Origin of the sequence: Rhizobium sp. Leaf453, assembly GCF_001425605.1 — a bacterium.
Classification (GTDB): domain Bacteria; phylum Pseudomonadota; class Alphaproteobacteria; order Rhizobiales; family Rhizobiaceae; genus Pararhizobium.
Map to the genome: position 1 here is coordinate 115,187 of NZ_LMRG01000031.1, position 57,671 is coordinate 172,857.

At 60.8% G+C, this 57,671-nt stretch carries 50 protein-coding genes (2 of these 50 running past the window's edge); 18 read left to right on the forward strand and 32 right to left on the reverse strand.

Annotated elements, in window-relative coordinates:
• On the reverse strand, positions 1 to 162 hold the start of the coding sequence (locus tag ASG68_RS29605) for a Gfo/Idh/MocA family protein (protein WP_062584759.1). Its footprint begins 840 nt before the window's first position; 162 of the gene's 1,002 nt are visible here — the first part of the coding sequence; it begins with the start codon at positions 160 to 162; its stop codon lies beyond the left edge, outside the window.
• A complete protein-coding gene (locus ASG68_RS29610) occupies positions 159 to 1,208 on the reverse strand; it encodes a LacI family DNA-binding transcriptional regulator (RefSeq protein WP_062584761.1) in 1,050 nt (349 codons plus the stop codon). Before ASG68_RS29610 ends, ASG68_RS29605 begins: the two co-directional genes overlap by 4 nt.
• Before the next feature lie 331 nt (positions 1,209 to 1,539).
• On the opposite strand from ASG68_RS29610, the gene ASG68_RS29615 reads away from it, so the two are divergent.
• Positions 1,540 to 2,703, forward strand: a complete 1,164-nt coding sequence (locus tag ASG68_RS29615; protein WP_062584763.1) for a dihydrodipicolinate synthase family protein — start codon at positions 1,540 to 1,542, stop codon at positions 2,701 to 2,703.
• A gap of 139 nt (positions 2,704 to 2,842) precedes the next feature.
• Here ASG68_RS29615 and ASG68_RS32840 read toward each other — a convergent pair whose 3' ends face one another.
• The 14 genes from ASG68_RS32840 to ASG68_RS29685 all read right to left on the reverse strand — a co-directional run bounded on the left by ASG68_RS32840 (position 2,843) and on the right by ASG68_RS29685 (position 19,576).
• Positions 2,843 to 4,381, reverse strand: coding sequence for a calcium-binding protein (locus tag ASG68_RS32840; RefSeq protein ID WP_062584764.1), 1,539 nt, complete (start codon positions 4,379 to 4,381; stop codon positions 2,843 to 2,845).
• Between the two features lie 229 nt (positions 4,382 to 4,610).
• Positions 4,611 to 5,459: a TIGR01459 family HAD-type hydrolase gene (locus ASG68_RS29625; protein WP_062584765.1), complete on the reverse strand. Its 849-nt coding sequence runs from the start codon at positions 5,457 to 5,459 to the stop codon at positions 4,611 to 4,613.
• Complete coding sequence (locus ASG68_RS29630; RefSeq protein WP_062584766.1) at positions 5,456 to 6,745, reverse strand: FGGY-family carbohydrate kinase; 1,290 nt, start codon at positions 6,743 to 6,745, stop codon at positions 5,456 to 5,458. Before ASG68_RS29630 ends, ASG68_RS29625 begins: the two co-directional genes overlap by 4 nt.
• A complete protein-coding gene (locus tag ASG68_RS29635; protein WP_062610334.1) occupies positions 6,742 to 7,797 on the reverse strand; it encodes a class II aldolase/adducin family protein in 1,056 nt (351 codons plus the stop codon). The genes ASG68_RS29630 and ASG68_RS29635 overlap by 4 nt, the downstream gene beginning before the upstream one ends.
• An 18-nt stretch (positions 7,798 to 7,815) precedes the next feature.
• Positions 7,816 to 9,330, reverse strand: a complete 1,515-nt coding sequence (locus ASG68_RS29640; RefSeq protein ID WP_062584768.1) for a glycerol-3-phosphate dehydrogenase — start codon at positions 9,328 to 9,330, stop codon at positions 7,816 to 7,818.
• A 208-nt stretch (positions 9,331 to 9,538) separates the two neighbouring features.
• The gene (locus ASG68_RS29645; RefSeq protein WP_062584769.1) at positions 9,539 to 10,210 is read right to left on the reverse strand and encodes a class II aldolase/adducin family protein; all 672 of its coding nucleotides are present in this window, start codon (positions 10,208 to 10,210) and stop codon (positions 9,539 to 9,541) included.
• 10 nt (positions 10,211 to 10,220) lie between these two features.
• A complete protein-coding gene (locus ASG68_RS29650; protein ID WP_062584770.1) occupies positions 10,221 to 11,258 on the reverse strand; it encodes a 2-hydroxyacid dehydrogenase in 1,038 nt (345 codons plus the stop codon).
• Positions 11,255 to 12,832: an FGGY-family carbohydrate kinase gene (locus ASG68_RS29655; RefSeq protein ID WP_062584771.1), complete on the reverse strand. Its 1,578-nt coding sequence runs from the start codon at positions 12,830 to 12,832 to the stop codon at positions 11,255 to 11,257. The genes ASG68_RS29650 and ASG68_RS29655 overlap by 4 nt, the downstream gene beginning before the upstream one ends.
• Positions 12,832 to 13,956: an ABC transporter ATP-binding protein gene (locus ASG68_RS29660; RefSeq protein ID WP_062584772.1), complete on the reverse strand. Its 1,125-nt coding sequence runs from the start codon at positions 13,954 to 13,956 to the stop codon at positions 12,832 to 12,834. Before ASG68_RS29660 ends, ASG68_RS29655 begins: the two co-directional genes overlap by 1 nt.
• Positions 13,953 to 15,071: an ABC transporter ATP-binding protein gene (locus ASG68_RS29665; RefSeq protein WP_062584774.1), complete on the reverse strand. Its 1,119-nt coding sequence runs from the start codon at positions 15,069 to 15,071 to the stop codon at positions 13,953 to 13,955. The genes ASG68_RS29660 and ASG68_RS29665 overlap by 4 nt, the downstream gene beginning before the upstream one ends.
• 3 nt (positions 15,072 to 15,074) lie before the next feature.
• Entirely contained in the window at positions 15,075 to 15,932 is an 858-nt protein-coding gene (locus ASG68_RS29670) for a carbohydrate ABC transporter permease (protein ID WP_062584775.1), read from the reverse strand.
• 10 nt (positions 15,933 to 15,942) lie between these two features.
• Positions 15,943 to 16,866, reverse strand: a complete 924-nt coding sequence (locus ASG68_RS29675) for a carbohydrate ABC transporter permease (protein WP_062584776.1) — start codon at positions 16,864 to 16,866, stop codon at positions 15,943 to 15,945.
• Positions 16,867 to 17,024: 158 nt separating this feature from the next.
• A complete protein-coding gene (locus ASG68_RS29680) occupies positions 17,025 to 18,467 on the reverse strand; it encodes an extracellular solute-binding protein (protein ID WP_062584777.1) in 1,443 nt (480 codons plus the stop codon).
• 143 nt (positions 18,468 to 18,610) lie between these two features.
• Positions 18,611 to 19,576, reverse strand: coding sequence for a sugar-binding transcriptional regulator (locus ASG68_RS29685; RefSeq protein WP_062584778.1), 966 nt, complete (start codon positions 19,574 to 19,576; stop codon positions 18,611 to 18,613).
• Positions 19,577 to 19,892: 316 nt separating this feature from the next.
• Here ASG68_RS29685 and ASG68_RS29690 point away from each other — a divergent pair, with 316 nt between their 5' ends.
• On the forward strand, positions 19,893 to 20,267 hold the full coding sequence (locus tag ASG68_RS29690; RefSeq protein WP_062584779.1) for a sel1 repeat family protein: 375 nt from the start codon (positions 19,893 to 19,895) through the stop codon (positions 20,265 to 20,267).
• 46 nt (positions 20,268 to 20,313) lie between these two features.
• Here ASG68_RS29690 and ASG68_RS29695 read toward each other — a convergent pair whose 3' ends face one another.
• The 4 genes from ASG68_RS29695 to ASG68_RS29710 form a co-directional block, all read right to left on the reverse strand.
• Entirely contained in the window at positions 20,314 to 21,306 is a 993-nt protein-coding gene (locus ASG68_RS29695; RefSeq protein ID WP_062610336.1) for an ABC transporter permease, read from the reverse strand.
• A gap of 5 nt (positions 21,307 to 21,311) precedes the next feature.
• Complete coding sequence (locus ASG68_RS29700; protein ID WP_062584781.1) at positions 21,312 to 22,316, reverse strand: ABC transporter permease; 1,005 nt, start codon at positions 22,314 to 22,316, stop codon at positions 21,312 to 21,314.
• A 1-nt stretch (position 22,317) separates the two neighbouring features.
• Complete coding sequence (locus ASG68_RS29705; protein ID WP_062584782.1) at positions 22,318 to 23,814, reverse strand: sugar ABC transporter ATP-binding protein; 1,497 nt, start codon at positions 23,812 to 23,814, stop codon at positions 22,318 to 22,320.
• An 80-nt stretch (positions 23,815 to 23,894) separates the two neighbouring features.
• Positions 23,895 to 24,878 carry an ABC transporter substrate-binding protein gene (locus ASG68_RS29710; protein WP_062584783.1) on the reverse strand — a complete coding sequence of 328 codons (984 nt, stop codon included), beginning with the start codon at positions 24,876 to 24,878 and terminating at the stop codon, positions 23,895 to 23,897.
• 178 nt (positions 24,879 to 25,056) lie between these two features.
• On the opposite strand from ASG68_RS29710, the gene ASG68_RS29715 reads away from it, so the two are divergent.
• Both ASG68_RS29715 and ASG68_RS29720 read left to right on the forward strand, forming a co-directional pair.
• A complete protein-coding gene (locus tag ASG68_RS29715; protein WP_062584785.1) occupies positions 25,057 to 26,133 on the forward strand; it encodes a LacI family DNA-binding transcriptional regulator in 1,077 nt (358 codons plus the stop codon).
• Between the two features lie 103 nt (positions 26,134 to 26,236).
• Positions 26,237 to 27,100, forward strand: a complete 864-nt coding sequence (locus tag ASG68_RS29720) for an FkbM family methyltransferase (RefSeq protein ID WP_062584786.1) — start codon at positions 26,237 to 26,239, stop codon at positions 27,098 to 27,100.
• 12 nt (positions 27,101 to 27,112) lie between these two features.
• On the opposite strand, the gene ASG68_RS29725 is transcribed toward ASG68_RS29720, so the two are convergent.
• Positions 27,113 to 27,595, reverse strand: a complete 483-nt coding sequence (locus ASG68_RS29725) for a class I SAM-dependent methyltransferase (RefSeq protein ID WP_062584947.1) — start codon at positions 27,593 to 27,595, stop codon at positions 27,113 to 27,115.
• Between the two features lie 195 nt (positions 27,596 to 27,790).
• Here ASG68_RS29725 and ASG68_RS29730 point away from each other — a divergent pair, with 195 nt between their 5' ends.
• Positions 27,791 to 28,960, forward strand: coding sequence for a DUF3095 domain-containing protein (locus ASG68_RS29730; RefSeq protein WP_062584787.1), 1,170 nt, complete (start codon positions 27,791 to 27,793; stop codon positions 28,958 to 28,960).
• On the opposite strand, the gene ASG68_RS29735 is transcribed toward ASG68_RS29730, so the two are convergent.
• Positions 28,950 to 30,293, reverse strand: a complete 1,344-nt coding sequence (locus ASG68_RS29735; protein ID WP_062584788.1) for a nucleotide sugar dehydrogenase — start codon at positions 30,291 to 30,293, stop codon at positions 28,950 to 28,952. The genes ASG68_RS29730 and ASG68_RS29735 overlap by 11 nt on opposite strands.
• Before the next feature lie 215 nt (positions 30,294 to 30,508).
• Here ASG68_RS29735 and ASG68_RS29740 point away from each other — a divergent pair, with 215 nt between their 5' ends.
• The 8 genes from ASG68_RS29740 to ASG68_RS29775 all read left to right on the forward strand — a co-directional run bounded on the left by ASG68_RS29740 (position 30,509) and on the right by ASG68_RS29775 (position 41,758).
• On the forward strand, positions 30,509 to 31,858 hold the full coding sequence (locus ASG68_RS29740) for an adenylate/guanylate cyclase domain-containing protein (protein WP_062584789.1): 1,350 nt from the start codon (positions 30,509 to 30,511) through the stop codon (positions 31,856 to 31,858).
• Between the two features lie 258 nt (positions 31,859 to 32,116).
• Positions 32,117 to 34,018 carry an ABC transporter ATP-binding protein gene (locus tag ASG68_RS29745; protein ID WP_062584790.1) on the forward strand — a complete coding sequence of 634 codons (1,902 nt, stop codon included), beginning with the start codon at positions 32,117 to 32,119 and terminating at the stop codon, positions 34,016 to 34,018.
• Positions 34,015 to 35,910 carry an ABC transporter substrate-binding protein gene (locus tag ASG68_RS29750; protein ID WP_062584791.1) on the forward strand — a complete coding sequence of 632 codons (1,896 nt, stop codon included), beginning with the start codon at positions 34,015 to 34,017 and terminating at the stop codon, positions 35,908 to 35,910. The genes ASG68_RS29745 and ASG68_RS29750 overlap by 4 nt, the downstream gene beginning before the upstream one ends.
• Positions 35,911 to 35,912: 2 nt before the next feature.
• On the forward strand, positions 35,913 to 36,911 hold the full coding sequence (locus ASG68_RS29755) for an ABC transporter permease (RefSeq protein WP_062584792.1): 999 nt from the start codon (positions 35,913 to 35,915) through the stop codon (positions 36,909 to 36,911).
• The gene (locus ASG68_RS29760) at positions 36,908 to 38,083 is read left to right on the forward strand and encodes an ABC transporter permease (RefSeq protein WP_062584793.1); all 1,176 of its coding nucleotides are present in this window, start codon (positions 36,908 to 36,910) and stop codon (positions 38,081 to 38,083) included. Before ASG68_RS29755 ends, ASG68_RS29760 begins: the two co-directional genes overlap by 4 nt.
• A 72-nt stretch (positions 38,084 to 38,155) precedes the next feature.
• Positions 38,156 to 39,367, forward strand: coding sequence for a glycosyltransferase family protein (locus ASG68_RS29765; protein ID WP_062584795.1), 1,212 nt, complete (start codon positions 38,156 to 38,158; stop codon positions 39,365 to 39,367).
• A gap of 7 nt (positions 39,368 to 39,374) precedes the next feature.
• Positions 39,375 to 40,622 (forward strand): glycosyltransferase family 4 protein, encoded by a 1,248-nt coding sequence (locus ASG68_RS29770; RefSeq protein WP_062584796.1) that lies wholly within the window; start codon positions 39,375 to 39,377, stop codon positions 40,620 to 40,622.
• A complete protein-coding gene (locus tag ASG68_RS29775; RefSeq protein WP_156373624.1) occupies positions 40,619 to 41,758 on the forward strand; it encodes a glycosyltransferase family protein in 1,140 nt (379 codons plus the stop codon). The genes ASG68_RS29770 and ASG68_RS29775 overlap by 4 nt, the downstream gene beginning before the upstream one ends.
• 9 nt (positions 41,759 to 41,767) lie before the next feature.
• Here ASG68_RS29775 and ASG68_RS29780 read toward each other — a convergent pair whose 3' ends face one another.
• Entirely contained in the window at positions 41,768 to 42,322 is a 555-nt protein-coding gene (locus ASG68_RS29780; protein ID WP_320416531.1) for a class I SAM-dependent methyltransferase, read from the reverse strand.
• A 161-nt stretch (positions 42,323 to 42,483) separates the two neighbouring features.
• Here ASG68_RS29780 and ASG68_RS29785 point away from each other — a divergent pair, with 161 nt between their 5' ends.
• The 3 genes from ASG68_RS29785 to ASG68_RS29795 all read left to right on the forward strand — a co-directional run bounded on the left by ASG68_RS29785 (position 42,484) and on the right by ASG68_RS29795 (position 46,390).
• Complete coding sequence (locus tag ASG68_RS29785; protein ID WP_062584801.1) at positions 42,484 to 43,083, forward strand: hypothetical protein; 600 nt, start codon at positions 42,484 to 42,486, stop codon at positions 43,081 to 43,083.
• An 8-nt stretch (positions 43,084 to 43,091) separates the two neighbouring features.
• Positions 43,092 to 45,809, forward strand: coding sequence for an ABC transporter ATP-binding protein (locus ASG68_RS29790; RefSeq protein WP_062601854.1), 2,718 nt, complete (start codon positions 43,092 to 43,094; stop codon positions 45,807 to 45,809).
• A 119-nt stretch (positions 45,810 to 45,928) separates the two neighbouring features.
• Entirely contained in the window at positions 45,929 to 46,390 is a 462-nt protein-coding gene (locus tag ASG68_RS29795) for a cyclic nucleotide-binding domain-containing protein (protein ID WP_062584949.1), read from the forward strand.
• A 28-nt stretch (positions 46,391 to 46,418) separates the two neighbouring features.
• On the opposite strand, the gene ASG68_RS29800 is transcribed toward ASG68_RS29795, so the two are convergent.
• The gene (locus tag ASG68_RS29800) at positions 46,419 to 48,194 is read right to left on the reverse strand and encodes a metallophosphoesterase family protein (RefSeq protein WP_062601856.1); all 1,776 of its coding nucleotides are present in this window, start codon (positions 48,192 to 48,194) and stop codon (positions 46,419 to 46,421) included.
• Positions 48,195 to 48,423: 229 nt separating this feature from the next.
• Here ASG68_RS29800 and ASG68_RS29805 point away from each other — a divergent pair, with 229 nt between their 5' ends.
• The gene (locus ASG68_RS29805; RefSeq protein ID WP_062584806.1) at positions 48,424 to 49,254 is read left to right on the forward strand and encodes an MBL fold metallo-hydrolase; all 831 of its coding nucleotides are present in this window, start codon (positions 48,424 to 48,426) and stop codon (positions 49,252 to 49,254) included.
• Here the strand turns inward: ASG68_RS29805 and ASG68_RS29810 are convergent.
• From ASG68_RS29810 to ASG68_RS29845, 8 genes are all read right to left on the reverse strand, one after another.
• Complete coding sequence (locus ASG68_RS29810; RefSeq protein WP_062584808.1) at positions 49,236 to 49,985, reverse strand: polysaccharide deacetylase family protein; 750 nt, start codon at positions 49,983 to 49,985, stop codon at positions 49,236 to 49,238. The two genes, ASG68_RS29805 and ASG68_RS29810, sit on opposite strands and share 19 nt — an antisense overlap.
• The gene (locus tag ASG68_RS29815) at positions 49,982 to 51,079 is read right to left on the reverse strand and encodes a glycosyltransferase family 4 protein (protein ID WP_062610339.1); all 1,098 of its coding nucleotides are present in this window, start codon (positions 51,077 to 51,079) and stop codon (positions 49,982 to 49,984) included. Before ASG68_RS29815 ends, ASG68_RS29810 begins: the two co-directional genes overlap by 4 nt.
• Before the next feature lie 62 nt (positions 51,080 to 51,141).
• The gene (locus ASG68_RS29820) at positions 51,142 to 52,221 is read right to left on the reverse strand and encodes an ABC transporter ATP-binding protein (protein WP_062584813.1); all 1,080 of its coding nucleotides are present in this window, start codon (positions 52,219 to 52,221) and stop codon (positions 51,142 to 51,144) included.
• The gene (locus ASG68_RS29825; RefSeq protein ID WP_062584814.1) at positions 52,218 to 53,153 is read right to left on the reverse strand and encodes a PfkB family carbohydrate kinase; all 936 of its coding nucleotides are present in this window, start codon (positions 53,151 to 53,153) and stop codon (positions 52,218 to 52,220) included. Before ASG68_RS29825 ends, ASG68_RS29820 begins: the two co-directional genes overlap by 4 nt.
• Before the next feature lie 2 nt (positions 53,154 to 53,155).
• Positions 53,156 to 54,172 (reverse strand): SIS domain-containing protein, encoded by a 1,017-nt coding sequence (locus ASG68_RS29830; RefSeq protein WP_062584816.1) that lies wholly within the window; start codon positions 54,170 to 54,172, stop codon positions 53,156 to 53,158.
• A gap of 2 nt (positions 54,173 to 54,174) precedes the next feature.
• The gene (locus ASG68_RS29835; RefSeq protein ID WP_062584818.1) at positions 54,175 to 55,020 is read right to left on the reverse strand and encodes a carbohydrate ABC transporter permease; all 846 of its coding nucleotides are present in this window, start codon (positions 55,018 to 55,020) and stop codon (positions 54,175 to 54,177) included.
• Positions 55,020 to 55,904, reverse strand: a complete 885-nt coding sequence (locus ASG68_RS29840) for a carbohydrate ABC transporter permease (RefSeq protein ID WP_062610341.1) — start codon at positions 55,902 to 55,904, stop codon at positions 55,020 to 55,022. Before ASG68_RS29840 ends, ASG68_RS29835 begins: the two co-directional genes overlap by 1 nt.
• A gap of 107 nt (positions 55,905 to 56,011) precedes the next feature.
• Complete coding sequence (locus ASG68_RS29845) at positions 56,012 to 57,250, reverse strand: extracellular solute-binding protein (protein ID WP_062601858.1); 1,239 nt, start codon at positions 57,248 to 57,250, stop codon at positions 56,012 to 56,014.
• A 234-nt stretch (positions 57,251 to 57,484) separates the two neighbouring features.
• Here ASG68_RS29845 and ASG68_RS29850 point away from each other — a divergent pair, with 234 nt between their 5' ends.
• A protein-coding gene (locus ASG68_RS29850; RefSeq protein ID WP_062584824.1) for an ROK family transcriptional regulator crosses the window boundary here: on the forward strand, positions 57,485 to 57,671 show its start. 1,037 nt of this gene lie beyond the right edge of the window; only the first 187 of its 1,224 coding nucleotides appear in the window; it begins with the start codon at positions 57,485 to 57,487; its stop codon lies beyond the right edge, outside the window.

A 57,671-nucleotide genomic window follows, 5' to 3' on the forward strand; every position in this document is an offset into this window, starting at 1 on the left:
GGTGGTTACCGATTTCGGAATGCCGTGGTCCGCCGCATATTTCGCACCGCGCTCGGCGCTCGTGCTCATCACCGAAACGATTTCGCCGCCGACGGCACGGATCGCATCGATCACCCATTCATGGGCAATCGTGCTCGCCCCGATCAAACCCCAACGCGTCATAGCAAAGACAACCTTTCTCTCTTGTCCGTCGCGGAACCACAGCTCTGGCGCACGACGAGCCGCACCGAACCGACGATCGCTTCCGCATCGGCCTTTCCGGCATTGATCTGTTTCAGAAGAAGTTGCGCCGCCCGGCGCCCCATGCCCTGCGGATCGACGGAAACCGTCGTCAGCGCCGGCACCGCCGTCTGCGCTTCAATCACATCGTCGAAGCCGATGACGGCAAAATCTTCGCCCGGATCGAGACGATGGGCACGCAGCCCGTCGCAGACGCCGAAGGCAACCGCATCGTTGAAGCAGACCGCCGCCGTCGGCCGCTCGCGCAGCATGAGCGCCCGTTCGATCGCCGCGACACCCCCGGCACGTGAGGGCGCGGAACTGACAACCAGCTCGTCATGAACGGCAAGGTCCATGTCCGCCAGCGCATCGCGATAGCCCTGCATGCGCTCGTTGAAGACGGCTGTATCGGGAAAGCCACCGAGGAAGGCGATGCGATGATGTCCGAGCCCGGCAAGATGACGCACCGCATCGCGCATGCCAGCGAAATTATCCGAGACCAGCGACGACACCTTGGCGCCGGCGACCTGGCGCACGACATTGACCACAGGAATGCCGCTTGCCACCAGTGGCTTCAGGTCGGCCGCATCCGTGCCGCGCGCCGGCGACAGGATCAGGCCGGAAATGCCGTGTTCGCGCATCGAGGCGATAACCTCACGCTGGCGATCGACGCTTTCGCCGCTGTTGGACAGGAACTGTACGTACCCGGCCGATTGCACGACCATATCGACCCCGACGGCCAGTTCGGCAAAGAAGCTGTTGGTCAGATCGTTGACGACAATGCCGATGATCTTCGACTTGGCATTGGACTGACGAAGATTGGCCGCACCGCGATTGTAGACATAGCCCAACTCGCGGATGACGGCGTTGACCTTGGCGCGGGTGGCCTCATTGACCAGCGGGCTCGCCTGCAGCACGAGCGACACGGTCGACTTCGACACGCCGGCGGCATGCGCGATATCGATGACTGTCACCCGTTCCTTGCCCACATCTTCCTCCCAACGAGGTCTTGTCGCCCCGCAATTGCCCTTAGATAATTGGAACGTTCCAATTTTGTCAAGCGTATTTCTTCGAAAATGATTTGCCTTGAGGGGAAGAGGCATCAAGCTGAATTTGGAAATTGGCATTTCCTCATCTATGCAACTGAATAAAATAAATAATATCATTATTCTTTCTAGATAATTGCTCCACTTTAGCCTTCACTTCATCCGATTACACGATCCTCTTGACGCGCCGCAGCATCACTCAGTCAGCAAATTATCCCTTGAAATTTGGAACGATCTAAATTATTCGGCTTGCAATATCCAAGGAGGAGCCTGCATGTCCGCCACCCTGTCGCTGCCGCTCGCCGACGGCATGCTTGAGACGTATCGCCTGTCGGGAGAACCGATCGCGCGGCCGGCATCCGTGCCGGTCTTCAACCGCATCGCCTATGCGGCCGCCCATGTTGTCTCCGATCCGCTGCGCGATCTCGAGCCCTGGGGCCGCCCCGCGATCGACTGGGACACGACCATGGCCTTCCGCCACCATCTCTGGGCACTGGGCTTCAAGATTGCCGAGGCGATGGACACATCGCAGCGCGGCATGGGGCTGGATTGGGCCGGGGCGCAGGAACTGATCCGGCGCTCGCTGGCGGACGCGCGCAGCGTTGACGGCGCCGATCTCGCCTGTGGCGCCGGGACCGATCACCTAGCGCCCGCCGACACCCGCTCGCTCGACGACGTCATCCGCGCCTACGAAACTCAGATCGGTTTCGTCGAGAAGGAAGGTGGCCGCTCGATCATGATGGCAAGCCGGGCGCTCGCCCGCATCGCGACATCGGCGGACGATTACCGCAAGGTCTATGGCCGCATCCTGTCCCAGACGAAGGACAAGGTCGTTCTTCACTGGCTAGGCGACATGTTCGATCCGCAATTGAGGAGCTATTGGGGGTCGGAGACATTCGAGACCGCGCTCGACACCGTCCTGTCGATCATTGAGGAAAACAAGGACAAGGTCGAGGGCATCAAGATTTCGCTGCTCGACAACACCTATGAAGTGGCCCTGCGCAACCGCCTGCCGGATGGCGTTCTCTGCTTCACCGGCGACGATTTCAACTATGCCGAACTGATCGAGGGCGACGGGCAGAAATACAGCCACGCTTTGCTCGGCATCTTCGACGCCGTCGCGCCGTCCGCCTCTAAGGCGCTGGCCTCACTGGCATCCGGCGATGTCGAAACCTTCCGCGCAGTGATCGAGCCGACTGTGCCTTTGTCCCGTAAGATCTTCGAGGCGCCGACCCAGTATTACAAGGCGGGCGTCGTGTTCCTCGCTTGGCTGAACGGGCATCAAAAGCATTTCACCATGCCGGCTGGCATGCAGTCGGCCCGCGGCGTGTTGCATTACGCCGACATCTTCCGCCTCGCCGACAAGGCGAATGTGCTCGACAAGCCGGATCTGGCGGTGGAGCGGATGAAGGCGTTTCTGGTGATGCAGGGGGCTTGAACAAACAAGCCCAACCCGTCGCGAATCCGGCGAAGCAAGGAAAGCCTTCGGCTGAAACTCGAAACCCGGCATCACTGCCGGGTTTCCTTGCGAACCGTAAAACCACCCTCGGACCTATCTCCGCAGGAGGCCCCCGCCATCAGATGATATAGAAATCCGCCGCGGTCAGGGCCAATCCCTTGGCAAGCTGCGCGAACTGAACAGAGCCGCCGCTGGCGTTGCCGTTCGAATCGTAGAACAGTTTGCCGGTATCCGTTTCGTAGATGATCCGGTCACTCGTATCCGCTGCAGTCCCGGCGGCATTCGCGCTGAATTGAGCAGACGTCAGCACACCTGTGCCGGTGAGCTTCGTGAAGATGGCATTTTCCAGCTTGATCGTGTCCGAGACAACACTGAAGTCGGAAATCGTATCGACATTGGTGGTGGCGCTGAGCGCCGCATTGAAAACGAAGATGTCGTTGCCGGCGCCACCGCTCAGCGCGTCCTTGCCCGTGCCGCCGGACAGGACGTCATTGCCGTCGCCGCCGGACAAGGTATCGTTTCCAGAAACGCCGGTCAGCGTGTCGTTGCCATATCCGCCCGTCAGCTTGTTGGCCTTCTCGTTGCCCGTCAGAGCATCGTTGTATTTGGTGCCGATCACATATTCGAAATTCGATATCGTGTCCCGGTATCCAAATGTGTCGTAGCCATAACCCTTCGTGAGATTGACCTTCGCACCACGATCGCCGGTCTCCCAGGAATAGCCCAGCGTATCGGCGCCGCCACGTCCGTCGAGAATGTCGTCTCCATTGGCGCCCGTGATGGTTTCGTTGTACTTCGACCCGAAAATATCATCCGAATAGCGCGACCCCACAACGATCTCGATGCTGGTCAGCGTATCCGTGCCGTAATAGCTTTCCGCCAGCCCCTTGCCGTCTCCGTTGGCGGCCAGATCGACTTCGATATTGTCACTGAACGAGCGATCGTAGAAGACGGCGTCGTGCTTGCCGGCCCCACCGGTGAAGATGTTGCTGCCGTGGCCGCCGGCAAATCCCTGGAAGACATCAGTGGCCTTCGCCTTGAAGGTGTCATTCCCCTCCGTTCCGATGATGATTTCGAAACCGGAGATGGTGTCGGTGAAGCCGAACGTATCAATGACCTTGCCGGTGCTCAGGTCCACCTTGATAGGCGCGCCGCCCGCCTCGTCGGAGTAATCCAGGATGTCGAATTCATTCGGCGTTGCCGAACTGGTCCCGCCACCATGGAGAGTGTCGGCCTGCGAATTTCCGGTGATCGTATCGGCACCCAGACCACCGTAAACAATATCCTTTCCGGTGCCGCCAACGAAGACATCATCCGCTTCACCGCCGTTGAAGCGGAACGTGATCGGTCTGAACATAGTCTCGAGATACGGAAGATAATCAATGGAATCCATGAACTCCACGACCGATAGATCGAGGCCGGATACTTTGTACCGGATGCTGCCATCAAGATCAAAAATCGTAAATCCCGTAACCCGGCCGCTTTCCGGACGATCTCCATCGTAGACGAAGTTCTTTCCGGTCACCTGAAATTTTGTGACACCATAATAATCCACGATATTGTAGGACGTGGAAATTCCCTTCTTGTAGTAGCCATCATAAGCGTCACTGACTTCCTTAAGGCTGTAAGAGCCAGAATAAATATCGATCGTAGCCATACTTTTCCCCGTGACTTGAAAATATCATAAAATTTGCGTCTGCGGTTGGGTTCGAACAAGCGCGTGAATAACACGAATAACGTGTAACACCGCGCGTTTATTCTAAGCAATATCGCCGTGGGAGCTATTCGGGAGAAAGGTTACTTCCGAGTCAAATTCGATTGAAGCCGGTGTCTATGTGCGCCCCCGGAGTTCGACGGATTGCCGGACCATGTCGGCTTCGTCTCGCCTACCAGATGAATTTCGGCATGATGAAATCGGGCATGGCCGCGTGTTCGACAAACAAGACTCGACGTTCCTCTTCGCTGGCCTTCGCGAGAATGCCTGTGGTCACAAGCGCGGACTTCAGCCCTGCCCCGGCGGCCCCGGCAATATCATGCTCGATGCTGTCACCGATACAGCAGATCCTGTCCGGCGCGATGCCGACCAGGAAATCGAGCGCGGTCACATACATGTCTGCAAAGGGCTTGCCGATCCAGCGTACCGTTCCGCCCAGCTCCGCGTAAAGCTCTGCAATCCGCCCGGCACCAAAAGCGGTTCCGGCCTTCGTCAGCATGATCTTGTCAGGGTTGGTGCAGAGGCACGGAACGCCGCGTTTTGCCGCAGGCGCCAACAGGGCTTCGTAGTGGGACAGCGGATAGACATCCCCTTCACTCGCCGCCAGCAGGATGAAATCTGCGTCATCCCCTCGTTCCGTGCGCACCATATCCAACCCGTCGAGCGGCGACGTGTCATTGTCACGGCTGATCAGCAGGCATTTTCTGGGAGCACCGACATCGGCATTCGTGCTTTCGGCATCGAGTATCCGCCAGGCAACCTCGCCCGACGTTAAAAACCAGTCCCAGCTTTGCGGATCGAATCCGAGGGCCGCGAGACGCCGATCGTTTTCCGCCGACCGCTTGCCGGAATTCGAGAGGATGATGATCGCCTTTCCGGCCGCCTTCAGCCGAGACAGCGTTTCGGCAGCCCCCGGATAGGGACCACGGCCATCCCGCAGGACACCGAACTGGTCAATCAGGAAGGCATCGAAGCGATCGACGAGATCACCCATGCCGGACACGGTCAGCGGAACACTCATAACATACCCGCCGATTTCGCGCCGGAGAGCGCCAGCCGCGCCGTGCCCGCCGCCGCCTCTTCCGAGATCACCGGCAAAAACGGCACCGGCATCGATCGATTGCGGATTGCCGTCCAGGCAGCATTCTTCGCCCCACCGCCGACCGTCCGCACCGATCGCAGCGCCGGACTGCCGAGCGAGACGAGGCGCTGATAGGCAAGCGTCTCGACCCCGGCGATCCCCTCAAAGATCGCCTTCAGGAAATCGGCGTCGTTCTCTGGGCGCGGTGTCATGCGCGGCTTGAGATACGGGTCGTTGATCGGAAACCGTTCGCCATCCTTGAGCAGGGGGTAATAGTCGAGGCCCGTCGGCGTCATCGGATCGATGCCGACAGACATGGCTGCGATGGCTTCATTGTCGAAATGGGCCGAAAGCACGCCACCCCCGGTATTCGACGCTCCACCAGCGAGCCACATGTCGCCGATGCGGTGGCTGTAGAGACCATATTCCGGCGCAAACAGCGGCCGGTCGGACAGCATCTTCACGGTCAGCGTCGTGCCGAGCGCAGAGACCGCATCACCCGGTTGATCCGCGCCGGTCGCCAGGAAGGAGGCACAGCCATCCGTCGTGCCGGTGACGATGACCACGTCGTCGGGCAGGCCGAAGGCATCTGCCGCTTCCGATGAAATTCCGGCAATCGGTGTGCCGGCGGGAAGCACGTCGGGCAACAGATCACGGCGCGCTCCGGTCAGGTCGATCCATTCAGGCCATTGACGCGCCTTCGGATCGTAGCCCGTTTTCAAAGCGTTGTTTTCATCAGAAACGTCGTAAAGCCCGGTGACATGGCCGGCCAGCCAATCAGCCTGATGGATGATGCGAAAGACGCCGGGGATCGACTGGAATGTCAGCACCTTTGCCAGCCCAGAGGTCGCGCCATGGGCAGCGCTTTCCTTCGGCGCATGCGCTGCGATCCGCGCAAGGATGTCGGCATCACCGACCGGGTTGTTGTACATCATCGGAACGGCCAGCGGCTCACCGGCAGCGCTCACCGGCAGCATCGTGCCCGAAGTGCCGTCGATGGCAATTGCCCGGACCCGCCTCCGGTCGATGGCGTCGAGCACCTGCCCCAACGCAACCTGCAACGCTTTCCACCAGGCGATGGGGTCGCGGTGATCGGCGGAAAAGTCCATCATCTTCGCCGCGCCGGATGCAACGATGGTAAACTCGCCATCCATCGCCACGGCTCGGGCGCCCGAAGTGCCGATATCGATACCGATCACCAGAGGTGCGCCGGAAGCGGCGGTCATTGCAGCGCCTTCCCTGCCCGGTTCAGTTCCTGACGGTATTTCTCCGCGTCCCAGCCCAGAAGCTCGGCGTTTTCGGCATCGGTGAGGTAACGCAGGCGCGCATTTCCATCAACACGGCCAAGCACGTCGGAGAGGCAACGGGCCATGGCCAGCGCACCGGCCGTGATCTCGCGCGAGACCAGAACGCCCTTGCCCGGAAACAGCAGCGCGGGCGGCAACGTCAGTCCCTCGGCACGATGCTGCTCCTCGATCGACAGGGCGGTATCGCCGGGATTGGCAACGTATGAACCGCGGCCGAGAAAGATCACATGGTCCGGATAGAGACTGCCGCCGGCGGCAATCCGGCAACTTGCCAGATCGGCCGCCGCATCATGAATGAAGGGATCCTCCGGCAGGGCGAAGCCACTGTTGACCGCCAGCCGTGACAGAGCGGCCAGGTCCGCCTGCGGTGCTGCCCGGCGCGGCAGGGCCAGCCGTTTCGAAATCTCTGCCAGCAATGAATCCGCTTCCGCGACCGTCTCCCCCGCCACGGCCAGACCGTGATTGCCGAGGATGAGAACCCTTGTATCCGATTGAAGCCGGGCAGCGATCGCCTTTGCCAACGGCAGCCCGGGACGGGCATAGGGCACGAAGACATGCGGGATACCGGAGAGCCTCGCGGCAGCGACAGCCTCGCCGTTGACCTGCACCGCCGTCGCAATCGTCTCCACGCAATGGACATGGATGACGATCTTCTGCGGCATCAGCGCATGCACCGTCGTCTCGATGGACGGACGGAGGCCCGACGGATTGCGGTCAGTGATAACAAATTCCTGCGCCTTTTCCGTCGCCGGATCGTCACGTTCCAGAGCATCGAGGAGCGCGTCCAGCGCCACCGGTACCATGACATCGCGCTCACGCGCCTGCATCAGCCAGAGACCGGACGCCTTGATCCAGAGCGTGCCGCCTTCCTTGATCGAGGTATTGCCGCCCGCGGCCTGCACCAGCGCGGGATCGGCACCCACCCGTGCCGACAGATCCAGCAGCGCTTCGAATTCAGAACTTCTCACCATCGTCTCCGATATGTTTTCTCAGGCAGCCTGCGGCTGCCGCAGACACCAGGACGCAAAGGCATCCCGTTCGGCCTGCGTCATGTGCAGGCCATGTTTCGTGCGCCGCTCGAGGATATCCTGCGGCGTCTGTGCCCACTCGGTCTCCATCAGGAACCGCGCCTCTCGTTCCCGCAACAGCTTGCCGAAGGATTGGCCGAGATCATCAAGCGAGGTCGCCGCGCCAATGAGCGCATGGGCGCGCGTTCCGTAAAGGCGGGCATAGTGCTTGGCGAGGTCCACCGGCAGCCAGCGATATTTCTCCCGCAATTCGCCAAGAAACTGGTCGAAATCCGCGTTCGCAATGCCACCACCCGGCAGGATGCCCTTCGACGTCCAGCCCGGCGCCATATCCGGAAAGAACGGCCGGATCTTTTCCAGCGCGTGTTCGGAAAGCTTGCGGAATGTGGTGATCTTGCCGCCGAACACCGACAGCAGCGGCGCCTTGCCGTCGACCGCATCCACCTCGAAGATATAGTCGCGGGTGACCGCCGAGGGGTTTTCGGCATTGTCGTCATGGAGCGGGCGCACGCCGGAGAAACTGTGCACGATATCGTCCGCGGTCAGTTGCTGCTTGAAATACCGGTTCACCGAACGGATCAGGTAATCGATCTCCGTGGCATCGGCTGTCGCCTCTTCTGGACGCCCCTGATAGGGGATGTCGGTGGTGCCGATCAGCGCCAGATCGTTTTCATAGGGATTGATGAAGATCACCCGTTTGTCGGGATTCTGCACCAGATAGGCCTGCCGCCCCTCCCAGAATTTTGGAACGATGATGTGGCTGCCCTTGACGAGGCGAACATTGCGGCGCGAATTCAACCCCGCAACCCGGCCGATCACGTCGTTCACCCAGGGGCCGGCGGTGTTGACGACGCAGCGTGCCTTCAATGAGATTTTGCGGCTCGTGCCCGCCTCGGTCATCTCGACGTCCCAGAGATCGCCGCTGCGCCGAACCGACGTGCAGGCAGTGCGCGTATGCACGGTAGCGCCGCACTGGCTGGCATCGAGCGCGTTGAGCAGAACCAGGCGAGCGTCATCGACCCAGCAATCGGAATATTCGAAGGCCTTGCGGTAATCCGCCTTGATCGGCGCCCCTTCCGGGGCGGTCCTGAGATTGAGCGTTCGCGTGCCCGGCAGTCGCTTGCGGCCACCCAGATGATCGTAGAGGAACAGCCCGAGACGGACGAGCCAGGCGGGCCGGTCGGACGAACTGTGGGGGAGGACGAAGCGCATCGGCCAGATGATGTGCGGCGCGGATTCGAGCAAAACCTCTCGCTCGATCAACGCTTCCCGCACGAGCCGGAATTCGTAATATTCGAGATAGCGCAACCCGCCATGAACCAGCTTGCCGGAGCGCGAACTGGTGCCCTGCGCGAGGTCGTCCTTCTCGCAGAGGACGACGGACATACCGCGTCCTGCCGCGTCACGGGCGATGCCGGCGCCATTGACGCCACCGCCAATGATGAACAGATCGACGACACCAGCCCCGTTGTTCACGACTGCTTCTCCCTGCTTTTCCGCACAGTTCCGTCTCTCCCGGTCACTCGTCAGTCCCCACACTCTCCGTCATCCTCGGCCTTGAGCCGGGGATCCAGCGGCGCTGCGTCTGCGGCGCCAAAGACTCCTCCCACGCGACAGACGTCGCGTGGGAGGATTCCTGTGACAAGCACAGGAATGACGGAGGAAAGGCCAGCGAGCCGTGCAGTCATCGGGACAAACCCTTCTTGCCGCCGTCCTGCAATCCGTAGCTCGCAAACCCTTTCAAGACACCGGCAATCTCCTCTTCCGGGAGCACCACAGGCCCGCCGATCAGCAGGGAGTGGTAATATTGCCTGGCGATCGTCTCAAGCTCGACCGCCGCCCACATCGCCTTGTCGAGGCCCGGGCCGGTCGCGATCATGCCGTGATTGGCCATCAGGCAGGCCGAACGGCCCTCCAGCGCCCGGATGACATTGTCGGACAGTTCCTGCGTGCCGTAGCGGGCGTAATCGCAGACCCGCACGTCGTTGCCACCGAAGGCGGCGATCATGTAGTGGCAGGCGGGAATGGGCTTGCGGGCGATGGCGAGGATGGTGGCGAAGGTGGAATGCGTGTGCACCACCGCGCCGATTTCCGGCCGCGCCTTGAGGATATCGCGATGAAAGAGCCATTCGACCGAAGGTTTCTTCGGCCCTTCCCATTTCGACGCATCCCCCTCGATCGGCATGGAGACGATCATCTCCGGGGTCATTTCGGCATAAGGAATGGCCGACGGCGTGATCAGCATCCGGTCGCCAAACCGGACGCTGATATTGCCGGATGTGCCCTGATTGAGGCCGCTGGCATTCATGGTACGGCACTGATCGATAATGCTCAGGCGCAGGTCAAGTTCGCTCATCAGACCCACCTCAGCACGGATTGACCGGCGGCAGGCCGGCAATGTAGCGGCGCACTTCCTCGGCGGCCATTTCGGCGGCATAGGTGACGGTGCGTACCGAGGCGCCGGCGATATGCGGGGTCAAAGTGACGTTCGGAAGCTGCAGCAATGGCCAGTCGGCCGGCACCGGCTCGATGGCGAATGTTTCCAGCATGGCTGAGGACAGAGGGCCATTCACCAGCGCCTCGTACAACGCGTCATAATCGACCAGCGGACCGCGCGCCGTGTTCACGAAAATCGCGCCCGGTTTCATTTTCGCGAACGATGCGGCGTTCATGATCCCGCGCGTCTCCTCGGTCACGCGTGGATGCAGGGTGACGACATCGGAGCGCGACAACAGGTCATCGAGATCGACATGCTCGACACCGGCATTACGATCATCCGCCGAGAGCTGGACATAGGGATCGTGCACCAGGACCTTTGTCCCGAAGGCCCGCAGCAGCCGCACCACCTTCGTGCCGATATTGCCGTAGCCGACCACACCGACGGTCATCTCCGAGAGTTCGCGGCCGGTCTTGTCGGCCCGGTAAAGTTCACCGCGCCACTCGCCCTTGCGCAGGGATTCATGGCCGGTGCGGATCAGACGGGTTTCGGCGAGAATTGCCCCCAGCGTGAACTCCGCTACGGCACTCGCATTGCGACCAGGTGTATTGACGACGAGAACATCATTTTCGCGCGCCGCCTTCATATCGACATTGACCGGCCCGCCGCGCGATACCGCCACGAATTTCAGGTCCGGCAGGCGCTCGAAAATGCCGCGCGAGAACGGCGCAAGCTGCGTGATCACCAGCTCGGCATCACCAACGAATTCGACGATATCATCGGCCTTGCCCATATATTCCTTGAGGCCGTCCATGCCCTCGACGGCATAGCCGTGCTCCATCGGTTCATCCGGCCAGGGCTGTTCGAGAAGGCGGATGTCATGCCCATCGCCGCAGGCCTCGACGATCTTGTCGCGGAAGACGGTCGGCAGCATGAACCGGTCTCCGATGATGGCGATTTTCTTCATTGCGGTTTTTCCTGTTCAGGGGACTGCCCGGCACCTTGGGAGAGGGAATGCCAGACAGGTCGAAGTGCCAGGCGTGATTGCCTGTAGGTGGGAAAGATGGACTCGAAACGGGCGGTGAGATCGGCGTCGGCGGGCTCGGTTTGCCGCTGGTAGGGCGTCACCCATTCCTGGACGCAATCCGCCATCGAGCCATATATGCCGAGCGAGACAGCGGCAATCATCGCGGCACCGGCAGCGCCCGCCTCCTCCCGCTCGCTGGTCTGGACGGAGCAACCCAAGGCCCCGCCGAGGATCCGGCGCAGGGAGGCGCTGCGCGCCGCGCCACCCGTCAGGCGGATGCGCGAGGGAAGCGGTCCCATCTCGGCGTAACAATCCCGCGCGGCCATGGCCAGACCGTTGAACACGGCGCGAACCATGTCGGCAAAGCCATGCCCGACATCGAGCCCGACGAAGGACGCACGCGCCGTGGCATCGACAAAGGGGCCGCGCTCACCGGCCTCGGAAATATAGGGGTGATAGATCAGCGAGGTTTCCTTCGCCTCGGCCAGCCAGCCCTCGACATGGCCGAGCAGTTCGGATTTGCTTTTCTCGACACCCATGCCTTTCAGCACGCTTGCTGCAAGCGAAAGGACCCAGTCGATGTTCAACGTCGCGGCCATGTTCGATTGCATCTGAGCATAGGCGCCCGGGATCGGCATGCACATCGTGTAGCCCGTCAGATCGCTGTTCAACCGCACGTCATCCGCACCGGTCGCCAGCCGCATGTGCATGCCCGTTGAGCCGATGATGGAGCAGCCCGTATCAATGCCGGGGTCATAGAGGCCGGCGCCAAGAGAGGTGCAGACGACATCGACATAACCCAGCACCACGGGCGTGCCGGGCAGAAGGCCCGTCAATGCGGCAGCGCTATCGCTCAGAGCGTGCCGCGTCACCGCGCCATCGACGATCTCCGGCAGCAGATAGCGTTGCTTGCGCAGGTCGAGAAAGTCGATGACATCGTCGGAGTATTGCCGTGTGCGGAAATTTCCGAAGGTGAAATTCGCCTCGGACGGGTCCGTCGCCCGCTTGCCCGTCAGCTTGAAATAGAGCCAGTCCTTGCAGTGGAATCCGGTGGTGGCGCCGGTGAGCATTTCGGGCGCATTGTCGAGGATCCAGCGCAGTTGCGATCCCATCTGGCAGGCGGCAAGACCAGAACCGGTATGGGAAAAGCGGGCGGCGTCGCCGCTGTCGGCCCGCAGCCGCTCGACGGTATCGCCGGCACGGGCATCGAGCCAGAGCCAGCCCTTGCCGACAGGCTCGCCTTGTCCATCGATCAGCCAGGTGCCGTCGCCTTGCGCCGTCACGGAGATCGCGGCGACCCGGCTTGCCAGGTTTTCGACCTTCCCGGCGAGGTCGGAAAGCGTCTTGGCTGCGTCCCTCCAGGTCCGGTTGAGGTCCTGGACGACGCCCTTGCCGCCCTCGCTCTCATAGCTGTTCGGGATCGCGCAGGCGGCAATCTGGCGGCCGCCGAGATCAAAGGCGACCGACTTGATGACGGAGGTTCCCGCATCGATCCCGATCAGGATATCGCGCATCAGGCAAGCTCCTGCCCGTGGCTGATGGCCTTGCCGCTGTCACCGTCGAAGACATGAAGGCTCGACGGGTCGAGGCGGATGGCAACGTTCTCACCGATCGCCAGATTGGTGCGGTCATGCTCGACCAGCACCATCGTGCCGCCGGCGAAATCGGTCGCAATGTGCGTCTGGTCGCCGAGCCACTGGTTGACCGCGACCCGGGCACCGACACCGCCTTCGCCGCGGCGAACTGCATAGGGCCGAATACCGATCACCACTTTGCTGCGCTTCATCAGTTCGGCCCGCACCGCCTGCGAAAAATCCGAGGCCTTGTAATCCAGCTTCACGCCCTCGTTCAGCCCGAAGGAGACGGTGTCGTCCGCGCCGGAAACACCGGCGGAAAACACGTTCATCGGCGGTTCGCCAACGAAGGTGCCGGTGAAGAGATTGGCCGGCCGTTCCTTGATCATTTGCGGCGTGTCGAACTGCTGCAAAACGCCGCCTTCCATCACGGCGATCCGGTCGGCAAGCGCGTTGGCTTCCGTCTGGTCATGGGTGACGAGGATGGCGGTCAGGCCGCGTTCCTTGATGAAATGCTTGATGCGGCCACGCAGCACGGCACGCAATTGCGGCTCCAGTTGCCCCATCGGCTCATCGAGCAGATGCAGATCGGCATCGCGGATCAGCGCCCGGCCGAGCGAAGCGCGCTGTTGCTGGCCGCCCGAGATCGAACTCGGATAGCGGCCCATGATATCCTCGATCTCCAGCAGTTTGGCGATATCGGACACCTTCTGATCGACGACACTCTGGGAGAGTTTCGAGGCTTTCAGCGCGAAGGCGATGTTTTCGCGCACCGTCAGCGGCGGGTAGAGCGAATAGCCTTCAAAGGCCATGGCGACATTGCGCTTCACCGGCGCGAAGGTCTGCACCTCCCTGCCCTTCAGCGAAATGGTGCCGCGCGAGACAGGTTCGAAGCCTGCGATCATGCGCAGCGTCGAGGTCTTGCCGCAGCCAGAAGATCCCAGAAGCGCGATGATCTCGCCCTTCCTGATATCCATGTTCAGGCTCTTGACGGCATGGACGCCATGGTCGATCGGGCCGTAGAACTTGTCGACGCCCTTGATGAGCAGTGCGGTCTCGCTCATGCCGCTTCTCCATTGTGGGACAGTGATGTGGCGGTCGAGCGGATCAGGGCGCCGCTTGCCTTGTCGAACAGGAAAGCCGCCTTGCCGTTGACGGCGATGTGGGCCGGGCCGGAGGTCGGCCCCGGCGTCCCGGCCGGCCGCGAGACGAGAATTTCACGGTTACGTACGGTCAACACCAACGTCACGGTCTTTTCATTGAGCGGTGTCTCCGCCTCCACCGTCACCGGGATCGCACCGGCCGCGCCAGCCTCGGTGAAGGTGATCGATTCCGGGCGCAGCCCCAGGACGCAGATCTGTCCGACCACGCTTGCCGGCATGCCAGGGAGCGATACCTTCACATTCGACAGTTCGACATAAACCCCATCCGCGCCGCCCCTTGGCGTCACATCCAGCAGGTTGATCGTCGGGTCGCCGAACAGCCGGGCGATCTCGATATCCGCCGGCGTGTTGTAGATATCCGCTGGCGTACCGATCTGACGGATACGCCCCTGCGACATGACGGCGATACGGTCACCCAGCGCCATCGCTTCCTTGTAATCCTGCGTCACATAAACGACGGTCGCACCCTGCGTGGCCAAAAGACGAGGCAATTCGAGACGCATCTCGAACCGCAGCTTGGCATCAACGTTGCGCAATGGGTCGTCCAGAAGCAGCAGCGGCGGCGAGCCGACGAGCGCGCGGGCGAGCGCCGTGCGCTGCTTCTGCCCGTTCGACAGGGCTTTCGGATGATGCGTCAGGACGTGGTCGATTTTCAGGAGTTTCGCCACCTTCTGTACCCCTGCAGCAATCGCATCCTTGGTCGAGCGGGTTGCGGTGAGCGGGCTGGCGATGTTGTCGAAGGCACTCATGTGCGGAAACAGCGCGAAATTCTGGAAGGCCATGCCGATGCCGCGATGTTCGGCATCGATATCGGCGACATCCTCGCCGCCGATCAGGATCTGGCCTTCGTCGGGATCGATCACGCCTGCCACCAGCCGCAACAGGACAGTCTTGCCGGCACCGGAGGGGCCGAAGAGTACCAGGGTTTCGCCATCGGCGACATCGAGTGAGAGGCCGTCGAGAACCGTGTTGGTCTTGTAGCGCTTGGTGATGTTCTTGAGCTGAAGTGTCGTCATGAATTATCCCTTCACCGCGCCGAGCGACAGACCCTCGACGAGATAGCGCTGGGCATAGAGTGCAAGTGCAAGCGTCGGCGCGACAGACAGCACGATGGCCGAGGCGATCTGACCGTACTGGATGCCCGAGGATGTCACGAAGGCAAGCGCCCCCACCGTCACCGGCTGCTTGTCCGCAGAAGCCAGCACCAGCGCGAAGACGAAATTGTTCCAGGCGAAGATGAAGGCGAGCAGGCCGGCGGCAGCGATCCCGGGACCGGCCAGCGGCAGCGCGATCTTGCGGAAGGTCGCAAACCAGGTGTGGCCGGCAATGCGGTAGGCATATTCCACATCGGCCGAGATATCCTCGAAATAGCCGCGCACGATCCAGAGAATGAGCGGCAGGCAGATCAGCTGATAGACCCAGATCAGACCGAAATAGGTGTCCGACAGGCCGAGCCACTGGAAATACTGGGTCAGCGGCAGCAGCACCAGCAGCGGCGGCGCGAAGCGGAAGGACAAAAGCGTGAAGGCAATATCTTCCGATCCCTTGAACTTGTGGCGGGCAAAGGCATAGGCGGCGGGAACGCCGAGCACCAGCGCCAACGCAACTGATGTCACCGACAGGAAGATCGAGTTGCCGAGATTGCGCATGAAGGCGATGTCGAGCGAGCCTGCCGCCGTCGTCAGCTTGCCGGTGATCAGCGCCGCATAGTTCGACAGGGTCGGCGTGAACACAATGGACGGCGGGATCGCCAGGATCGTTTCGTTCGTCTGGAACGACATCAGGAAGATCCAGAAGATCGGAAACATGAAGAAGACAACGACGAGGGTCAGCGCGATCAGGCGCAGCGTGCGTTCGAGCGTGGATGTGTTTTCCATGGTCTTTTCCTCACGCTTCGCCACGGGCGCGTTCGCGCAGCCGCAGCCAGTTCTTGATGAACACGTTCGACAGGAAATATGTGATCGCCCAAAGGATCACCATCAGCGCCGCCGAGCGGCCGACATTGGTCGACTGGAAGAAGTTCAGATAGGCCTCGACCTGGAAGACCGTCAGCGTATTGCCGGGGCCGCCTTGGGTCATCGCATAGATGATGTCGAATTGCTGGATGCTGTCGAGCAGGCGAAACAGCGTCGCCGTCAGGATATACGGCGTCAGCATCGGCAAAGTGATGCGGAAGAACACGAAGGTGCGCGGCACGCCGTCGAGCGCCGCCGCCTCGAACGGCTGCGTCGGCAGGGAGCGCAGGCCAGCCAGCAGCAGGATCATGATGAAGGGCGTATAGACCCAGATATCGACGAGAACGACCGTCAGCAGCGCCGTGCTCGGTGACGACGCCCAACGGAAATCGTGAAGCCCGATCTGGCTCGCAAGATAGCTGAGGATGCCGAAGCTCGGATTGGTCATCAGCTTCCACATCAACGCGGCCAGTGCCGGCGCGATCATCAGTGGCAGCAGAAGCATGATCGAGATGAAATTGTTGACCGTCGAGCGGCGTTGAAGGAGCAGCGCGATCCCAAGACCCAGCAACAGTTCCAGCGTCACGGTCAGGCCGGCATAGAGCAGCGACACTTTCAGCGTGTTCCAGAAGGCCGGGTCGGTGAAGAAGTTGAGGTAGTTCTCACCCCAGTTGAACTGCCGCGCCCATGGCTGGCTGAGGCGATAGCGCTGGAAGGAATAGATCACCGCCGTGATGAAGGGGATGAGAATGCCGATACAGACGAGCAATGCCGGCAGGCTCAACACATAGGGCAACATTTTCCGGCTGATGCGGAAACCGGAGGCCGGCTTGCGGAGGGTTGCTGTGGAAGCCATGTCGAGCTCCGTTCCTTGTCGTTGAAGAAACCACGCGTGGACCAAGCGGTAAAGCTCCATCACTAGCCATCGGCATCTCGGTCTGTCTTGAATTGGCCATGAGCCGATCCGTAAGGTCGCCCGGCGCCGGAGCGCCGGGCATCTGCTTGGGAGGCAGATCAGCCGAGGCCGGCTTCCTTCAGCTGGCGATTGATGCTCTCGGCCAGTTGGTCGAGGCCTTCATCGACAGGCACTTCCTTGGCAACCATCTTCTGCAGCGTCGCGGCCCATTCGGTCGTCACGTCGAAGAACAGCGGCTGCGGGGTGAACTTGATCGAGGCGCCGTCGGCCGAGGCGTTGAACATATCGACGTAGCCCGGATACTTGGTGTTGAGCTTCTCCTGGAAGCTTGCATCCTTCCAGATCGACTGGCGGACCGGATCGACGAAGTCCATCTTGGTTGCGCCGAACAGGGCATGTTCCGGACCGGAAGCCCATTGCAGGAAATACCAGGTGGCGTCCTTGTCCTTGGAGAAATTGGACATGGCGAGCGACCAGATCCAGATGTTCGGCGTCGAGGCCTTGGCGTCCGGATTGGCGGCGAAGGCGGCATAGGACAGCTGTCCGGCCATCTTGTTGTCGCCGCCGTTCATGAAGTAGCCGAGGCAATCCGCGTCGAAGATCATCGCGGATGCACCGGCGCCGAGATCCGTGCCGACCTGGTACCAGGTATAGGTCGACCAATCCTTCGGGCCGCTTTCCTGCACGAGCTTCACGAACTTTTCGTGATAGGCCTTGGAGCCGGCGGTGTTCATGGCAGCAGAAAGCTTGCCATCGCCATCGACGTTCAGGTCCTTTTCATTGAAGTTCGCATAGCCGGACAGGAAGCCCGGATGGATCGTCGCCCAGGACCGAGAACCGCGCAGACCGATGCCGTAGATACCGCCGACATCCTTCTGCAGCTTGGCCGCGACGTCGATCATATCATCCATGTTCTTCGGCACGGAGACCCCTGCCTTGTCGAACATCGCCTTGTTGTAGGTGATGTTGTTCTGTTCGAACGCCCACGGAATGCACCACTGCTTGGCATCATCAGAACCGAGCGCACCGCCGGGCTGGCCATTCCAGGCGCAGGAATTCTTGACGCCCGGCACGAAGTCATCCCAGGCATAGTTCGGGTTGGTCTTTTCCGGATCGTTGATCCATTCCTTAAGGTCGGTGATCCAGCCGGCCGGACCATAGGTCCATGTCATGTAGGCGCCGGTCATGAACGCATCGTATTCGGTCGATCCGGATGACAGGGCGGCCGTCACCTTGTCGAAATAGACATCTTCCGGGAAGACGTCATAGGTGACTTCGATGCCCGTCAGATCCTTGAAGTTCTGCAGGTTGGCGATCATCGCGTCGGCATAGGGGTGCTTGTTGAGCAGCAGCTTCAGCGCCTTGCCGGAATGTTTCTTCCAGTCGAAATCGGCCGCCAGCGCCCGGGTGGACATCATGTTGAGCAGCGTACCGGCGGAACCGGCCGTGATCCCCATGGCGCCCAGGCCCTTCAGCATTCCGCGTCGGTCCACCTGTCCACGCAGGAAAGCACTGATGAGGTCTTTCTCTTTCTCATGCATTGGTCTTCTCCTCCTTCACGGGCAAAACATGCTCGATTGAGCCGTACCGGCTTACCCGACCGGTATGTCCTCCAGATCCCAGCGGACCCGCCTCCTCCTCGAGGCCAGATCCCAGCAGTCATCTCGAAATCAGCGGCGTTGCGTCAGACGGCGTCCTCCATCAGCGACTGCGCCGTCTTCTCGTCGGTGATCAGGCCGCTCAGCAGGCGGCTTTCCAGCACCGCGCGGATGGCCCGCGCCTTAACCTTGCCACCGGCGACCGCGACGATCCTGCGATTGCTCAAATCCTCGCGGCTGAGCGTAAACGTGCGGTTGGACAGCAACGTCTCGATCGGCTGCCCATTGTCGTCGAAGAAATGACCGAGCAGTTCGCCCGCGCCACCGTTGTTCTTGATTTCCTCGAGTTCACTCTTCTCGATCATGCCGGTGGCAATCAGCGATGCTTCGCGCTCGACCGTGCCGATGCCAACCAGCAGCAGGTCGGCACTGGTCGCCAGATCGAAGACCTCGCGGACGCCCCACTGGTTGAAGAGCACGTCGCGATCCTCGATCGTGTTCGCAAAGAACGGCACCGGCATCACATAGGCCTCCGCGCCGGTGCGTTCCGCCAGCCGGTGGATCACGTCATGCGGATTGGCCGAAAACTTGCGGGTCAGGCCGCCGAGCAGCGATACGAAGCGGACATCGTTGTTGGCGGTGCGCGGCAGGTACTCGACGCAGGCCGCCAATGTCCGGCCATGGCCCATGCCGATCAGCATCGAACCGTCCTTTTCGATCTCCCGCTTCAGGAACTGCGCGCCGGAAATGCCGAGCGCCTTCAACGGAAGGTCTTCCGGGTCGAAGTCCGGCACCACCTCGCAATAATCGAGGCCATAACGCGCCGAGAGCTTCTGCTCGAGCTCGACACATTCGGAGACTTCGCCGTCGATATAGACCTTGACCAGACCTTCCTGGTTGGCCCGCTGGATCAGGCGATGGGCCTTGAGGGACGACAGGCCGAGGCGCTTGGCGACGTCGGACTGCGTCAGTCCACCGGCATAGTGCAGCCAGGCAGCACGCGTCGCCATGCTCGTTTCATCGTCCCGCAGGGAGCCGCCATTCGAAGTCATGTTCCGCCCTCGCGATGCTATTTTTATCATCGCATGATATTTTTATCTTTATGAAAGAACTTTCACGCGATGAAATATTTTGTCAAGCAAGGTTCGATGCGGCAGCGCACCAATTCGACTTGCGCTTGCGGCATGGGTCACAATTGTCCCAGCTATATTGTGGTGCTTAAGGGTCTTTCGCGGTGTCGGCTCATATTCGACGGCGCGCCTGCTATCGCCGCGACGACAATCCTGACCTACGGTGCCTGACGCGGCTCTCGCGATGAGCCATACTAAACGTCAGAGCACGAGGAATTACCTTCGGATAGGCGGAAAAATGAGTTTCATTGCGCAAATCGACGACCAAATGGAGCAAATTATCAGGCTAGTGCATGTCGACAGAGCCCAAGGTCTAAAAGCTCTCCAGCGATTGGCCGAACAGGGAGATCGATCAGCAATTGATTTCCTCGGCCGATACTTGTCGGAAGAGGAGGAGACGACGGACCTCGCGTTGCCGTGGCTACGCAAGGCAGACGAATTCGCCAGCCCTGATGCAGCCTGGAACCTTGCGATGATCGCCCGAGGACGGGGATCTGTCGACGAGATGCGGCACTGGATTGACCGTGCTGCAGACCTCGGAGAGGAAGACGCGGCGGCGATACGCGAAAACAACTATGATGTTGATGCATTCCTGGCGAGCCTGTCGGAATAGACGATACTCGATCGCCGTCCCATGGCTGAGCAGGAACGCCGAGTTGTTACGCCTCCGTCTTCTTCATCAGCCCCGCCTGCAGGACGACGACGATGAGCAGGAAGACGCCGCGGATGACGGATTGCCAGTAAGCGGAGAGCGAGATCCAGCCGAGGCCGTTTTCGAAATTGAGGATGTTGAAGACCATCGCCAGCAGCAGCGCGCCGGCGAGCGTTGCGCCGACAGAGCCGGAGCCGCCGGTCAGAAGCGTACCGCCGACCACAACGGACGCGATGGCGAACAGTTCCCAGCCCACGCCCTCGGTCGGCTGCCCTGCCCCGAACTGGGAGGCAAGGATAACGCCGGCAAGACCGGCCAGCACGCCTGACAGCGCATAGACGGCAAACAGGGTACGTTCGACCTTCAGGCCCATCAGATTGGCAGTCGCTTCACCATCGCCGATCGCCAGAACGTGGCGTCCGGCCGGGTGGCGTTCCAGGAAAATCCAGCCTAGCACATAGGCGAAACCGGCAATCCAGCCGGGGATCGGGAAGCCGAGGAAATCGTCCTGGCCGATCATGGTGAAGGCCGTGTCATAGGAGACGGAGACAGACTGGTTGTTGGCTAGCAGCAAAGCCGTGCCATAGGCCGCCAGCATCATTGCCAGCGTTGCAATGAACGGCTGGATACGCAGCCGGGTGGTGATGACGCCATTGATCGAGCCCGCCACAAGGCCGGCGAGAACGCCACCGGCCAAGCCTGGAAACCAGCCATAGAGTGACAGATAGGCAGCCACAACACTCGCCATTGCCGCAACGCCGCCGACCGACAGATCGATGCCGCCGGTGATGATCACGAAGGCCATGCCGAGCGCGATCAGCGCGAACATCGAATTGTAGCGCAGGAAGCTGAGAATGTTGAATGGCGAGATGAAATTGTCGTAGCGCAGCGCGCCGAACAGGATGAGACCGGCGAGCGCCAAAAGCACGCCGAGGCGGGCAAGATCGCCGGAGGATTTGGCAACGAATGGCCGGGAAAGGGTTTTCAGCATGGAGGTCATGTCCGTTACGCCTTGTCGGCGCGTTGCTGGATGAAGACGGCGACGATGATCAGTCCCGCCTTGACGATAAGGGCCGCCGCATCCGGCACGCCATTGGCAAGCAGCGTGTAGCGCACAAGCTGAATGACGAAGGCGCCGAGTACGGTGCCGAGGATATTGGCGCGGCCACCGGTCAGCAGCGAACCGCCGACGGCAACCGCCGCGATGGCGTCCAGTTCCATGCCGAGACCAACGAGGTTGGCGTCACTCGCCGAATTGCGCGCGACAACGATCAGGCCGGCGAGCCCCGCCAGAGCGCCGCTGATGACATAAACGAAGGTCTTCACCCGTCGCACCGGAATACCGGTCAACCGCGCCGCCTTCTCGTTGCCGCCGACGGCGATGATCTGCCGGCCGATGACGGTGTAGCGGATCAGGCAATGGGCGAGAATCGCGACGATGATCATGACGACGACCTGTGCCGGAATGCCGGCGATGCGGCCCATGGCGATGAACTGGAAGTCCGGGTTCTTGAAGACCTGCAGGTTACCGTTGGTCGCGACCTGAGCGAGGCCACGCCCGGCGATGAACAGAACCAGCGTCGCGACGATCGGCTGGATCGAGAACCGCGTCACCAGAAAGCCGTTGAACCAGCCGAAGGCCATGACGAGCAGGATCGGCAGGATGAAAGACAGGATGATGAGAATGCCCATGTTCTCGATGGGCAGAAGTTGCCCCATGAAGATCATCGGCGCCGCCGCACCGGCGATCGCCATCAGTGAACCGACGGAGAGATCGATGCCGCCGGTGGCGATCACCAGCGTCATGCCGACGGCCACGATGACGATGGTCGCGACCTGGGTCAGGTTGACGTTCAGCGTCTGCCAGGACACGAAATTCGGCGTGACGATCAGATTGAAGATCAGAAGCGCGATGAAAGCCGCGAATGTGCCGTAGCGGCTGAGAAGCTTCGCGGCATTCACCCGGCTGGATCGCACCGCGGGAGGAGATGATGTTTCGATCGTCGTCATGTCAGTTCACCTGATGGGCCATGGCGGAGAGAAGCGCCGTCTCGCTCAGTTCGTTTCTCTTCAGCACCGCAACCGAACGGCCGTCACTCAACACCGTGACCCGGTCGGCGGCCGCAAGCAGTTCTTCCAGTTCGGAGGAGATCATCAGCACGCTCAAGCCTTCGTCCGCCAGACTGCGCAACAGCTTGAGAATTTCCGCCTTGGCGCCGATATCGATGCCGCGCGTCGGTTCGTCGATGATCAGGATGCGCGGATCGGTGCAGAGCCAACGGGCCAGCAGAACCTTCTGCTGATTGCCACCCGAAAGCTCCTTGATCGGCTGATCCGGCGAGGCACACTTGACGCCGAGCGCCTTGATATAACGCGTGACGATCTCCTGCTGGCGGGCGCGATCGACGATCCCGGCCTTCTTCAACTTGGGCAGCAAAGCCAGCGTCATGTTCTCGCGAATGCTCATATCAGGCACGATGCCGTCGATCTTGCGGTCTTCCGAGACCAGGCCGATACCATCAGCAATGGCGTCGGCAGGCTCACTGTAGGAGCGCTCCTTGCCATCGACACGAATCTTGCCCTTGTCCAGCTTGTCGACACCGAAGACGATCCGGGCCGTTTCCGTCCGCCCCGAGCCGAGCAGGCCGGCGAGCCCGGAAATTTCCCCTTCGCGGACAGTCAGGCTGACATCGCGCACCCGAACGCCGGAACCGACGGCTTCAGCCGAGAGCCGGATCGGCCTGCTGTCATCATTGCCGGCATCGCGCGCGATCGCCTCGAAGGCAGCGAGTTCCTTGCCGAGCATATGACGGACCAGTTCCATCTTCGGCATGTCCTGCATCGCGCTCTGCGCCACCGTCTGGCCGTCGCGCATGATGGTGACGCGATCGCAAATTTCGTAGAGTTCATCCAGCCGATGGCCGATGAACAGCACCGAAACGCCGTTCTTCTTCAGCGTACGGATCGTATCGAACAGAATGCCGACTTCGCGCTCGTCGAGAGACGAGGTCGGCTCGTCCATGATCACCAGCTTGGCCTTCTGCGTCACCGCACGGGCAATCGCGATCATCTGCCGGGTCGCGGCATTGAAATGCGCCACCGGCATATCGACGTCGATATCGAGATTGAAGGTCTTGAGAACCGCGGCCGCACCTTCACGCATGGCGCGCCGGTCGAGCAATCCGAAGAATTTCCTCGGTTCGCGGGAAAGATAGATGTTTTCGGCAACCGATCGCTGCGGCGCCAGATTGATTTCCTGGTAGATCGTCGCGATCCCCTTCGCCTGGCTGGCGCTGGGGGTTGCAAAGACGACATCTTCATCCTGGAATTTGATCAGGCCGGTATCGCGCTGATAGACGCCGGTCAGAATCTTGATCAGCGTCGATTTTCCGGCGCCGTTCTGGCCGACCAGCGCCATGACTTCGCCTTCGGCAATCGACAGCGACGCCGACCGCAACGCGGACACGCCGGAAAACGCCTTGGAAATATCCTGCATGGTCAGCAGCATGTTCCCTCCACCCTGTATATCTATATGAAAAGCCGGCCGGCGCGGCAAGCCGCACCGGCCGGAGCCACTGTCTTGGGAGATCAGTAGGCGCTCGACAATTCCGCCGCTGCGTTGGACGCATCGTAGAACTTGTCGGTATTGATGACCCAGGGCTCGATCTTCTCGCCGGCAGCGAAGCGAGCCATGGTTTCGAAGGCCTTCGGCCCGAAGCGCGGGTTGCATTCGACGACTGCGGCGATCTTGCCGTCAACGACAGCCTGAACCGCTTCCTTGCCGCCATCGATCGACAGGACGAGGATGTCCTTGCCCGGCACCTTGCCGGCCGCCTCGATGGCTGCGATGGCGCCGATGGCCATTTCGTCATTATGGGCGTAGACGATATCGGCATCTGGATGCGCCTGCAGCAGGGCTTCGGCTACCTGACGGCCCTTGTCGCGTGCGAAGTCGCCGGTCTGGGATGCGACGATCTCGAAGCCGCCGGCAGCGGTGATCGCTTCGTCGAAGCCCTTCTTGCGGTCGTTGGCCGGCGACGAACCGGTCGTGCCTTCCAGTTCGATGATCTTCGACTTGCCGTTGGCGTTCTTGGCCAGCCACTCGGCAACGCGCTTGCCTTCGTCGATGAAGTCGGAGCCGATGAAGGTGACGTAGTCTTCGCCAGCCTTGGCGAGCGACTGATCGACGTTACGGTCGAGCAGGACGACCGGGATGCCGGCCTTCTTGGCAGCCATGACGGCCGGGATCAGCGGCTTTTCTTCGCGCGGCGCGAGGAAGATGACGTCGACGCCCTGGGCGATCATCGAGTTGACGTCAGCCACCTGCTTGGCGGCAGAACCGGCGGCATCGGTATAGACCAGCTGGTAGCCGAGCTTCGCGGCTTCGGCCTTCATGCTTTCGGTCTGGGCGATGCGCCAGGGATTGTTGGATTCGGTCTGCGCGAAGCCGACCTTGTACGTGTCTTTCTTTGCAAGAGCAGGCAATTCCGCATAGGCGACGGAACCGGCAAGCGCGAGCGCACCCATGGCCGTAGCGGCCATCATGAATGTGCGACGTGAAATCATAGACATCGGTATTTTCTCCTCCGAAATTTACCGGTACTCCACTACCGGGCAGTGAGCATTTTTCTGCTTCACATATGTAAATCTTGCGCTAATATTATTATCAGTCAAGCGCTAATTTTATGAGCAAGTGCAAAAAAATAATTCTGCAGCGCAGCAGAAATGGGAACGGAAGCGAGCGAGGGTAATGGCAAAGGGAAACGGTCGAAATAAAGCTCCGGACAAAGCCGGTGAAGCCGGGCGGCCAACCATGACGGACGTTGCAAGGATTGCCGGCGTGTCGCAATCCAGCGTCTCCCTGGTGCTCAATGAAATGTCCGGCGCCCGCATTTCCGCCGAGACTCAGATGCGCGTTCGCGAGGCTGCTCATAAAATTGGTTATAAATTACCAGCCGTTCGCAACGAGGTGGATGTTGCTCCCCAAGTCGAGAAGGACACCATCGCCTTCATCGTCGACGAAATCTCCACCAGCCCCCATCCGGTCGTCAGTCTGGACGGCATTCGTGACTATGCCTTCGAACAGGGCCTGCTTGTGTCAGCCCATGCCACCCGCTCCAATCCGGACCTGCAGGATGCCGTCCTGCGCTCCGTCCTGCGCGACCGTTCGATCGCCGGCGTCATCTATGCCACCATCTTCACCCGCAAGGTCAGCGTCCCGCCGCAGTTGAAGCACATCCCGACAGTCCTGCTCAACTGCTATTCCGAGCCGCGCCAGCATATGGCCATCGTGCCCGGCGAAGTGGCCGGCGGCTTCACCGCGACCGCGCACCTGACGAGCCTCGGCCACAAGCGCATCGGCTTCATCAACGGCGAGCCATGGATGGATGCGGCGATCGATCGCCTCAAGGGGTACAAGCAGGCGCTCGCCACCGCCGACATCGCCTTCGACGAGACACTGGTGCGCGACGGCGACTGGCTGCCCTTGCGAGGCTACGAGGCCGGCCTCGATCTCTTGTCCCTCGACAACCCGCCGACGGCCATCCTCTGCGGCAACGACCTGATGGCGATCGGCGTGATGGAAGCGGCTGCAGAAAAAGGCCTGCGGGTCCCGGAAGATCTATCGGTCATGGGCTATGACGACCAGGAACTGGCGCGCTACACGCATCCGCCGCTTTCCACCCTCGTCCTGCCGAATTACGAGATGGGCCAGAAGGCCGCCGAAATCCTGATCGACATGGCCATTCACGGCAAGCAGCCCCGTCCCATGACCATCAAGGTCGATGGTCCGCTGGTCCGGCGCGGTACGACGGCGAAACCGCGCTGATCCGCCTTTCTCTCGATCGCCATCCCGTTTCCGCAGAAACGCCTTCATTTCCGGCCCAATCTCGTGTTGAAGGAACGAGACGATATCTGGAGACGGCGAACGCATGCCTGCAATGAAATCCTGGAAGCGCCGGCTGCGCAAATGGCGCATTCGCGTTGCAAGGCGCTTTTTGAGCACCCCTATCGGCCGCGAGCTTCTCGTCAATTCCGTCAGCCCAAAAGTCCTGTCGATGACTGCCGATTGCGGCGATCACATCATGACATTCTCGCCGCACGACTACATCGGCCGGAAAATCTATCGAAAGGGCCATTTCGAGCGTGAAAATGTCGACAGGCTGCTCTCGGTTCTGCGCCAACGCGGCCTGCTGCGTGACGGCACGATCCTGCTGGAACTCGGCGGCAATATCGGTACACAGACGATCTATTTTGCCCTGAGCAAGGCCTTTCGCCGCATTGTCACGGTCGAGCCCGATCCCCGTAATTTCGCGCTGCTACAGACCAACATCACGCAGAACGACCTTGGCGACGTAATCACAACGGTCAACAGCGCTGCAGGCGAGAGCGAAGGAACGCTCGATTTTTTCCTCCACCCCGACAATCACGGCAAGAGCAGCGCGCTGCGCCAGAGCGACCGCGACATCGAGATCAAGGTGCCGGTCAAGCCGGTCACGACCATGCTCGCCGACGTCGGCGTTGCAACCGAGGAAATCGGCCTGATCTGGATGGATATCGAGGGCTATGAGCCCGTCGCCGCCCGCTCGATGCAGCCGTTGCTCGAACGGCGCACGCCATTCTACATGGAGTGCTCGCCGGTGTTTTACGGGGCCTCAGGCTCACGGGATTTCGTCGCGCATCTCGCACGCTATTACGAAAACTGCATCGTCTTCCTGGAAGACGGCCCGGTGGAGATGAAGGTCACCGCCATGCCCGTGGAGCAGGACCAGTTCGATGTCCTGCTCCTGCCCTGACCGGTACCGGGATCAGCGCTTGCGATAGAAATAGGTTCGGCCCGGATCGGCATCCGCCGGCAATGGCAGCGGCTCGAATTCCGGATGATCGAGCGGCAGGCCGCTGGCTGCGATGCCACCGGACACAAGTGCCGCCGCCATCGATTGCGGCAGCCAGGTCAGCGTCCTCGCGTCCTTTTCCGGATAGGCGGTACCGATATCGGCATGGGCAAAGGCAACGTTCTTGCCAGCGAATTGCTGGATGGTCTCGCGGATGTCGCCGAGAATGATGTTGTCGTCCGACGGCGTCGAATCGGGATGAGAGCCGACGGCCCGGTCGAACGCGATGATACGGTTGGTCGGGAAAAGCTCTCGGATATGATCATAGGTGCGGCCGTTGCCGAGGCCGATTTCGAGGATGACGCCGTCCGGCGCGATCATGCCCTCTTCCTTGATATGATTGAGCACCGCGCGCTGCGATTTCATGCGGGAAATAAAACCATCCAGTCGGCTCATAAAATTCCATCCATTCATCAAATTCATGCGGAGCGTTCCCGCTTAACACGATGCCACCGGCCGGGTCGACCGCGACGGCGGGAAATTTGCGGTAAACTCAACTCTGCGATGGCTATAAAAACCTCCGCTCACTTTGGCGTCAGGTCACGACCGAACTGCGTCGCCTGCGCCAATCGAATATGCTAGCGTCCCGGCATGAACCGCTTGTCGACCGAAACATTTTTCAAAGCTCTGCCCGTTTTCGTGGATTTCGAGGGCGTTGCCGACAGCAGCAATTACCGCCCCCTGCCTGCCGATTGGGCGCTCGCAACGGCAGATATCGTCGATTCGACCGGCGCAATCGAAGCCGGCCGCTACAAGGCGGTCAATATGGCCGGCGCGAGTGTCATCTCGGCGATCCTCAACGCGCTTGGCCAGAACGATCTGCCTTTCGTCTTCGGCGGCGACGGAGCGCTCGTCGCCGTACCGCCATCAGCCATCGGCAAGGCGCGGGAAGCGCTGGCCGCAGTGCAAAACTGGGTGGCGGAAGAATTGGAACTGACCATGCGCGCGGCTTTGGTGCCCGTCGCCGATATCCAGGCCGCCGGGCTGGAGGTTCGCGTCGCCCGGTTCCAGGCGAGCGCGGATATTTCCTATGCAATGTTTTCCGGCGGTGGCTCCAGCTGGGCAGAGGCCCGCATGAAGGAGGGACTGTTCAGCGTGCCGCCGGCACCTACGGGCACGAGGCCGGACCTCAAGGGCCTGTCCTGTCGCTGGAACCCGCTCCAGTCGCGCCATGGCGACATCGTCTCGATCATCGCGGTGCCAACTAACGGAACCGGCGGACCGGCTTTCCAGCAACTGATATCCGACATCGTGGCGCTCGCCGCCGGCGAGGAACGTGGCGGCCATCCGGTCGCGCCCGAAGGCCCGCAATTGGGCCTGTCTACTTCGGGCCTCGCTGCCGAGGCCAAAGCCGCTGCGCCGAAAGGAAAGCGGCTCCGGCAAAAGGCCTTTATTCTCGGGCAATATCTGTTGACGGTCTCGCTGTTCCGGCTGGGCCTGAAACTCGGGCGCTTCGACGCGAAGGAATACCGGCGAAATGTTGCCAGCAACTCGGACTTCCGCAAGTTCGACGACGGATTGAAGATGACGATCGACGTCGATGCCGAACGGCTGGCGAAGATCGAGGCCCGTCTGGAAGAAGCGACCAGGGCTGGCATCTGCCGCTACGGCCTGCACCGGCAGGATTCGGCGCTGATGACCTGCATCGTGCCGACACCGCTCAGCCACGATCACATGCATTTCATCGATGGTGCCGCCGGCGGCTATGCAATGGCGGCAAGCCAGATGAAGAAGCGCTTCGCGGCGGCCGCTACGCCTTGAGGATCGTGCCGCCCTCGATATTGCGGCGGGAAAAGGCGTTGCGCGTATCGATGATCAGCGGAGCAAAACGGGCTAGCGCCTCATAATCGATCGCATCGTGATCGGTAGCGATCAAGACGGCATCAAAGCTCTTCACCGACTCTTCGTCCAGCGGCACCGACTGCCGGCCTTTCAGCGCCATATATTCCCGCGTTTTTGGAATTTCCGCCACATGCGGGTCATGGTAAGAAGCGCTGCCGCCGCGTTCCTCGATCAGTTCAATGAGTTTCAATGAAGGGCTCTCGCGGATGTCGGGCACGTTCTTCTTGTAGGCAAGACCAATCACCAGCACCCGCGACCGGCTGAGCGCCTTGCCGAGATGGATATCCAGCGCTTCCGCCAACCGGCCGACGACATGGCGCGGCATGGCGGAATTGATCTCGCCTGCCAGCTCGATAAAGCGGGTCGGAAGCTCGTATTCCCGCGATTTCCAGGTCAGGTAGAACGGATCGATGGGGATGCAGTGACCGCCAAGCCCCGGCCCCGGGTAAAACGGCATATAGCCGAACGGCTTGGTTTTTGCGGCGTCGATTACCTCCCATACATCGATCCCCATCGCCTCGTAAACGACCTTCAACTCGTTGACGAGCGCGATGTTGACAGCACGGAAGATGTTTTCGGTCAGCTTGACCGCCTCGGCGGTGGCAGGCGACGAGACAGGAACGACAGTCTGCACGACCGCTCCATAGAAAGCCGTCACGAGCGCGGAGGCCGCCTCGCCAGCACCGGCGACAACCTTCGGAATGCTCGACGTGTGGAAATCACGATTGCCGGGATCCTCTCGCTCGGGCGAAAATCCGAGGAAGAAATCCTGCGCCGATTTCAGCCCCGTCCGCTCCAGGATCGGCCGCACGACCTCGTCCGTCGTACCGGGATAGGTCGTTGATTCCAGAACCACAAGTTGGCCGGGTTTCAGCGTCTCGGCGATGCGCTCGCAGGTCCGGGTGATGAATGAGAGGTCAGGATCGCGATGCTTGGTCAATGGCGTCGGCACGCAGATGACGATGATGTCGCAATCAGCAAGTCCTGAAAAATCGGTCGTTGCCCCAAAGCGTCCCGCACCCGTCTCCGCCGACAGAACATCGTCCGGCACCGCCTCGATATAGGAGCGTCCGGCATCGATGGCGACGATCTTCTGCGGATCAATATCGAAGCCGGTGGCTGAAAAGCCGGCGCGAGCCACTGTGATCGCCAGCGGCAGACCGACATAACCGAGCCCGATGACGGCGACCCGGGCCTGACGGGTTTCGATCTTCGAAAGAAGAGTATCGCTCAAGGAGGAGTGGACGTTCAACAGACTGTTCCCGATTGATCGTGATGCGCGGACGCCGCTTGGCGGATGCCGGTCAGTTGAGGATAAATTCATCCGGTGTCAAGAACCGCCGTCGCCGGGTCCATCGCCAAAGATTGTGAGGGCCATCACATTTTTTATGGTCTTCAATCTGGTTTTGACGACATCACCACTTATATGCCTGAAGGCAGCTCCGTTGGGAAAGCGACAGGGACACGATGAACATCCACAAGGCGAATGTTTCCACTCACCTGCTCGACCGCGTATCCAACTGGCTGCAGCAGGCTGCGTTGAATGGAGAAAATCTCCAGAATGTCGTGACGGGCTTTTGCGAACGGCTGGCGGCATCGGGATTGCCGCTCAACCGCGTCCACCTTAGCTTTTCCATGCTTCATCCGCTCTATGACGCGCTGGGATTTACCTGGTTGCGTGGCCAGGGCGTGACAGTTGAGGGATATCGCGCCGACCCGAACGACGATCAACCGGACCGTTTCCTTAGAAGCCCCTATTACTATCTGCTCAGTAACAATCTCGAGCACCTGCGCCGCCATATCGATCCGGCTTTGCCATCCGAATTTCCGATTTTCGATGAATTGAAGGAGATGGGCTGCACGGACTATATCGCCTTCGTCCAGTCCTTCGGCGAAACCTCCGGCCAGGGCATGATCGGTTCCTGGTCCACCGATGCGCAGGGCGGTTTCAGCGACCCCGTCATCGAAGCCTTGCTCCGCATCCAGAACAACCTGGCCGTGGCGGCGAAGATGGCGGTGCTCGGCAAGCTCGCCGACAACATGCTGACCACCTATCTTGGCGAAAACGCCGGCAAGCGCGTGCTGTCCGGCCAGACGCGGCGCGGCGATGGCGAAACGATCCGCGCTGCCCTGGTCATGGCAGATATGCGCCAGTCCACCGTACTCGCGGAAAAGGAAGGCCGGCAGGTTTACATCGATACGCTGAACGAATTCTTCGACGCCATCGCCACGCCGTTCAGCCGCAACGGTGGAGAAATCCTGAGCTTCGTCGGCGACGGTTTTCTCGCCGTCTATCCCTGTGGACGTCACCGCGAACCCTCGCAGGTTGCGGCGCTGGCAGCGATGGCGGCAACTCGGCAGGCATCGGCCCGCATGTCAGAACTCAATAGCGGTCGCCGGAAACAGAACCTCCCCGATGTTCGCTATGGTATCGGCCTTCATGTCGGCAATGTCATGTTCGGCAATGTCGGCCTCAATGATCGGCTGACCTTCTCCGCCTTCGGCGCGGCCGTCAACGAGGTGGAACGGCTACAGGGGCTGACCAAGAAATACGCCCAGCCGATCGTCGCCAGCCAGGCCTTCGCCACCTATTGCGGTGGCGATTGGCAGACGCTCGGCGAGGAGAAACTGCGTGGCGTGCGCCAGAAGGTGACGGTGCTGCTTCCAGGAGAGGATAACATGAAACTTGACAGCGCCGAAGCGGTCCAGAGCCGGTCTCTCGAGACGCGCTCGGAGGCAGAACAGGTTATGCTTCTGTACAGAAACAGTCGAAAACCACAACCACGAGATCTCATCTGGAACAAGCTGTTGCAGTAGGAGATGTAGCGAATGACGGGCGGGAGAGCCATCTTGCCCTGACGGGATTCCGATAACTCCGATCCCGTTCGAATGATTAAAGTTTCTTGTGCCCGGCGCGCAACGCGGCCGGGGCTATATCCGTGCGAACTTTACCAGCCTTGGGTCATGGACAGGCCAATTTCGGTGGGATAGTCTTCCCCTGATGGAGCCGGGACTGCAGCCCGGAGATGTGTTCTGCCGACTTGCCGGCAGCGCTGGGACAAGGAAGCTGGTGGCATGAATTCAGGCGCAGACCTGTTGAGGATCGAGGATCTGAGCATCTCATTCGCGATGCTTGGCGGACACCTCGATGCTGTTCGCCAAGCCAGCCTGCGCGTTCTGCCGGGCAAGGTCACAGCGCTGGTGGGAGAATCCGGGTCCGGCAAATCGGTCATCAGCCAGGCAGTCATGGGCATCCTGCCGAAGACGGCAAGCTGTACCGGTCGCATCCTCTTCTGCGACCCCGCCACGGGACAGGGACCAGCGGACCTTCTGCAGATGCCGCGTGACGGACGCGAAATCCGAAACCTCCGCGGCAACCGCATCGGCAAGATCTTTCAGGAGCCGATGACCTCGCTTTCGCCGCTCCACACGATCGGCAACCAGATCAGCGAATCCCTCAAGATTCACACCGAAATGCCGGCGCGCGACCGGCGCGCGCGCACCGAGGAAATGCTGGCCATGGTCGGTTTTTCCAAGCCGTCCCGCGCCTATGACATGTATCCGTTCGAACTGTCGGGCGGCATGCGCCAGCGCGCCATGATCGCCATGGCCCTGATCTGCAATCCGTCGCTGCTGATTGCCGACGAGCCGACCACCGCGCTCGACGTGACGATCCAGGCCCAAATCCTGCAATTGCTGCGCGATTTGCAGACGAAGCTCAACATGGCCATGCTGCTGATCACCCACGATCTCGGCGTCGTCGCCAATGTCGCCGATGAAGTGGTGGTCATTTACCATGGCGAGATTATGGAAGCCGGACCGGTGGAAACGATCTTCCGCAATCCGTCGCATCCCTATCTCAAGGGCCTGATGGCTGCCGTTCCGCATTTTGACATGAAGCCTGGCGAACGCCTGAAGGCGCTGCGCGAGGTTCCCGTCAACACGAGCAGCCTGCTCGGGAAAAACACCGTAGCCGCCACCGACAACAGCCCGAAACCGGATGTCCTGCTGTCGGTCCGCGACGTGAGCAAGACCTTCAGCACGCGCAAGTCGAGTTGGTTCACCAAGGACATCGCCAACGCCACCCGCGCTGTCGACAGCGTCAGCTTCGACATCATGCGCGGCGAATGCCTGGGGCTGGTCGGCGAAAGTGGCTGCGGCAAGACCACCTTGAGCAAGATCCTGATGCGCGCCGTAACACCCGATCAAGGTGCTGTGCTGTTGAACAGCAGCGACGGCCCGATCGACGTGTTGAAGGCAGAAGGCGCCGGGCTGCAGACCCTGCGCACCAAGGTGCAGATGGTCTTCCAGGATCCGGTCTCCTCGCTGTCGCCGCGCATGACCGTTCAGAACATCCTCAGCGAACCGCTGGAAATCCACGGACGCGGCAACGGAAAAACGCGCCTGGAAACGGTGAAGGCACTGCTGAAGGCAATCGGCCTGCACGAGCGTCACCTCAATCGCTATCCCCACAGCTTTTCCGGCGGCCAGCGTCAGCGCATCGGCATCGCACGCGCCCTCGCGCTCGGGCCTGACCTTTTGATCTGCGACGAGCCTGTGTCAGCACTCGACGTGTCCGTCCAGGCGCAAATTCTCAATCTGCTGAAGGACTTGCAGAAAGAGCTGGGGCTGACATTCCTTTTCATTTCGCACAACCTCGCCGTCGTCGATTACATGGCGGATCGGATCGCGGTAATGTGCGGCGGCAAAATTGTCGAGATTGCTCCACGCGAAGTCCTGATGCGGGCGCCGGTCCATCCCTATACCAAATCGCTGCTGGCGGCGGTCCCCTTCCCCGACCTCGATCGTCCCCTAGATTTCAGCGTATTGAACCCGAGCGGCGCCGCAGACACGCGCAGCTGGGGCAAGCAATTCTCCAACGAGGGCGAGGAAGACGCCCTGTCGACCGCCGACCTCGGTGGCGGCCATCTCGTTCTGGCCCGGCGAAACGCCGATATAAGGGAGTTGAGACCGTGATTACACGCCGTACGACCCTTGGATTGCTCGCTTCTACCTTGATGCCCGGCCTCGCGCGAGCGACGGATCCGGCAACCGGCCAGCCGGCCGCGGCGGCTGTTCCGGCCGATGCCACCAACCGCCTGCCGTCCACCCCTCGCCTCGTCAACCTCGCGTCCATGGGACGTGAGCCCGGCAAACCGGGCGGCACCGTGCGCATGCTGATCGGCAGCCAGAAAGACATCCGGCTGATGACGCTCAACGGCTATGCGCGGCTCGTCGGTTACGACCAGAAACTGCAGCTGCAGGCAGACATCCTCGAAAGCTTCGAGGTCCAGGAAGGCAGGATTTTCACCTTCAAGATCAGGCCGAACCATCGCTGGTCGGACGGCAGTCCGCTGACATCGAAGGATTTCGAATATTGCTGGAACGACGTCGTTCTCAACAAAAAGCTGCGCAAGGGCGGCCTGCCGACCTATTTCCTTGCTGATGGAAATCCCCCGAAATTCGAAGTGATCGACGACCTCACTGTCCGTTACACCTGGGAGGCGCCGAACCCCAACTTCCTGCCCAATCTGGCCGCCCCCCTCGCTGCGACGATCGTGTTGCCCGCAGCCTATATGAAGCAGTTCCATGCTGACTATCAGGACGAGGCGACGCTTGAAAAACTGATGAAGAAGTACAAGGTCAAGAAGTGGGCCGATCTTCACATCAAGATGTCGCGCAGCTATCGGCCGGAAAACCCGGATCTGCCGACGCTGGATCCCTGGCGCAATACGACGGCACCGCCGGCCGAACAATTCGTTTTCGTCCGCAACGACTATTTCCATCGCGTCGACGAAAACGGAACCCAGCTGCCCTATATCGACAGCTTCGTTCTGAACGTCAGTTCCTCGGAAATCATTGCCGCCAAAAGCGGCTCCGGTGAAGCCGACCTGCAGTCGACCGGCATCGACTTCATCGACTACAGCTTCCTCAAGGATTCGGAGAACCGGTATCCGGTCAAGGTCAACCTGTGGAAGCGCACGCAGGGCTCCCGCGTCAATCTTCTTCCGAACCTCAATTGCGCAGACGAGGCCTGGCGCAAGCTGTTCAAGGACGTGCGTTTCCGCCGCGCCCTGTCATTGGCCATCGACAGGCATGAAATCAACATGGTCGCTTTCTACGGCCTTGCGACGGAAGCCGCAGACTCCGTTCTGCCGGATAGTCCGCTCTACAAGGAAGAGAATGCCAAGGCCTGGGCCGCACACGATCCCGACCAGGCCAATGCCCTGCTCGACGAGATCGGCTTGACCGAACGCGACGGCGACGGCATGCGTCTGCTGCCGGACGGCCGCATCGCCCAGATCGTGGTCGAGACGGCAGGCGAAAGCACACTGGAAACCGACGTGCTGGAACTGGTCACCGACCACTGGTCGAAGATCGGCATCAAGCTGTTCATCAAGACCTCGCAACGTGACGTTTTCCGCAGCCGCGCGATGGGTGGCGAGATCATGGTGTCGATGTATTCCGGCATGGAAAACGGCGTTCCGACCGCCGACATGAATCCGGGCCAGCTCGCCCCCACCTCCGACGACCAGTTGCAATGGGCGGTTTGGGGCCTGCACTATCTTTCCGCAGAAACCAAGGGGGAAGCCCCCGACATGCCGGAGGTTCAGCAGTTGCTCAGCCTCCTGCGTGACTGGAACCACGCTGCAGACCTTGGCGAAAAGAGCCGGATCTGGTCCGAGATGCTGGATATCTACGCGCAGCAGGTGTTCTCCATCGGCATCGTGAATGCGGCTTTGCAGCCGGTGCTGCAGTCCGCGCGCCTGCGCAACATCCCCGAAAAGGGACTCTACGGGTTTGACCCGACCTGTTATCTCGGCGTCTACATGCCGGATACCTTCTGGTACAGCGGTGAGGTAAGCTGAGCATGCTGCGATATATTCTCTGGCGCGTCGCGGCGATGATCCCGACGCTGCTGATCATTTCCGCCCTGGTTTTCACGATCATCGAACTGCCACCGGGCGACTATTTCGAAAGCTACATTTCCGAGCTTCGCGCCGCTGGCGAAGATGTCGACATGGCGGAGATCGAGGAGCTTCGCGCGCAGTACGGCTTCGATCAGCCGCCGGTGATGCGATATTTCCACTGGGTCGCCGGGCTGGTTCAGGGCGATTACGGCTATTCCTTCGAATACCAGCTGCCGGTCAACGATGTCGTCGGAGATCGCCTCTGGCTGACCGTGCTGGTTTCCTTCGTCACCATCATGTTTACCTGGCTGATCGCCTTCCCGATCGGCATCTACTCAGCCACGCACCAGTACAGCTGGGGTGACTACGGACTGACCTTTCTCGGGCTCGTCGGCATCGCCATCCCGAATTTCATGTTCGCGCTTATCCTCATGTATTTCGCCAATATCTGGTTCGGCACATCCATCGGCCACCTGATGGACCAGAAATATCTCGGCGAATCCATGAGTTGGGACAAGTTCAAGTCGATCCTGGAGCATTTGTGGATACCGGTCGTGATCATCGGTACGGCGGGTACGGCAGGCATGATCCGCCGCCTGCGCGCCAACCTGCTCGACGAACTCCAGAAACAATATGTCGTCACGGCCCGCGCCAAGGGACTGCACCCGTTTCGTGCGCTGGTCAAATATCCGCTGCGCATGGCGCTCAACTTCTTCATTTCGGATATCGGATCGATCCTGCCTGCCATCATCTCCGGCGCCGAAATCACCGCGATCGTGCTGTCCCTGGAAACGACCGGACCGATGCTTATAAAAGCGTTGCAAAGTCAGGATATGTATCTTGCCGGCTCGTTCCTGATGTTCCTGGCGTTCCTCACCGTGATCGGGGTGCTGATATCGGATATCGCGCTCGCGTTTCTCGACCCGCGTATCAGACTGCAAGGCGGTAGCACCAAGTGACGGCATCCCTTCCCGAATCCGGCGCACCGCTCGCGCACTACGTTTCCTCCGCTCCCTTCGACCCGCATTCCGTAGACGCTGTCACGGAGGAACAGGCGCGTGTCTACCAGGCGTCGCAGTTGCGGCTGATGTGGTGGAAATTCAAGAAGCACAGGATCGCGCTTTTCTCCCTGTACTTCCTCGCGTTCTTCTACGCGATCATTGCCATCGTCGAGTTTCTGGCGCCCTATAACCTGCACACACGCAACGTCGATTACATCCATTCGCCGCCGCAGCGCGTCCATTTCTTCCACGAAGGAAGTTTTGTCGGCCCGTTCGTCTACGGCCGGACGATGACGCTGGACATGAACACCTTGCGGCGAATCTATACCGATGACGTCAAGAAGGTGGAGCCGATCCGCTTCTTCTGCCGCGGCGATGGATACCGGTTCTGGGGACTGGTCGAGAGCAACATCCACCTCGCCTGCCCGGCCGAGGGTGGGGAACTCTTCCTTCTCGGCAGCGACCGTCTCGGCCGCGACGTACTGTCGCGCATTCTCTACGGCGCACGCATATCACTGACCATCGGCCTGCTCGGCATCACCATGAGCTTCGTGCTCGGGATCACCATCGGTGGTTTGGCAGGATACAAGGGCGGCGTCTTCGATCTGATCGTCCAGCGCATCATCGAGGTCTTGCAATCCATCCCGAGCATCCCTTTATGGATGGCACTTGCGGCAATCATGCCGGTGACCTGGAGCCCGATATTCATCTATCTCGGCATTACCGCAATTCTCGGCCTGATCGACTGGACGGGGCTTGCACGCGCCGTACGCTCGAAACTGCTGGCGTTGCGCGAAGAAGACTATGTGCTTGCAGCCCAACTGATGGGCGCGGGCACAAGCCGCATCATCGGCCGTCATCTCGTGCCGGGCTTCATGTCGCACCTGATCGCCACGGCAACCATGTCCATTCCCGGCATGATCCTTGGCGAGACGGCGCTGAGCTTCCTTGGCCTCGGCCTGCGCCCGCCAATCACCAGCTGGGGCATCCTGCTGACGGAGGCCCGCAGCGTGAGCGTTATTGCCTTTTATCCCTGGCTGTTGTTTCCAACCATTCCGGTCATCCTAGTGATTCTCGCGTTCAACTTCCTGGGCGACGGTCTCCGTGATGCTGCCGACCCGTACAAGTGAAGTGGATACTGAAATGCTAAGGACACTCCGCAAGGAGTTCGGCTGCGCCAAGGGAGACAAGAGGCTCCGCTCATGACGCGCCGGATCGAGGATGCCCGCATCCTGATGTACAGCCACGATACGTTCGGGCTTGGTCACCTCAGACGATGCCGCACGATCGCGCATTCTCTCGTCGAGGACTATCGCGGCGTCAACATCCTGATCATTTCGGGAGCGACGATCGCGGGAGCCTTCGACTACCGGGCGCGCGTCGACTTCGTGAAAATCCCCAGTGTGATCAAGTTGCGCAACGGCGAATACACCTCGATGGATAGGCATATCGACCTGCACGAGACGCTGAAGATGCGCAAGTCAATCATCCGGCACACGGCAGAGACATTCCAGCCAGACATTTTCATCGTCGATAAGGAGCCGATGGGCCTGCACGGCGAGGTCGAGGAAACGCTTGCCTATCTGAAAAAGCAGGGAACGACGCTGGTGCTCGGCCTGCGCGAGGTCATGGATGCGCCGCACCTTCTCGAAGCCGAGTGGAAGCGCAACGACGTCATGCGCAAGATCGGCCAGTTTTACGACAGTGTCTGGGTGTACGGACCGCCGGATTTCTACGATCCACTGATTGGCCTCGACGTGCCGCAGATCGTGCGTTCCAAGATGGATTTCGTCGGCTTCCTGCAGAGAAGCGTGTCCCAGGACATCAAGGAGCCCGAGCACAAACCGAAGGGCGACTATATCCTGGTTACCACCGGTGGTGGCGGCGACGGCTCCGATCTGGTGCATGATGTGATCGACGCCTATCAGGAAGACGCAACCCTCACCCACAAGGCGCTGGTCGTTCTTGGTCCCTACATGCCGGCCAAGCAGCGTCAGAAACTGATCATGAAATGCGCCAAGATCCCCTATATCGAGGTGATCGAATTCGACAACCGTATGGAAGAACTGATCGCCGGCGCCACCGCCGTCGTTGCTATGGGCGGTTACAACACCTATTGCGAAATCCTGTCCTTCGACAAGCCGGCCCTGATCGTGCCGCGCGTGGCGCCGCGCGAGGAACAGTTGATCCGTGCCAGCCGTGCCGCAGAACTCGGGCTGATCGACATGCTCCGGCCGGAAGAAGCCGCCGATCCCATGCGTTTCGCCGCCGCCCTCAAAGCCCTGCCAGATCGCGAACCGCCGTCAAAGAGTGCCTCCGGCATGACGCTTGAGGGTCTGGCGAACATCTCGCAGATCGTCGGCGAATGGCTGGGCCGTCGCGATCACGAGCACCTGACCGTCGTGAAGGGGTAAGCCCGCGTTGACGCAACACCGCAAGATCATCGTGGTGCTGAAGGGATATCCGCGCCTGTCGGAAACCTTCATCGCCCAGGAACTGCTGGGATTGGAACGGGCCGGCTTCGAACTCTCGCTGGTGGCGCTGCGCCGCCCGACCGACAAGAAACGTCATCCCGTTCACGACGAAATCCGCGCGCCGGTGCATTACCTGCCGGAATACTTGCATGACGAACCCATGCGTGTTCTGGGCGCGCTTGCCAGATGCCTGCCGAAACCGGGCTTCTGGCGCGCTCTGCCGGCACTTGTATCCGATTTCTGGCGTGACCGGACCCGCAACCGCATCCGCCGCTTCGGCCAGGCCATGGTCCTTTGCGCGGAATGGCCTGATGGCGGCGAATGGCTGCACGCGCATTTCATCCACACGCCGGCATCGGTCGCCCGTTATGCCAGCATCATCAGCGGCACGCCGTGGACCTGCTCGGCCCATGCAAAAGACATCTGGACCTCGCCGGATTGGGAGCTGAAAGGCAAGCTTGCCAGTACGCGGTGGACGGTCACCTGCACGCAGACCGGGTTCGAGCATCTGCGTCACCTCTCCGGCAACAAGCCGCATGTGCATCTGAGCTATCACGGCCTCGACCTCACCCGCTTTGGCGCATTCGATGGCGAACGCCCACCCGTTGACGGGTCACGATCGGAGGCGCCGGTGACGATCGTCAGTGTTGGCCGCGCTGTCGAGAAGAAGGGCTTCGATATCGTCCTGCGCGCCCTCAGCCTGCTGCCGACGGACCTTCACTGGCAGTTCGAGCATATCGGCGGCGGCGAGCAATTGGCGAAGCTGCAGGCACTGGCGAGAGAGCTGGGCATTGCTGCAAAAGTCACCTGGCACGGATCGATGTCGCAGCAGGAGGTGCTTGAGCGATATCGCAGTGCCGACATTTTCGCGCTCGCCTGCCGGATTACCGCCGACGGCGATCGGGATGGATTACCGAACGTTCTCGTCGAAGCCTCCAGCCAGAAACTGGTCTGCGTCTCGACCAACATTTCCGGTGTCCCGGAACTGCTTGTCGATGGCGAAAATGGTTGCGTCGTGCCGCCGGAAGATCCGCAGGCCTTTGCCGCAGCCTTGGAACGGCTTATCCGGGACCCCACCCTGCGTGCCCGGTTGGGGCATGCGGCGGAACACAAGGTGCGCCGCGAATTTGACCATCAAACCAGCATCCGGCAGCTGAAACAGCTGTTCGAATCTGAATGGCAGACCATCCCATGACCACTGCGACGCCAAAACGTGTCTTCTTCTATGTCCAGCACCTGCTTGGCATCGGCCATCTCGCCCGCGCCAGCCGCATTGCCCAGGCGCTCGCAGAAAATGACTTCGATGTCACCGTGGTCACAGGCGGCACGCCGGTTACAGGCTTTCCTGGTCCGAAGATCCGTCACATTGCCCTTCCGGCGATCACATCAGGAGACGCTGGGTTTTCCGGGCTGGTCGATATCGATGGCAATCCCGTCGATGACACATTCAAGGATAATCGCCGCGACCTGATGCTGTCGGCCTTCCGCGAAAGCAAGCCCGATATCGTCATCATCGAAGCCTTTCCGTTCGGCCGCCGTCAGGTCCGCTTCGAACTCCTCCCGCTTCTCGAAGAAATTGCTTTAAAGCAGCCCAAACCGCTGGTCGTCACCTCGCTACGCGACATCCTGCAGGAACGCTCCAAGCCCGGCCGTGACGAGGAGACGGTGGCAACGATCAAACAGTATTTCGATCGCGTGCTGGTGCATGGCGATCCGGCCTTTGCCCGGCTGGAAGACACATTTCCCCTCGCCGCCGAGATCGCCGACAAGATCGTCTATACAGGGCTGGTCGCGGCACCGCCGCCCGCCAGACCCGAAGAGCAGTTCGACATCATCGTTTCCGCCGGTGGCGGCGCTGTCGGAAATGCCCTGATCCGGGCAGCGCTCGAAGCTTCAAAAACAATTGGCGGTAAGTTCGCCTGGGCACTGATCACCGGCCCCAACCTGCCGCAGTCGGATTTCGATGCGATCTCGGCCGATACACCGGCGCATGTCAGTGTCTTTCGGTTCCGGCCAGATTTCGCCAGCCTGCTCGCCGGAGCAAAACTCTCCGTATCACAAGCTGGCTACAACACGGTCTGCGATATCCTGCGTGCCGGATGCCATGCGCTGCTGATCCCGTTCATCGCCGGTGGCGAAACCGAACAGACTGTCCGCGCGGAGCGGTTGGCCAAGCTCGGACTGGCCCATGTCCTGACCGAAGACGATCTGTCGCCGGAAAACATGACGGTCGCTATTCGCGCCGCGCTCGCCGCCACCGCCAAACCACCCCACAGCCTCGACCTCGAAGGCGCCGGTCACACTGCCGAAATCCTGCGAGGCCTCGTCTGACCCCGCTGCTCAGACCGTTCCGATCACCATGAACCGGGTGTACTTTTTCATCGCCAGCGACCCGGCAAACGCCACATGGGCGAGCGACGTCTGCTCCAGGAATGCTTCCAGCGACGGCACGCAATTGATGTGGGTCGGCTCGCTGAAATAGTCGTTTGACTGCAGCATGACCTTCGTGCCGCGCGGCAGGAGAGCCAGCCAGGCCGGCAGGTCGGCGATATGCTCGCAACTGGTGTTGATCACCAGATCAGCACCGAGCGTCGCATAATCCAGCGCATACATGTCCTTCGTCACAGCCTTGAACCGGTCGCCGGCCTTGGCATTCAGCGTTTCCGCGATAACGCCAACCTCCGGATCGATGTCGAAGCTCTCGACCAGACCGATATCGAAGCGGCTGTCGTCGAAAAACATCCCGGGCAGGACGCCATACCAGCCGCCGAGCAAAACGATGTGCTTAAATTTTCCGCCAAGGCTTTCAAACAGCTTGTCGCGCGCCCATATCTTGCTTCCAACCTGCTTATGATTGAAGGCCGTGCCAAGGTCCGCGTGCGGATATTTGGCCACGACTTTCGCAAGACCCTCGATCAGGGAGCTTCCCGTATAGGCGGAAAGACCGCGGATTATATCGAAGGCACTTTCGTGCCAATCTGTTGTGTTTGCTTCGTTTGTTCGGGTAGTTTTCATCATGCGCGTGTTGTAGTCTGGACTTTTCTGGAGTGCAAGGAATGCTCGTCAACCTGAAGGATGCCAACTCCGTTTCGCCGCCCCTGGACGACGGGAAGGACATCCCGCACCTGTCAGGACTGGGCGCCAACATGCGGCAGGTTTTTGCGGCGCATTTCATGCGCGAGTGCCCGCATGTCCTCGAAATCGGCGGCCATATCCGGCCCATAACGCCCTATCTCACCCATCACCCGCTGTCCGTCACATCCGTCGATCCGAAGACGGAAGCCTATGAGGCGTCCGAATTGAACGGTCAGCCCTGCATCGTCAGGCACATTGCCGCCAAGTTCCAGCAGATCGACTACGACTATGCGCCCGGCAGTTACGGCCTCGTCCTGCTCGGCTACTCGCTGAAACCATTTGGCCGACGCGATCCGCTCGGCGACCTCTTGTTCTCGCTGATCGACAATGCCTGTACCGTCATTATCGAATATGCGCCTGAACTGGAACGGGCCGCATCGCAGGTACCGCACATCATCAGTCGTCCGTCCGTTTCGGTCAGGGGGCGTTTCGATCTGCACTTGCATGACCCCGAGATCGCCGGCACGCCCTATGCGGCCAGACGCTTCTATGTCCTCGACACCCGCAGCACGGCTGGTTGAATTCGCCCATGGAAAAAAGTATCGCCCGTTACATCTGGACTCACACCCGCGCGCAGCAGCTGTGGATTCTGCTCGTTGTCGCCGTGTCGATGATCCCTTACTTCCTGTCGTTCGATCTGCCCAAGCAGATCGTCAACGGCCCGATCCAAGGCCAGGGTTTCGACCAACCGGGCGCAACTCAGACCTTCATGAACATCAATTTCGATCTGCCATGGATCGGCAATGTCGCCCTGTTCGACGGGATCGAGCTGACGCGCATGCAGACGCTGTTCGCACTGAGCCTGGTCTTTCTGCTGCTGGTGATCATCAACGGGCTCTTCAAATTCTACATCAATACCTATAAGGGCCGGCTCGGCGAGCGACTGCTGCGGCGCATCCGTTTCGAACTCGTTGACCGCATCCTGCGCTTCCCGCCCAACCAGTTCAAACGCATGAAGGGCGCCGAAGTCTCCAGCATGGTCAAGGACGAGGTCGAGCCGCTCGGCGGCTTTACCGGGGATGCCTTCGTGCAGCCCGCCCTGCTTGGTGGGCAGGCCCTGACGGCTCTGTTCTTCATTTTCATGCAGAATGCCTGGCTTGGCCTGATCGCGGCCGTCATGGTGGGCGTCCAGGCGGTCATCATTCCGCGCATGCGCCGACGCCTGCTGATTCTCGGACGCGAACGCCAGATCACCGCTCGCGAACTCGCCGGTCGCGTCAGCGAAATCGTTGATGGCATCGGCACGATCCACGCCTATGACACGTCAAACTATGAGCGCGCCGACATCGCTTCACGCCTCGGCCTGATCTTCAAGATTCGTTACGATCTTTACCAGTGGAAATTCCTGGTCAAGTTCATCAACAACTTCCTCGCCCAGCTGACGCCGTTCCTGTTCTATTGCATCGGCGGTTACCTGGCGCTGCAGGGTCGTCTCGACATCGGTCAGCTGATCGCCGTCATCAGCGCCTACAAGGATCTTCCCGGTCCGCTGAAGGACCTAATCGACTGGGACCAGACCCGCCAGGACGTGCAGGTGAAATACGTGCAGGTCGTCGAACAGTTCAGCGTCGATCGCACCATCGATCCGGCCATCCAGACCATCGCCATCAAGAATGCCGGCGTACTGAAGCATCCGTTGGCTGCGGTCAACCTTTCGCTGGCCGACGACAGCGGCGCGAAGCTGCTGGAGCGTGTTTCCGTCCAGATCCATCCCGGCGAAACCGTCGCTATCGTCGGCAGCGCCGCGGGTGGCGGCGACGTGCTGGCGGAGGCCTTCGCACGTCTCGTCTGGCCTGAAAGCGGCAAGGTAACCGCTGGCGGTGACGACCTTCTGGAACTGCCGGAATCCGTAACCGGACGCGGCATTTCCTATGTTTCGGCCGATGCCTACTTCTTCTACGGCTCCTTGCGCGACAACCTGCTCTACGGCCTCAAGCATGCGCCGTTGAAGGATGCTGTCTATGAAGGCAGCCGCGCGACGCACCGCAAATGGCAGATCAACGAGGCGAAGCTCGCGGGCAATCCTCACCATGACGTCAACAGTGACTGGATCGACTACGAGGCAGCCAATGCGACGGGTGACAGCGATCTCTTTGCACCGGTTCTTTCGGTGCTGGATACCGTCCAGTTGTCGAAGGATATCCTTGATCTCGCGTTGCGCAGCACGGTTTCGCCGGAGGACCATCCTGGCCTCGCCGAAGGCATCGTCGAGATGCGCCACGCGCTGAAGGAGGAACTCGAAGATGCTGGACTCAGCAGCCTTGTCGTCTCCTTCGAACCCGGCGCCTACAACACCGAAGCGACCGTCGGTGAAAACCTGCTCTTCGGCACCGCAACTGGACCTTCTTTTGTCGGCAAGGCCATCGGCAAGAACGTCTATTTCCGCTCCGTCGTCGGCGGCAGCGGCCTTGACCACATCCTGTTCGACATGGGCTACAGCATCGCGGAAAACGCGGTCGAACTGTTCTCGGACCTGCCGCCGGATCATCCCTTCTTCCAGCAACTGACCTTCATGACGGCGGATGACATTCCGACCTATCAGTTGCTGCTGCAGAAATACAAGGGCAAGGGCTTCGATGTTGCATCCGAGGACGATCGCGGCGCCTTCATCCGGCTGGCCTTCCGCTATATCGAACCCCGCCATCGTTTCGGTCTGCTCACCGAGGAATTGATGGCCAAGATCGTCGATGTCCGCCGCCAGTTCCACGACGGGATGCCGGAAGACTTGCGCAACGAAATCGAGCGCTATGACCCCGATCGCTACAACGCGTCGGCAAGCCTGATGGATAATATCCTGTTTGGCCGCATCAGCCACAAGCATTCCGACGGCTCCAAGCGCATCCGCTCGATTGTCAGTTCCCTTCTGAACACGCTCGGCCTGCTGGAACAGGTGCTCGATATCGGCCTCGATTTCAATCTCGGCGCCGGCGGCAAGCGCCTGACCGCCGTGCAGCGGCAGAAGCTCAATCTGGCGCGTGCGCTGGTGCGCCGGTCGGACTACTACATCTTCAACCGGCCGTTGCCGGGCCTTGACCACCGCCTGCAGGACGAGATCGTTCGCGACGTGCTCAAGCTGGTGCGGCGTGATGGCCGCGATCCGGCGGTGATCTGGGTGCTTTCGAACACGGCGCTTTCAAGCCTGTTTGATCGCGTACTGGTCTTCGACAGGGGTATGCTTGTGGAAGACGGCACACATGCGGCTCTGGTCGAGAATAACGGTATCTTTAAAGAACTGGTATCATCATAATGTCAAAAGAGACGTCCATGTCCGCGGGACAGGCGGATATGGACGTCCTTCCGGACAATGCACGCGTGGGGAACACAGGCAGCTGAACCGGAAGACGGAAAATGGGGATGGGCTCGAACATGCTTCTGAAAGACGAAGTTCAAATGCTGCGGCGCGTGCCGCTCTTTTCGAATGTTGAACCGGGAAAGCTGAAGCTTCTCGCGTTTACCTCCGATCGTGTCAGCTACGATGTCGGCGAGGCTCTTTTCCATCAGGGAGACACCGGCGACGCGGCTTATGTCGTTCTGGATGGCAAAGCGGACATCCTGGTCGATACACCGAGCGGCCCGATCAAGATCGCCGAGGTCGAGAAGAACTCGATCGTTGGCGAAATTGCCATCCTTTGTGATGTGTCGCGTACCGCCACGGTCCAGACGACGACCGCAATGGAAGCCCTGCGCATTCGCAAGGACCACTTCCTCAAGCTCTTGACGGACTTCCCCGAGATCACCATCGAGATCATGCGCGTGCTGGCGGATCGCCTCAGCCATACGACCAGCGAACTCTCCGAAGCCCGCAGCCGGGCGCGCAAGGCGGATTAATAACGTCCTCGATTTGGAACGGCAGGCTCTAACGCGCTTGCCGACGCTCCCCCTGCGCTTCCGTTATCGCCGTTATGGCTCCTGTCTCACGGTCGATGCGGAAGTTTCCGGACGGCAGGCCGGAGGCATATTTGCTGTACATGCGGAAAATCAGGGCAAGTAATGCCTGAACGCACGCCGGGTCCGTCCAGTTGCCATTGGCGTAGAGACGCTCAATCGCACTGTATGCCGCAAGCCGCTCACGGCTGATCCAGTCGAAGGCCAGTTCGCTTCCCATCCGCACACGGTACCAGTCCGCCAAAAAATCGAGCGCCGACGCCCCGGTCAGAACCGCCGGCTCCAGCCGATATGTCCGCAGGTCGATCGTCTCGCGTGCCGCCATGGCAGTGGTCACGGCCTCGGACAGGGCCACCGGCTCCTCGATCAGCGCCAGTGCCGCAAGGCTCGCCAGATCAGCGCTGCGGAACAATTCCGCCAGATGCTTGGGCCATTCCCGTTTCAGATAGCGTCGGCCGACCAGATGGCCAATATGCTCGTAGATGAAACCGCCGTAATCGACGACATCGAGCATGCCACCTGCCTCCAGACGGGTCGGAACCACTTCCCGGTCATAGGCCCATTTCAGATCGGGATGCAGGGTCATCGCATCGATCCCGACGGTTTCGATATCGATCTCGCAATCATCGAATGCAATTACCTTGTAGGCACAGGGAAAGGCAACCAGAGACGGCATGGCGACATTGATCAGGAATTTGCCGTCTCGACCGTGGCGCGCCGTATCGTTGACATGGAGATGACCGCTGAAATGAATATCGATCCCGACATCAATCAGGGCCTCCGCCACGTCCGTATGAGGAATGCGTTCCACCATGCCGGTCTGGCCAAGCAAGGCGATCTCGTCATCGACGGTGGCGTCCAGCGGGTCGATGACCGGGTAGTGCGAAAAGGCGATGAGGTTCTTGCCGTCACGGCGGGCACGCGTCGCCACGTCTCTCATCCAATCGAGTACGAACCGCTTGTGGTGCAGCATGGCGTTCCAGCCGGCACTGGTCGAGTCCGTGAGATCGCCGGGGTCACCGGGCGCGACACCATCGACGGGAACGAAGACATTGGCATCGATCATCAGCAGCCAGACGCCCGGCAAGGGCTCGACGAGATAGGAGGCATCCATTAGCGTCCGCGTGGTCCGTCCGTCCGGTGAGCGGATGTCGTAGACCCGCGCAGCGTCGTTTCCATCACGGCCGAAAGGCGTCTCCCAATGGATATCGTCCGGGCGCGGATAGAAGCCGAAATCCGCCACCATCTCGAGACCATCAGGATATCCCTGACAATACATATGAGAACTACCGATCACCTCGCGCGCGCCACGGTCACGCACATGCGGATCGCTGCTGACGACACTGTAGCTGCCGTCTTCGTTGAGGAACCGCTTGGCGCGATGGCGGCCGGCCGCGCCGAAAATGTCGTGATTGCCGACAGTCGCATAAAATCGCATGCCGAACCGCACGGCATAATCGTCGAGCACTCGCTTGACGCCGCGGACAGTTTCCACCTGTCCGTCATCGGAATAATCGCCCAGCAACACGACATGGCGGATGCCACGCGCCGCGATATCGTCAAGCGCGAAATGGAGTGCGAAATAGCTCTCGTTGAACACGCGGGTCGAGCGCGCCGTATCGGCGAGCAACCGGAACGACAGCCGGCGATCCTCGCGCATGAGGCCGGGGAAGCCATAATCGGCATAGAGATCATGGAAATGCGCGTCTGCGATGACGGCAATGCGCGGAGATTGGGAAGGCGGCATGCTCTCGATGTTTTCCGTCAAAGGTTCAAACCGGATTCATTTGCCTTGGTCTCTCGCACAGATGGAAAGAAAAAGCGAATTGCCGTCTCGCTTAAGCCGGACAGTTTGGCTAACATGGCCGAAATGAGGCTTGGTTAATCAGGTCCAACAAAAAGACGACCTTAAGAATTGAATGGGACAGTTGCAGATGGACGGGGCACAGGCGGCTGGCCGTGACTGAGGCGAGAGAGTGAACGACAACGTGTTTCGTGTACGGCTCTGGGGAGTTCGAGGCAGCCTCCCCGTTTCCGGGGTCGAATTTCAGCATTATGGCGGCAACACCATCTGCATCGAGATGCAATGCGGGCCTCACACGCTATTGTTCGATGCCGGCTCCGGGCTGATGCCCGCTGGCCAGGCTCTCAAGGCCGACGGCGTTTCCGACTTCAATCTCTTCTTCACCCACTGCCACTACGACCATATCGTCGGCCTGCCCTATCTGCCGGCTTTGTTCGATCCCATGGCTTCGGTCACCATCTGGTCGGGGCATCTGGCCGGGCGCATGTCCACCCGCCAGATGATCGGCGAATTCATGCGGCCACCCTGGTTTCCGGTCGAGCCGGATATCTGCCGTGCCTCCATCAACTGTCGCGATTTCCGTTCTGGTGATGTGCTTGTTCCCCATGACAACGTTGCGATCCGAACCGGCAGCCTCAACCATCCAGGCGGCGCTATCGGCTATCGCGTCGAATGGGGCGGCCGCGCCGTTGCGTTGGTCACCGATACCGAACATCGGCCCGGCATTCTCGATCCCGCCGTGCTCGACCTGATCGAAGGCACTGATCTTTTCCTCTACGACTGCATGTATACGGACGACGAGATGCATCGGCATGTCGGCTACGGCCATTCCTCCTGGCAGCAGGGCATTCGTCTTGCCAAGGCGGCCAATGCCAAGCAGGTTGCCTTTATCCATCACTCACCACTACGCACCGACAGCGAACTGGATGCAATCCAGCGGCTGGCCGAGCGCGAGTTTGCAGGCGCCTTCACAGCGCGCGACGGTCAGGTGATCGACGTCTGAATCGCATCCGCACCGGATATCCAGCGGGCGGCAGGGTGGCTTGCGGTCGCCTTGAACAAAGCGGTCAGGAAATCACGCACGGCCTGGTCATGCACCAGATGATGGGTCAAGACGCCCGTCACGCCGCCACGATCGAAGGTGTGCTGAAGGCGTGCGACGATCTCGCTGGCAAGCTCCAGGGGATCGCGCCCTCCCCGAGTGCCGTGCCAATCCATCACATCCACATGTGAATTGATCATGCCAAGCGCCGCTGGCTTCTCAGGGCCGTAGACCGAGAGCGCCTTGAAGCCGAGCCCTGGCAGATCCGGCAAGAGGGTCCTGTCGATCCGGTTCCACGGGGGCACCAGCATCGGAATGAAACGCCCCTGATGCAGTCCCGCCAGCTTTTCAAAACCGGCACCGAGTTCGGCCAGCACATCCGCCAACGGCCGATGACGTCCGAGTTCCTGCTTCTTCTCGTCGGAACCGGCGTAATTCCGATGTGACCAGCCATGAACCGCGACGGAAACCAACCGTTCCCGGTCCAGCCGTTGCACCAACGGGTCTCCGGTATGGACCGGAATGACGGCCAGCGTCGCCGGCACGGAAAACGCACCAGCAATCTCCAGAAAATCATCGAGCGCGGCCGTCGGCTCGACCGCATCGTCATCCCGCAGCCAGAAGCGGGCTGTTTTGCCCGTTTCTTGCCACCGGTCCAATTCCTCGCCGATCAGTCTGTCGAACGCTGTCATAACTTTATCCGTTTCGCATATTGATCGAGGATCTCCGCAAGCCGTACCGCCGCCCGTTCAATCGAGCGTTCATCAGCCACAAAAGCCCGTGCCCCCGAAGCCAGCCGCGAGCGTAGGTCGGCATCGGTCAGTAGCCGCTCGATGGCCTGCGCATACGCGTCGATATCGTCCGGCGGCGTCAACAAACCCGTTCGATCATCGACGACCACGGACGGCACGCCGGCCACCGCCTGCGCCACGACCGGCAGCCCCGCCGCCTGCGCCTCCAGATAGGCAAGACCGAAAGCTTCGCCACATCCGGGCCAGAGATAGACTGATGATGCCGACAGCAGATCGGCAATCTCTTCCGCCGCCTTTTCACCGTGCCAGACGATGCGATCCGGCTCGAAACGCGAAAACAGCGGGCACACATCGGCGGCCTGTGGACCATCGCCGACGATTGACAATGTCCATGGCAGATGCGTCAGCCGTGCCAGCGCCTCTGCCAGCATGCCATAACTCAGCATCTTGTCGCCGGGCCGCATCATGGCGACCGTGATCAATCGCCCAGCCTCGGGCCGGGGTTGCCGTTCCAGCATTAATGCCGGGTCGAGGAAGGGCGGAAGCAACGTCATCCGGGCATCAGGAGCGGCAGCGGCAAGCCCGTCGCGGTCCCGCTCGGTGAGGCAGATATTGACATCCGCCAACCGCACCGCATCCAGCACATGGTCCTGCAATTGCGTCCAGTGACCGCTGTTGCGCCGATCTGAATAGGATGCCTCGGCCGTCAGATAGGCAATACCGAAGTCACGCGCCAGAGCAGGCCCGATCAGATCAGGCGCCTTGTAATAAAGGTGATAGCAGAACCAGATATCGGGTGGCCCGGATGCGCGCCATTGCGCTGCGATCCGATCTTTTTCCGCTTCCGCCGCTCGGGACAGGTCGGCAAGCGCGTCGGCCGTTGGTTCGCGAATGAAGGCGCGCAGTTCGGATGCGAGTTGCACCTCATGCCCTGCCCGCTCAAGCGCAGAAATCAGCAGCCGCGCCATCAACCGGTCCCCGGAGGGGACGGGATGGTTGGGTGATTTCAACGGGGAATAGAACGCGATCCTCATGCAGATCCGGTTCTAGGGCATAGAAACCAAGAAGGGAACAACCCGCTGGCGGGATTCGCGGGTCAGCGCAAAGCCTGCTCCGTCTCCGCATCGAAGAGATGCATCGCATCCTCGTCGAACGTGAAGGATAGCGCGACCCCGGCCTCCAGCCAGGTGCGCGGCGGCAGGCATGCGGTGACGCGCTGGCCGCCGACCCGTCCGGTCACCACCAGTTCCGGGCCTGTCAGCTCAACGACCTCGACTTCGACCTGCAAAGCCGGCTGGCCACCGGGCTCCGCGGCAAGCCGAAGAGCCTCGGGCCGGACACCGATCTTCACGCAGCGGCCAGCAGCAACCACGCCTTTCAAATGGCCGGGCAGCGCGATCACCTGTCCAGACCCATCAAGACGCAAACCATCGTCGCCGACGACGGCAGAGAGAACATTCATCGGCGGCGAGCCGACGAAGCCGGCGACGTAAAGCGTGGCCGGGCGATTATAGACCTCTTCCGGCGTGCCGAGCTGTTCGATCCGGCCGTTGCGCATTACCGCGATGCGGGTCGCCAACGTCATCGCCTCGATCTGGTCATGAGTGACATAGACTATCGTGGTGCCCAGCATCTGGTGCAGCCGCTTCAGTTCCGTGCGCGTTTCCATGCGCAGTTTCGCGTCGAGGTTCGACAGCGGTTCATCGAACAGGAAGACCTGCGGCTTGCGCACCAGCGCTCGGCCGATCGCCACGCGCTGGCGTTGACCACCGGAAAGCTGGCTCGGCTTGCGATCGAGCAACGCCTCGATCTGCAGCAGTTTCGCCGTTTCCTGCACCGCCTTTTCCCGCTCCGCCGTTGGAACCTTGCGCATTTCGAGGCCGAAGCCGATGTTGCGATGAACCGACAGGTTCGGATAGAGCGCGTAGGACTGGAACACCATGGCGATGTCGCGGTCCTTGGGATGAACGCCGAGTACCGAGCGACCGCCGATGCGCACATCGCCACCGGACGCCTCGGCAAGACCGGCGATGATGTTGAGCAGGGTCGACTTGCCGCAGCCGGACGAGCCGAGAAGCACGAGGAACTCACCGCTTTCCAGCGAGATGTCGATGCCCTTCAGCGTTTCGACCGCGCCATAGGTCTTGCGAACATTCTGGATTTCCAGCGCGCTCATGATGCGGCCTCTTCGTTTGCGATCGGGAGCGGACCGCCATAGCTGCGGGGCAACGTGGAAATGGCGCGTGAGGCAACACTTGTGCCAGCCGCCAGGCAATCAGCGAGCGGCCTGCCTTCGGCGAAAGCCGCGAGGAAGGCGGCGTTGAACACATCGCCGGCGCCAATGGTATCGACGACCTTGACAGCGGGCGCCGCGACCGAAGCGAAGGTCCCATCCGCATTGATGCCGATCGCCCCATCCGGGCCGCGCTTGACGACGACGACAGCACCCTTGGGCATATGGTCCTTGATGTGGCGGGCCGCCTCTGCGGCATCGTCAAAGCCGGAGAGAGTGGTCGCCTCGACCTCGTTCAGGAGAACACCGCCACATCGCGACAGCCAGTCCCGCGTCGCCTGCTTGTTTGCGTCCGTCCAGCCATCGAGCGGCCAGCCGGTATCGAGCACCATCGTGATGTCGTGTTGATCGGCCCAGTCGAACAGAGCGGAATAGTCGCGCGTTAGATCATCGGTCAGGAAGCAGCCGCACAGTAGGGCAATGCCGCCGGAAAGACGGTTTCCATCGAGAACGGCAAGCGTGTCTACGAGCGAGAACCGCGGCAGATGGCCGCGCGTGGTGAAGAAGGTGCGCTCGCCATCGGGATGGGTGATGCCGACCGAGAGCGTCGTGTTCTCACGATGCACGGTCCATTTCTCCGCGCGGGTACCGAACGATTGCTGCAGCCAGCGGCCGAATTCATCCGAACCGATGCTGGCGGCGATATCGAAATCGACGCCGAGCGCTGCCCAAGCCAGAGCACTGTTGCCGGCGGCCCCGCCGACCCGCAACTCGTCATGATCGACAATGATCTCCGTCCCCGCCTGCGGCCAGGGCGCCGCCGGTCCCAGGATCAGGTCGACATTGACATTTCCAATCACCGCAAGCGGACGCATTGTCATTCGCTCCGGGTGATCTTGGTGGAGCGGACCGGCGTGCCGGCATTCTCCACGCGAGCATCGGCGAAAGCGATCATGAAACGCTGCGCCACCGGCAGCATTGCAAAGATCGCCGTGAGCCCTGTTGCAGGCTCGAAGCCGAGTGTCGTCGCGCCTGCAACGGGCGGCTTGCCCGAAGCGTCGAAAACGATGACCGGAGACCCCGTTTCGACGGCCGAAACGGCCATGGCGGTGACAAGATCGGCGGTTTCGTCATTGCCACGGAACAGCACAACGCCGACCTTCGGCCCCAGCATTTCCATCGGCCCATGCCGCAACTGCCCGCCCTCAAGCGAGAAGCAAGGCGCACGCGACAGTTCGGTCAACCCGAGTGCCAGAGCTTCGGCAAGCCCCTGCAGACGGCGCCCGGAGGTGACCACAGCAGCCACATTGTCAAACGCCGCAAGCGCCGCGTCGAGGTCGTTGGTGGCCGGGGCAGCAAGGGCAGCAAGCGCCGGAGAGGCATCCGCGCCGAGGGCCGCGAGAATGGCGAGATGCAGGGCGAAACTCACGGTCAGGCTGCGGGTCGCTGCGAAGGCAAGCTCGGTACCACCGGCGCCGACAAGGCTCGGCGCCGCCTTGGCGAGAAACGACGATCCTTCCAGCGTGAGACCGAATGTATGTTCCGATCCGCCGGTTTCGGAAAACCAGCGATGAACCTCAGCACTTTCTCCGGATTGCGAGGTGATCAGCACGGTACGGCCCTCGATCGCCAGCGGCATCCCGAGCTGTTCGGACAGAGGCACGGCGATCGCTTCGATATCGAGCGCGCGGTAAAGCGGCTCGACGGCGTGGTTGACCGCATGCGAACCGCCCATGCCGAGCAGCAGCAGGCCGCCGGTTTCCCTGAGCGAAGCGGCAATCGCCTTCGCCCCTTCGCCCGCACCTTCAAAGGAAGCAATGGCATCGGCATTCTGGCGCGCCATTTCACGGTCGATGGCTTTCAAGCCTTCCGGACGGATTTTCTGTGAAGACATGGTCACCCCTTGACGCCGCCGCTGGTCAGCCCCGAGATCAGGGCACGTTGCATGACGAGACCGATCACCACCGGCGGCAGGGCGGCAAGCACACCCGCGGTCGCGATCAGTCCATAATCGGAAACCCGTCCGCCAGCGAGATCGGCGATGGCGACGGTCAGTGTCTTGGCGCGCAGGTCGGATGTGAACAGTAGCGCATAGAAAAATTCATCCCAGGCCAGCAGGAAGGCGAACAGAGCCGAGGTCGCCATTACTGGTGCGGCAAGCGGCAGAGTGATGATCCGCCATGTGGCAAACAATCCGGCGCCATCGATCATCGCCGCCGCCTCGATTTCGCGGGGAATGGAATCAAAACCGGACTTCATCAGCCAGGTGGTGAAGGGCGCGAGGATCGTCAGATAAACCAGTGCCAGGCCGAAGACATTGTTGAGCAGGCCGAGATGCGACAGGCCGAAATACAGCGGCACGGCCAGCGCCACCGGCGGCAGCATGTAGGTGGCGATCACCATGTAGAGCGACCAGCCGACGGAAGGTGTGCGCGACACGGCCCAAGCGGCGGGGATGGCCAGGGCAAGTGCCGCCAGCGTCGCCACACCGGCAACGACAATGCTGTTGATGAGCGAGGCGACGAAGGCGGCACCGGCGCTGTTTTCGACGCTGGACAGCAGGACCGCGTAGCGCGAAAAATCGACGGTCTGCGGCCACCAGCTCAGCGGCTTGGCGGTCAGGTCGGCGGCCGGCGAAATGCTCATGACAAACAGCCAGACGAGCGGCGCCAGGATCACGACAGCGAGCAACAGTGCGCAGGCATGAATGAAGATCGAAAACAGTGGGCTCTTGCGTTCCATCAGGTATTGCTCCCCGCGGTTTTGCGCACAAGGGCGGCATAGGCAGCAGCCAAGACGGCAACCAGCAGCGTGACGATCAGCGCAAGCGAGGCTCCCGATCCGGCACGCTGGAACGAGAAGGCCTCCTGATAGACGAGGATCGACAGCGTACGCGTCGAGTTGGCCGGGCCGCCGCGCGTCATCACCCAGATGATGTCGAACACCTTGAACGCCTCGATCGTGCGTAGCACCAGCGCCACCATCAGAGGACCGGCGAGATAAGGCAGCGTGACGAAGCGGAAGCGGGCGAAGGGACCGGCGCCATCGACCAGCGAGGCGGCTTGGATATCGCGCGGCACGGCCTGCAAGGCGGCAAGCGCGATCAGCGCGACCAGCGGAAAGTTCTTCCAGCAATCTGCGATGATCAGCGAGGCCAGCGCCGTGCCGGGCTCACCCAGCCAGGAGCGATAGGCATCGAGCAGACCGATCTGCGTCAGCGCGGCATTCAGCGCGCCATATTCCGGGTTATAGATCAGCCGCCAGAGCGTGGCGTTGACGACGGTCGGCAAGGCCCAGGGCAGGATCATCAAGCCGCGCAGCATGGTGCGCCCTCGAAATTCCTGATTGAGCAGCAGGGCGGCCAGCACACCCAGCACCATTTCGGCAAAGACGGAGATGATGGCGAACTTTGCCGTGGTGACCAGCGTGCGCTGGAAATTCGAACCCGTGATCGTTTTCACATAGTTATCGATGCCGACGAAGTTGCCGGCCGTACCGACAAGCTTGGCGTCCGTGAAGGACAGGTGGATCGTATCGATCAGAGGCCAGCCGATGACGGCGATCATGACGGCGAGCAGTGGCAGCATCAGAAGCCATGCGCGTGTGGTCATCGATGTCCCGGACATGGGGCAACTCTTCCTGAAAATAAGACATGATGCAAGGGCGAACGAAAGGGTCCGGGCGGCAGGGAGGATGCCGCCCGGAGATCGGTGGATGCGAGACCGTCTGGCCTTTAGAGGCCGCTATTCTCGGCAGCAGCCTTCAGCGCATCCTCCGGTGACGACTGGCCGAGCAGCGATTCCTGGATGGCCTGCTGCAAGGCGACGGACAGTTCCTGGTATTTCGGCGTCGTCGGGCGCGGATACATGGCGGCCAGCCCGAGCTTGGCGGCGCCGATCAGCTCTTCCTGACCCGCCGTAACCGCCGGATCCTCGTAGGACGAGGCCCAGATCGGCAGGCTCAGCTTGGCATACTGGTTCTGCACGGCCTGCGAGGTCATGAAGGTGATGTAGGACCAGGCTTCATCCGGATGTTTGCTGACGGCGGTGATGCCGAGACCCATCGAGCCGTTGACCGCCGAAACCTCGCTCTTGCCCGCAACGCCCGGTGCCGGCACGACGCCGACTTTGCCGGCAACCTTGCTGTCCTTGCCGGCATTGGCGAGGTTGTACATATAGGTCCAGTTGAGAGCGAAAGCGGCCTCGCCGTTCTCGAACACCTTGCGGACATCCTCCTCAAGGAATTCCTTGGAGTTCGGGTTCGATATGCCGGACGTGTAGCTCGACACCATGTATTTCAGCGCATCGAGACCGCCGCCCGTCTGGAAGTCCGGCTTGCCGTCCTTCAGAAAATCGCCGCCATAGGCGCTGACCAGCGTGGTGTAATCGCAGATCGCGGCTTCGGCCTGCGACCAACTCCAGGCGATCGGCGTTGCAAGCAGGCCCTTGTCCTTGATGGCTTTCGCCTGCTCGGTCAGTTCGTCCCAGGTCTTCGGCGGCGTCTTGATACCGGCCTTTTCCAGGATTTCCTTGTTGTAGAACAGGTATTTGGTGTCGAGAATCCACGGCATGCCATAGGAGGCGCCATCATACTGAACCGTCGTCCAGGCGCCCGGCAGGACACCCTTCTTCATGTCTTCGGTGATGCGCGAGGACACATCGACCAGCACCTTGTTGCTGGCATATTCGGCCGGCCAGATCACGTCGAACAGCACGACGTCGTAACCGCCGCCGGAGCCCTGCGCCAAGACGGTCTTGTCGTGCAGGCCTTCGTAAGGCACGAACTCAAGGTTCACCTTGACGTCCGGATTAGCCTTGGTGAAGGCATCCGTCATGGCGCGAACATCGGCTTCGCTATAGGCTGCCTGCGCCATGAACAGGGCGTTCAGCGTGGTTTCCGCATAGGCATTGGTGGCGAAAAATGCGCCGACCAGAGTGGCGCCAAGAAGCGCATTGCGCTTGGATTTCAACATGTCTTCCCTCCAGTGATTGACAACAATCGTTTCGTTGCGGCGCGGCTACCCGAACCTTTTCCGATCCCCGCCATTGACGGTGTCCGGCATGCTCTTTCGAAATGTCGCGCGGCGATCGGCATGGACCTGTTCGCCGTTTCGTTCCCGTGGAGCATTTTTTTGCTCCTTATTAAGTCAATTGCTTTGACTTATTTCTTGTTCAATATTCTAATGGTGTCAAGGGGAATTTGCGGGATGAATGAGATGCGGCCGATCAGGGCCAAGACCGGCACCAACCAGGAAGGCACGAGCGCGCATAATCGCCGCGTCATGATCGACGCGCTGCGATTGAACGGGCAACTGTCACGCGCCGATCTGGCGCGGGCGACGCGGCTGACCAAGCAGACGGTCTCGAACATCATCGAGGATCTGGAAGTTGACG

What these genes read in the sequence shown, in the direction of transcription:
- ASG68_RS29615 (WP_062584763.1), top strand. Translation starts at nt 1,540, where the DNA reads ATGTCCGCCACCCTGTCGCTGCCGCTCGCCGACGGCATGCTTGAGACG.
- ASG68_RS32840 (WP_062584764.1), bottom strand. Translation starts at nt 4,381, where the DNA reads ATGGCTACGATCGATATTTATTCTGGCTCTTACAGCCTTAAGGAAGTC.
- ASG68_RS29625 (WP_062584765.1), bottom strand. Translation starts at nt 5,459, where the DNA reads ATGAGTGTTCCGCTGACCGTGTCCGGCATGGGTGATCTCGTCGATCGC.
- ASG68_RS29630 (WP_062584766.1), bottom strand. Translation starts at nt 6,745, where the DNA reads ATGACCGCCGCTTCCGGCGCACCTCTGGTGATCGGTATCGATATCGGC.
- ASG68_RS29635 (WP_062610334.1), bottom strand. Translation starts at nt 7,797, where the DNA reads ATGGTGAGAAGTTCTGAATTCGAAGCGCTGCTGGATCTGTCGGCACGG.
- ASG68_RS29645 (WP_062584769.1), bottom strand. Translation starts at nt 10,210, where the DNA reads ATGAGCGAACTTGACCTGCGCCTGAGCATTATCGATCAGTGCCGTACC.
- ASG68_RS29650 (WP_062584770.1), bottom strand. Translation starts at nt 11,258, where the DNA reads ATGAAGAAAATCGCCATCATCGGAGACCGGTTCATGCTGCCGACCGTC.
- ASG68_RS29655 (WP_062584771.1), bottom strand. Translation starts at nt 12,832, where the DNA reads ATGCGCGATATCCTGATCGGGATCGATGCGGGAACCTCCGTCATCAAG.
- ASG68_RS29660 (WP_062584772.1), bottom strand. Translation starts at nt 13,956, where the DNA reads ATGAGCGAGACCGCACTGCTCATCAAGGGCGTCGACAAGTTCTACGGC.
- ASG68_RS29665 (WP_062584774.1), bottom strand. Translation starts at nt 15,071, where the DNA reads ATGACGACACTTCAGCTCAAGAACATCACCAAGCGCTACAAGACCAAC.
- ASG68_RS29670 (WP_062584775.1), bottom strand. Translation starts at nt 15,932, where the DNA reads ATGGAAAACACATCCACGCTCGAACGCACGCTGCGCCTGATCGCGCTG.
- ASG68_RS29675 (WP_062584776.1), bottom strand. Translation starts at nt 16,866, where the DNA reads ATGGCTTCCACAGCAACCCTCCGCAAGCCGGCCTCCGGTTTCCGCATC.
- ASG68_RS29680 (WP_062584777.1), bottom strand. Translation starts at nt 18,467, where the DNA reads ATGCATGAGAAAGAGAAAGACCTCATCAGTGCTTTCCTGCGTGGACAG.
- ASG68_RS29685 (WP_062584778.1), bottom strand. Translation starts at nt 19,576, where the DNA reads ATGACTTCGAATGGCGGCTCCCTGCGGGACGATGAAACGAGCATGGCG.
- ASG68_RS29690 (WP_062584779.1), top strand. Translation starts at nt 19,893, where the DNA reads ATGAGTTTCATTGCGCAAATCGACGACCAAATGGAGCAAATTATCAGG.
- ASG68_RS29695 (WP_062610336.1), bottom strand. Translation starts at nt 21,306, where the DNA reads ATGACCTCCATGCTGAAAACCCTTTCCCGGCCATTCGTTGCCAAATCC.
- ASG68_RS29700 (WP_062584781.1), bottom strand. Translation starts at nt 22,316, where the DNA reads ATGACGACGATCGAAACATCATCTCCTCCCGCGGTGCGATCCAGCCGG.
- ASG68_RS29705 (WP_062584782.1), bottom strand. Translation starts at nt 23,814, where the DNA reads ATGCTGCTGACCATGCAGGATATTTCCAAGGCGTTTTCCGGCGTGTCC.
- ASG68_RS29710 (WP_062584783.1), bottom strand. Translation starts at nt 24,878, where the DNA reads ATGTCTATGATTTCACGTCGCACATTCATGATGGCCGCTACGGCCATG.
- ASG68_RS29715 (WP_062584785.1), top strand. Translation starts at nt 25,057, where the DNA reads ATGGCAAAGGGAAACGGTCGAAATAAAGCTCCGGACAAAGCCGGTGAA.
- ASG68_RS29720 (WP_062584786.1), top strand. Translation starts at nt 26,237, where the DNA reads ATGCCTGCAATGAAATCCTGGAAGCGCCGGCTGCGCAAATGGCGCATT.
- ASG68_RS29725 (WP_062584947.1), bottom strand. Translation starts at nt 27,595, where the DNA reads ATGAGCCGACTGGATGGTTTTATTTCCCGCATGAAATCGCAGCGCGCG.
- ASG68_RS29730 (WP_062584787.1), top strand. Translation starts at nt 27,791, where the DNA reads ATGAACCGCTTGTCGACCGAAACATTTTTCAAAGCTCTGCCCGTTTTC.
- ASG68_RS29740 (WP_062584789.1), top strand. Translation starts at nt 30,509, where the DNA reads ATGAACATCCACAAGGCGAATGTTTCCACTCACCTGCTCGACCGCGTA.
- ASG68_RS29745 (WP_062584790.1), top strand. Translation starts at nt 32,117, where the DNA reads ATGAATTCAGGCGCAGACCTGTTGAGGATCGAGGATCTGAGCATCTCA.
- ASG68_RS29755 (WP_062584792.1), top strand. Translation starts at nt 35,913, where the DNA reads ATGCTGCGATATATTCTCTGGCGCGTCGCGGCGATGATCCCGACGCTG.
- ASG68_RS29765 (WP_062584795.1), top strand. Translation starts at nt 38,156, where the DNA reads ATGACGCGCCGGATCGAGGATGCCCGCATCCTGATGTACAGCCACGAT.
- ASG68_RS29775 (WP_156373624.1), top strand. Translation starts at nt 40,619, where the DNA reads ATGACCACTGCGACGCCAAAACGTGTCTTCTTCTATGTCCAGCACCTG.
- ASG68_RS29785 (WP_062584801.1), top strand. Translation starts at nt 42,484, where the DNA reads ATGCTCGTCAACCTGAAGGATGCCAACTCCGTTTCGCCGCCCCTGGAC.
- ASG68_RS29790 (WP_062601854.1), top strand. Translation starts at nt 43,092, where the DNA reads ATGGAAAAAAGTATCGCCCGTTACATCTGGACTCACACCCGCGCGCAG.
- ASG68_RS29795 (WP_062584949.1), top strand. Translation starts at nt 45,929, where the DNA reads ATGCTTCTGAAAGACGAAGTTCAAATGCTGCGGCGCGTGCCGCTCTTT.
- ASG68_RS29800 (WP_062601856.1), bottom strand. Translation starts at nt 48,194, where the DNA reads ATGCCGCCTTCCCAATCTCCGCGCATTGCCGTCATCGCAGACGCGCAT.
- ASG68_RS29810 (WP_062584808.1), bottom strand. Translation starts at nt 49,985, where the DNA reads ATGACAGCGTTCGACAGACTGATCGGCGAGGAATTGGACCGGTGGCAA.
- ASG68_RS29815 (WP_062610339.1), bottom strand. Translation starts at nt 51,079, where the DNA reads ATGAGGATCGCGTTCTATTCCCCGTTGAAATCACCCAACCATCCCGTC.
- ASG68_RS29820 (WP_062584813.1), bottom strand. Translation starts at nt 52,221, where the DNA reads ATGAGCGCGCTGGAAATCCAGAATGTTCGCAAGACCTATGGCGCGGTC.
- ASG68_RS29825 (WP_062584814.1), bottom strand. Translation starts at nt 53,153, where the DNA reads ATGCGTCCGCTTGCGGTGATTGGAAATGTCAATGTCGACCTGATCCTG.
- ASG68_RS29830 (WP_062584816.1), bottom strand. Translation starts at nt 54,172, where the DNA reads ATGTCTTCACAGAAAATCCGTCCGGAAGGCTTGAAAGCCATCGACCGT.
- ASG68_RS29835 (WP_062584818.1), bottom strand. Translation starts at nt 55,020, where the DNA reads ATGGAACGCAAGAGCCCACTGTTTTCGATCTTCATTCATGCCTGCGCA.
- ASG68_RS29840 (WP_062610341.1), bottom strand. Translation starts at nt 55,904, where the DNA reads ATGTCCGGGACATCGATGACCACACGCGCATGGCTTCTGATGCTGCCA.
- ASG68_RS29845 (WP_062601858.1), bottom strand. Translation starts at nt 57,250, where the DNA reads ATGTTGAAATCCAAGCGCAATGCGCTTCTTGGCGCCACTCTGGTCGGC.